The 55945-nt window shown below is 56.4% G+C and carries 53 protein-coding genes, 2 tRNA genes and 1 pseudogene; 30 read left to right on the top strand and 26 right to left on the bottom strand.

Annotated elements, in window-relative coordinates:
• Nucleotides 1-67: 67 nt before the first annotated feature.
• Both DW56_RS11745 and DW56_RS11740 read right to left on the bottom strand, forming a co-directional pair.
• A complete protein-coding gene (locus tag DW56_RS11745; protein ID WP_024554380.1) occupies nucleotides 68-1762 on the bottom strand; it encodes a recombinase family protein in 1695 nt (564 codons plus the stop codon).
• Nucleotides 1763-1942: 180 nt separating this feature from the next.
• Complete coding sequence (locus tag DW56_RS11740; RefSeq protein ID WP_024554381.1) at nucleotides 1943-2152, bottom strand: hypothetical protein; 210 nt, start codon at nucleotides 2150-2152, stop codon at nucleotides 1943-1945.
• Nucleotides 2153-2234: 82 nt separating this feature from the next.
• On the opposite strand from DW56_RS11740, the pseudogene DW56_RS11735 reads away from it, so the two are divergent.
• The 3 genes and pseudogenes from DW56_RS11735 to add all read left to right on the top strand — a co-directional run.
• Nucleotides 2235-2699: pseudogene (locus DW56_RS11735) on the top strand (glucose PTS transporter subunit EIIB); the annotation flags it as partial.
• A 45-nt stretch (nucleotides 2700-2744) separates the two neighbouring features.
• Nucleotides 2745-3917, top strand: coding sequence for a MalY/PatB family protein (locus DW56_RS11730; protein WP_024554383.1), 1173 nt, complete (start codon nucleotides 2745-2747; stop codon nucleotides 3915-3917).
• Nucleotides 3918-4021: 104 nt separating this feature from the next.
• Nucleotides 4022-5023, top strand: coding sequence for an adenosine deaminase (add, locus tag DW56_RS11725; protein ID WP_024554384.1), 1002 nt, complete (start codon nucleotides 4022-4024; stop codon nucleotides 5021-5023).
• Nucleotides 5024-5127: 104 nt separating this feature from the next.
• Here add and DW56_RS11720 read toward each other — a convergent pair whose 3' ends face one another.
• Entirely contained in the window at nucleotides 5128-6168 is a 1041-nt protein-coding gene (locus tag DW56_RS11720) for an oxidoreductase (RefSeq protein ID WP_024554385.1), read from the bottom strand.
• A 224-nt stretch (nucleotides 6169-6392) separates the two neighbouring features.
• On the opposite strand from DW56_RS11720, the gene DW56_RS11715 reads away from it, so the two are divergent.
• From DW56_RS11715 to gstA, 12 genes are all read left to right on the top strand, one after another.
• Entirely contained in the window at nucleotides 6393-7793 is a 1401-nt protein-coding gene (locus DW56_RS11715; RefSeq protein ID WP_024554386.1) for a GH1 family beta-glucosidase, read from the top strand.
• A 182-nt stretch (nucleotides 7794-7975) separates the two neighbouring features.
• Nucleotides 7976-8191: a transcription modulator YdgT gene (ydgT, locus tag DW56_RS11710; protein ID WP_024554387.1), complete on the top strand. Its 216-nt coding sequence runs from the start codon at nucleotides 7976-7978 to the stop codon at nucleotides 8189-8191.
• Nucleotides 8192-8289: 98 nt separating this feature from the next.
• A complete protein-coding gene (locus tag DW56_RS11705) occupies nucleotides 8290-8733 on the top strand; it encodes a DUF2569 domain-containing protein (protein ID WP_024554388.1) in 444 nt (147 codons plus the stop codon).
• A 74-nt stretch (nucleotides 8734-8807) separates the two neighbouring features.
• Nucleotides 8808-9389 (top strand): electron transport complex subunit RsxA, encoded by a 582-nt coding sequence (gene rsxA / locus DW56_RS11700; RefSeq protein WP_024554389.1) that lies wholly within the window; start codon nucleotides 8808-8810, stop codon nucleotides 9387-9389.
• A complete protein-coding gene (gene rsxB, locus DW56_RS11695) occupies nucleotides 9389-9973 on the top strand; it encodes an electron transport complex subunit RsxB (protein ID WP_024554390.1) in 585 nt (194 codons plus the stop codon). The genes rsxA and rsxB overlap by 1 nt, the downstream gene beginning before the upstream one ends.
• Complete coding sequence (gene rsxC / locus DW56_RS11690) at nucleotides 9966-12602, top strand: electron transport complex subunit RsxC (protein WP_024562003.1); 2637 nt, start codon at nucleotides 9966-9968, stop codon at nucleotides 12600-12602. Before rsxB ends, rsxC begins: the two co-directional genes overlap by 8 nt.
• Nucleotides 12603-13655 (top strand): electron transport complex subunit RsxD, encoded by a 1053-nt coding sequence (rsxD, locus tag DW56_RS11685; RefSeq protein ID WP_024552247.1) that lies wholly within the window; start codon nucleotides 12603-12605, stop codon nucleotides 13653-13655.
• Between the two features lie 9 nt (nucleotides 13656-13664).
• Nucleotides 13665-14294: an electron transport complex subunit RsxG gene (rsxG, locus tag DW56_RS11680; protein WP_024552246.1), complete on the top strand. Its 630-nt coding sequence runs from the start codon at nucleotides 13665-13667 to the stop codon at nucleotides 14292-14294.
• Nucleotides 14287-14979 carry an electron transport complex subunit E gene (locus DW56_RS11675; RefSeq protein ID WP_024552245.1) on the top strand — a complete coding sequence of 231 codons (693 nt, stop codon included), beginning with the start codon at nucleotides 14287-14289 and terminating at the stop codon, nucleotides 14977-14979. The genes rsxG and DW56_RS11675 overlap by 8 nt, the downstream gene beginning before the upstream one ends.
• Complete coding sequence (nth, locus tag DW56_RS11670; protein ID WP_024552244.1) at nucleotides 14979-15614, top strand: endonuclease III; 636 nt, start codon at nucleotides 14979-14981, stop codon at nucleotides 15612-15614. The genes DW56_RS11675 and nth overlap by 1 nt, the downstream gene beginning before the upstream one ends.
• Before the next feature lie 592 nt (nucleotides 15615-16206).
• Nucleotides 16207-17712: a dipeptide/tripeptide permease DtpA gene (gene dtpA / locus DW56_RS11665; RefSeq protein WP_024552243.1), complete on the top strand. Its 1506-nt coding sequence runs from the start codon at nucleotides 16207-16209 to the stop codon at nucleotides 17710-17712.
• A 111-nt stretch (nucleotides 17713-17823) separates the two neighbouring features.
• Entirely contained in the window at nucleotides 17824-18426 is a 603-nt protein-coding gene (gene gstA, locus DW56_RS11660) for a glutathione transferase GstA (protein WP_024552242.1), read from the top strand.
• Between the two features lie 38 nt (nucleotides 18427-18464).
• Here the strand turns inward: gstA and pdxY are convergent, their stop codons facing one another.
• The 5 genes from pdxY to anmK form a co-directional block, all read right to left on the bottom strand.
• Entirely contained in the window at nucleotides 18465-19325 is an 861-nt protein-coding gene (gene pdxY / locus DW56_RS11655) for a pyridoxal kinase PdxY (protein WP_024552241.1), read from the bottom strand.
• A 75-nt stretch (nucleotides 19326-19400) separates the two neighbouring features.
• Nucleotides 19401-20675 carry a tyrosine--tRNA ligase gene (gene tyrS / locus DW56_RS11650; RefSeq protein WP_024552240.1) on the bottom strand — a complete coding sequence of 425 codons (1275 nt, stop codon included), beginning with the start codon at nucleotides 20673-20675 and terminating at the stop codon, nucleotides 19401-19403.
• Nucleotides 20676-20816: 141 nt separating this feature from the next.
• Nucleotides 20817-21473: a pyridoxamine 5'-phosphate oxidase gene (pdxH, locus tag DW56_RS11645; protein WP_024552239.1), complete on the bottom strand. Its 657-nt coding sequence runs from the start codon at nucleotides 21471-21473 to the stop codon at nucleotides 20817-20819.
• Between the two features lie 57 nt (nucleotides 21474-21530).
• Complete coding sequence (gene mliC, locus DW56_RS11640; RefSeq protein WP_024552238.1) at nucleotides 21531-21854, bottom strand: C-type lysozyme inhibitor; 324 nt, start codon at nucleotides 21852-21854, stop codon at nucleotides 21531-21533.
• Nucleotides 21855-21948: 94 nt separating this feature from the next.
• The gene (anmK, locus tag DW56_RS11635; RefSeq protein ID WP_024552237.1) at nucleotides 21949-23073 is read right to left on the bottom strand and encodes an anhydro-N-acetylmuramic acid kinase; all 1125 of its coding nucleotides are present in this window, start codon (nucleotides 23071-23073) and stop codon (nucleotides 21949-21951) included.
• Nucleotides 23074-23323: 250 nt separating this feature from the next.
• Here anmK and slyB point away from each other — a divergent pair, with 250 nt between their 5' ends.
• A complete protein-coding gene (gene slyB, locus DW56_RS11630) occupies nucleotides 23324-23791 on the top strand; it encodes an outer membrane lipoprotein SlyB (protein WP_024552236.1) in 468 nt (155 codons plus the stop codon).
• Nucleotides 23792-23842: 51 nt separating this feature from the next.
• On the opposite strand, the gene slyA is transcribed toward slyB, so the two are convergent.
• Nucleotides 23843-24277: a transcriptional regulator SlyA gene (gene slyA / locus DW56_RS11625; protein ID WP_024552235.1), complete on the bottom strand. Its 435-nt coding sequence runs from the start codon at nucleotides 24275-24277 to the stop codon at nucleotides 23843-23845.
• 174 nt (nucleotides 24278-24451) lie between these two features.
• Between slyA and DW56_RS11620 the strand changes: the two genes are divergently transcribed.
• Genes DW56_RS11620 through DW56_RS11610 form a run of 3 tightly spaced genes read left to right on the top strand, consistent with a single transcriptional unit; the run spans nucleotide 24452 to nucleotide 27629 of the window.
• Entirely contained in the window at nucleotides 24452-24688 is a 237-nt protein-coding gene (locus DW56_RS11620) for a DUF1656 domain-containing protein (protein ID WP_024552234.1), read from the top strand.
• A 3-nt stretch (nucleotides 24689-24691) separates the two neighbouring features.
• On the top strand, nucleotides 24692-25591 hold the full coding sequence (locus DW56_RS11615) for an efflux RND transporter periplasmic adaptor subunit (protein ID WP_024552233.1): 900 nt from the start codon (nucleotides 24692-24694) through the stop codon (nucleotides 25589-25591).
• Between the two features lie 4 nt (nucleotides 25592-25595).
• Entirely contained in the window at nucleotides 25596-27629 is a 2034-nt protein-coding gene (locus DW56_RS11610; RefSeq protein WP_024552232.1) for an FUSC family protein, read from the top strand.
• Here DW56_RS11610 and sodC read toward each other — a convergent pair.
• The 3 genes from sodC to DW56_RS11595 all read right to left on the bottom strand — a co-directional run bounded on the left by sodC (nucleotide 27622) and on the right by DW56_RS11595 (nucleotide 29415).
• Entirely contained in the window at nucleotides 27622-28143 is a 522-nt protein-coding gene (gene sodC / locus DW56_RS11605; protein WP_024552231.1) for a superoxide dismutase [Cu-Zn] SodC, read from the bottom strand. The genes DW56_RS11610 and sodC overlap by 8 nt on opposite strands.
• A 79-nt stretch (nucleotides 28144-28222) precedes the next feature.
• The gene (locus DW56_RS11600; RefSeq protein ID WP_024552230.1) at nucleotides 28223-29119 is read right to left on the bottom strand and encodes an aldo/keto reductase; all 897 of its coding nucleotides are present in this window, start codon (nucleotides 29117-29119) and stop codon (nucleotides 28223-28225) included.
• 56 nt (nucleotides 29120-29175) lie between these two features.
• Nucleotides 29176-29415, bottom strand: a complete 240-nt coding sequence (locus tag DW56_RS11595) for a DUF1289 domain-containing protein (protein ID WP_024552229.1) — start codon at nucleotides 29413-29415, stop codon at nucleotides 29176-29178.
• A 192-nt stretch (nucleotides 29416-29607) separates the two neighbouring features.
• Between DW56_RS11595 and DW56_RS11590 the strand changes: the two genes are divergently transcribed.
• The 4 genes from DW56_RS11590 to rnt all read left to right on the top strand — a co-directional run bounded on the left by DW56_RS11590 (nucleotide 29608) and on the right by rnt (nucleotide 32601).
• Entirely contained in the window at nucleotides 29608-30189 is a 582-nt protein-coding gene (locus DW56_RS11590) for a TetR/AcrR family transcriptional regulator (protein WP_024552228.1), read from the top strand.
• Nucleotides 30190-30256: 67 nt separating this feature from the next.
• Complete coding sequence (gene nemA / locus DW56_RS11585) at nucleotides 30257-31354, top strand: alkene reductase (RefSeq protein ID WP_024552227.1); 1098 nt, start codon at nucleotides 30257-30259, stop codon at nucleotides 31352-31354.
• Nucleotides 31355-31447: 93 nt separating this feature from the next.
• Nucleotides 31448-31855 carry a lactoylglutathione lyase gene (gloA, locus tag DW56_RS11580; protein WP_024552226.1) on the top strand — a complete coding sequence of 136 codons (408 nt, stop codon included), beginning with the start codon at nucleotides 31448-31450 and terminating at the stop codon, nucleotides 31853-31855.
• 95 nt (nucleotides 31856-31950) lie between these two features.
• On the top strand, nucleotides 31951-32601 hold the full coding sequence (gene rnt / locus DW56_RS11575; RefSeq protein WP_024552225.1) for a ribonuclease T: 651 nt from the start codon (nucleotides 31951-31953) through the stop codon (nucleotides 32599-32601).
• Between the two features lie 40 nt (nucleotides 32602-32641).
• On the opposite strand, the gene grxD is transcribed toward rnt, so the two are convergent.
• On the bottom strand, nucleotides 32642-32989 hold the full coding sequence (grxD, locus tag DW56_RS11570) for a monothiol glutaredoxin 4 (protein ID WP_024552224.1): 348 nt from the start codon (nucleotides 32987-32989) through the stop codon (nucleotides 32642-32644).
• Between the two features lie 344 nt (nucleotides 32990-33333).
• Here grxD and DW56_RS11565 point away from each other — a divergent pair, with 344 nt between their 5' ends.
• Nucleotides 33334-34161, top strand: coding sequence for a C40 family peptidase (locus tag DW56_RS11565; RefSeq protein ID WP_024552223.1), 828 nt, complete (start codon nucleotides 33334-33336; stop codon nucleotides 34159-34161).
• A gap of 41 nt (nucleotides 34162-34202) precedes the next feature.
• Here the strand turns inward: DW56_RS11565 and DW56_RS11560 are convergent, their stop codons facing one another.
• Both DW56_RS11560 and cydH read right to left on the bottom strand, forming a co-directional pair.
• Complete coding sequence (locus DW56_RS11560) at nucleotides 34203-35369, bottom strand: MFS transporter (protein WP_024552222.1); 1167 nt, start codon at nucleotides 35367-35369, stop codon at nucleotides 34203-34205.
• A gap of 259 nt (nucleotides 35370-35628) precedes the next feature.
• A complete protein-coding gene (gene cydH / locus DW56_RS22435; protein ID WP_035889914.1) occupies nucleotides 35629-35718 on the bottom strand; it encodes a cytochrome bd-I oxidase subunit CydH in 90 nt (29 codons plus the stop codon).
• Nucleotides 35719-36011: 293 nt separating this feature from the next.
• On the opposite strand from cydH, the gene purR reads away from it, so the two are divergent.
• Nucleotides 36012-37037 (top strand): HTH-type transcriptional repressor PurR, encoded by a 1026-nt coding sequence (gene purR, locus DW56_RS11555; protein ID WP_024552221.1) that lies wholly within the window; start codon nucleotides 36012-36014, stop codon nucleotides 37035-37037.
• A 15-nt stretch (nucleotides 37038-37052) separates the two neighbouring features.
• Here purR and punR read toward each other — a convergent pair whose 3' ends face one another.
• On the bottom strand, nucleotides 37053-37964 hold the full coding sequence (gene punR, locus DW56_RS11550; RefSeq protein ID WP_024552220.1) for a DNA-binding transcriptional activator PunR: 912 nt from the start codon (nucleotides 37962-37964) through the stop codon (nucleotides 37053-37055).
• Nucleotides 37965-38071: 107 nt separating this feature from the next.
• Between punR and punC the strand changes: the two genes are divergently transcribed.
• Together punC and cfa are read left to right on the top strand one after the other, a co-directional pair.
• Complete coding sequence (gene punC / locus DW56_RS11545; protein WP_024552219.1) at nucleotides 38072-39262, top strand: purine nucleoside transporter PunC; 1191 nt, start codon at nucleotides 38072-38074, stop codon at nucleotides 39260-39262.
• A gap of 297 nt (nucleotides 39263-39559) precedes the next feature.
• A complete protein-coding gene (gene cfa / locus DW56_RS11540) occupies nucleotides 39560-40708 on the top strand; it encodes a cyclopropane fatty acyl phospholipid synthase (protein WP_024552218.1) in 1149 nt (382 codons plus the stop codon).
• 47 nt (nucleotides 40709-40755) lie between these two features.
• Here the strand turns inward: cfa and DW56_RS11535 are convergent, their stop codons facing one another.
• A complete protein-coding gene (locus tag DW56_RS11535; protein ID WP_024552217.1) occupies nucleotides 40756-41406 on the bottom strand; it encodes a riboflavin synthase in 651 nt (216 codons plus the stop codon).
• A gap of 236 nt (nucleotides 41407-41642) precedes the next feature.
• Between DW56_RS11535 and mdtK the strand changes: the two genes are divergently transcribed.
• The 3 genes from mdtK to DW56_RS11520 all read left to right on the top strand — a co-directional run bounded on the left by mdtK (nucleotide 41643) and on the right by DW56_RS11520 (nucleotide 43437).
• Nucleotides 41643-43016, top strand: coding sequence for an MdtK family multidrug efflux MATE transporter (gene mdtK / locus DW56_RS11530; protein ID WP_024552216.1), 1374 nt, complete (start codon nucleotides 41643-41645; stop codon nucleotides 43014-43016).
• 257 nt (nucleotides 43017-43273) lie between these two features.
• Nucleotides 43274-43350: transfer RNA gene (locus DW56_RS11525), tRNA-Val, on the top strand.
• Between the two features lie 10 nt (nucleotides 43351-43360).
• A tRNA-Val gene (locus tag DW56_RS11520) sits at nucleotides 43361-43437 on the top strand.
• Nucleotides 43438-43598: 161 nt separating this feature from the next.
• Here DW56_RS11520 and DW56_RS11515 read toward each other — a convergent pair.
• From DW56_RS11515 to glgS, 9 genes are all read right to left on the bottom strand, one after another.
• On the bottom strand, nucleotides 43599-44669 hold the full coding sequence (locus DW56_RS11515; RefSeq protein WP_024552215.1) for a DUF2955 domain-containing protein: 1071 nt from the start codon (nucleotides 44667-44669) through the stop codon (nucleotides 43599-43601).
• Nucleotides 44659-45726 carry an HlyD family secretion protein gene (locus DW56_RS11510; protein WP_024552214.1) on the bottom strand — a complete coding sequence of 356 codons (1068 nt, stop codon included), beginning with the start codon at nucleotides 45724-45726 and terminating at the stop codon, nucleotides 44659-44661. The genes DW56_RS11515 and DW56_RS11510 overlap by 11 nt, the downstream gene beginning before the upstream one ends.
• Before the next feature lie 6 nt (nucleotides 45727-45732).
• Nucleotides 45733-46200, bottom strand: coding sequence for a MarR family transcriptional regulator (locus DW56_RS11505; protein ID WP_024552213.1), 468 nt, complete (start codon nucleotides 46198-46200; stop codon nucleotides 45733-45735).
• 156 nt (nucleotides 46201-46356) lie between these two features.
• The gene (gene fdhF / locus DW56_RS11500; protein WP_081711361.1) at nucleotides 46357-48504 is read right to left on the bottom strand and encodes a formate dehydrogenase subunit alpha; all 2148 of its coding nucleotides are present in this window, start codon (nucleotides 48502-48504) and stop codon (nucleotides 46357-46359) included.
• Nucleotides 48505-48670: 166 nt separating this feature from the next.
• Nucleotides 48671-49693: a HoxN/HupN/NixA family nickel/cobalt transporter gene (locus DW56_RS11490; protein ID WP_024552210.1), complete on the bottom strand. Its 1023-nt coding sequence runs from the start codon at nucleotides 49691-49693 to the stop codon at nucleotides 48671-48673.
• 17 nt (nucleotides 49694-49710) lie between these two features.
• Entirely contained in the window at nucleotides 49711-51933 is a 2223-nt protein-coding gene (hypF, locus tag DW56_RS11485; protein WP_024562128.1) for a carbamoyltransferase HypF, read from the bottom strand.
• Nucleotides 51934-51986: 53 nt separating this feature from the next.
• Nucleotides 51987-54137, bottom strand: a complete 2151-nt coding sequence (gene fdhF / locus DW56_RS11480) for a formate dehydrogenase subunit alpha (RefSeq protein ID WP_024554946.1) — start codon at nucleotides 54135-54137, stop codon at nucleotides 51987-51989.
• A gap of 36 nt (nucleotides 54138-54173) precedes the next feature.
• Nucleotides 54174-54719 carry an electron transport protein HydN gene (gene hydN, locus DW56_RS11475; RefSeq protein ID WP_024554947.1) on the bottom strand — a complete coding sequence of 182 codons (546 nt, stop codon included), beginning with the start codon at nucleotides 54717-54719 and terminating at the stop codon, nucleotides 54174-54176.
• 197 nt (nucleotides 54720-54916) lie between these two features.
• Entirely contained in the window at nucleotides 54917-55138 is a 222-nt protein-coding gene (glgS, locus tag DW56_RS11470; RefSeq protein ID WP_024554948.1) for a cell surface composition regulator GlgS, read from the bottom strand.
• Nucleotides 55139-55945 lie beyond the last annotated feature (807 nt).

Raw genomic sequence — 55945 nt, 5'->3', positions numbered from 1 at the left:
GTGGAGCTGCATGACAAAGTCATCGGGCATTATCTGAACATAAAACACTATCAATAAGTTGGAGTCATTACCCAATTATCGTTGGAGGGTGATCAAATCGTTCCTGATGCTCTATGAGAAACTTATCACGGTCGATCATAATTTCAATATGTGAATGCATTACTAATCCTTCGGACTCTAACAATTGTGAGTTCGTTACGGTGGTTGAATCGACATAAATACGTCCTTTAGTCCAAGCCGTATCTTTTTTAATTACTAATTTCTGTGTTCGTTCATCACGATACGTAATAAAAAAGTAATTATGTGCAGTATCAATACGCTCACAATCAATACGTTTGATTACAGTCTTGATGCTTGCGCGTATTTCAAGTCGGTCGGTATTTTTTGTATCGTTAATATCAAGCAGTTTGAATTTATCCCATCCGGCTGTGTTCATTTTGACCATTTGATCATCATGAATTTGTTTCTGTTTGAGATATTCAGCCTTCTGGCTTTCCAACTGATCGATAATCTCAGTTAGCTTGTTGATCATCGCTGGTGATTTCGCGGAACCAATCGCAACCATATAGTTCGCGATCTGTTCATTGATATCCGCTATCAGGTTTTCAACCCCTGATTGAACTGGTGCTGACTCAACGAACACCCGATCCGCTAACAACTGCAACAAGGCAAGTTCTAACGTCCTTGCTCGAAATCCCCACTTGGAACACTTCCGGTGTGAATCTCTCGATGAACACACGTACCTGTAAGCAAAAGGCTGGTTCTTCACCGTGGATTTCATCTTGAACATATGACAACCACAATGTTTACAATAAAGAATACCGATACCAGACAACAAAGGGATCTCTGGGTTAGCCTCCTTCAACGGGGCGAACGACTTGTTGCCGATCTGGAACTTCAACCGCTCGTATTCGTCCTTTGTCACAATCGCCGGGTAATAATCATCAAGGGTGAACGATTCACCGTTAACGTTAATCACCTTCTGACCGTGGATCGCTGGCTCGATGATCCTTGATGCATGTTGCATGTTCCACTTACCCCGTGAACGTCCTTCGGTTGGGGCTGGGTGGTTCTCTTGCAGGTAAGCCAGAATCAACCGGTTCGAATAACCTTTCTGTTTAAGCTCGATCAGCTTTTGGGCTATAGGGTAATAAACCGGATGCGGTTTAACGAAACCAGACGAGGAATCGATCCACCACTTATCCTGACCCATTTCCTTAATCGCTACGACCGGATCCCCCGGTTGCCGCTGCTGATGGCGCTTAATCTTGCGTAACGCACTACCAATAGTAAGTTGTGATTTCCTTTCAGATTCTTCGTTAGCCCTGCTGAACAGCATCACCGAAAACATCAGTTGCTGTAGGGTGTCATTAGTTACATTGGTTTCCCGATAAACCTGTTCATCGGAACCCGTTACAACTACGATCCCTTTCAGCAATAAGCTGGTGAATATGTTAACTGCTCTCGTTGCGTTAGCACGAGAGAAACGGTCTAACGATTCGATCAACAGGTATGAACCACGGGGGATTTTGCCGGAATCAACATGCTTTATAAATTCTGATAAAGCCCCTTCTGTTGCGTTTTTACCCTTAAACGCAGAAACCCCGAAATCGTTATATTCTTCAAAGATCTCCAGATTGTGCTCAATAGCAACTTTTTTCACAAGTTTTTCAATACTTGCTTTCTGGCGCTCTATCGATGACCCTTTTGCTTGCCGCTCCGAACTGAATCGAACGTAACTGTACAATCTCGGTTTTATCATATTCAAAACCTGTTAAGAATTACCATAAAACTATCGAAATGGGGTTAAACCGTTCCCTAAAATGATGAAATTCCGATCAATTCTCCAGCTTCAATATCCACGATTTGCTCTGGATATTTTCGCTTTAACATATTAAACAATTCAATCGAAATGTATGGATTCATCCCAACCCAAACCAATTCATCTTTCCAGTAACACGCGTGTTGCGGCTTTATTTTCACGATGGAAACAAACCCGTTTCCACACGGTGATATCAACAGCAGACTGGATCACGATGCACAGGTCAGAAGTACGCGTGAAATATCCGTGTACTTCGGTAGTTGCGCGTTTAACGTTGAACCCGCTAGCAACCAGTTCGGAAAGCGTGGCAAAGAATTTGGCTTTGATCATTTCGTTTAAACCTTTGATTAATATACAATTCAGGGGTGAGGTTAGTTACTTCCCTGTTGATGAGGGTCAATATACCTAAGTGAATACCGATGGCAATATCATCGACTTCGTGGTCTTCGGCATGCTGCACGGCCTCGCGACGAAATGGTATATGGTGCCAGTGGTGGCAGCCATCTGGTTTGCCGGGTACTACGCTATTTTCCGCTTCGCCATTACCCGCTGGAATATCAAAACCCCGGGACGCGATGTGGATACCGCGCCGGCGGCGGAAAAAGTGGCAGGCGCAGTGGGGAAATCGGGTTACAACGTGCCGGCTATTCTCGCCGCGCTTGGCGGCGCGGATAACATCGTCACGCTGGATAACTGCATTACTCGCCTGCGTTTGTCGGTGAAGGATATGTCGCTGGTCGACAGCGCCGCGCTGAAAGCCAACCGCGCCATCGGCGTGGTGCAGCTTAATCAGCATAACTTGCAGGTGGTGATCGGCCCGCAAGTGCAGTCGGTCAAGGATGAGATGGCGAGCCTGATGAACACCGTTCAGGCCTGAAAACTGGCGGCGCGGCTTCAGGCTGCGCCGCTATCAAGAGGTTATATGTTTGATTTCTCGAAAACTGTAGACAGGCACGGCACCTGGTGCACGCAGTGGGATTATGTCGCCGACCGTTTCGGCGCGCCCGACCTGCTCCCCTTCACCATTTCCGATATGGATTTCCCCACAGCCCCCTGCGTGCTGGAGGCGCTGGCGCAGCGGCTAAACCATGGCGTGCTCGGTTACAGCCGCTGGAAAAATGACGATTTTTTGCATGCGGTTACACACTGGTATCAGACTCGCTTTCACTGCCGGATGGACGCGCAAACGCTGGTCTACGGCCCTTCCGTCATTTATATGGTTTCGCAACTTATTCGCCAGTGGTCGGCGCCAGGCGAAGGGGTGCTGATTCACACGCCAGCCTATGACGCTTTTTATAAAGCCATTGCCGGTAATGAACGGCAGGTGCTGGGCGTTCCGCTGCATTATCTTAATGGTGAATGGCAATACGATGAGCAGCAGTTCGAAGCGCAGCTCGCAAGACCCGACTGCAAAATTCTGCTGCTGTGCAGCCCACACAATCCGACAGGCAAAGTCTGGCGCCGCGAGGAGCTACAGCGGATGGCGGCGATGTGCGAACGGCACGGCGTGCGCGTGATAAGCGACGAAATCCATATGGATATGGTCTGGGGAACGGCTGTGCATACGCCCTGGAGCGAAACGGGCGGTAAAAACTGGGCGCTTTTAACCTCCGCGTCCAAGAGCTTTAACATTCCCGCCCTGACCGGCGCTTATGGTTTTATTGCGGATGCGCGCGAAAGAGAACTGTATCTCGCCGCGCTTAAAGGCCGCGACGGCCTTTCATCCCCTGCCGTGCTGGCGCTGGTGGCCCATATTGCCGCCTACCGCGACGGCGCGCCCTGGCTGGATGCGCTTCGCGATTACCTGGAGAGCAACTTACGTTTTGTGGCGCAAGAGCTTAACGGCGCGTTTGCGCAACTCAACTGGCAGCCGCCTGAGGCCACTTATCTCGCCTGGCTCGACCTTCGTTCGCTGGCGCTTGACGATGAGGCGTTACAAAAGTCGCTGATTGAACAAGAGAAAGTGGCCATCATGCCCGGCTATACCTATGGCGACGAAGGCAGGGGCTATGTGCGTCTGAACGTGGGCTGCCCGCGTGCGAAGGTTGAGGATGGCGTTAAGCGCCTGATCCGCGCGATTAATCGCCAGTTATAGACACTTACTGTGCTTTCTTGCCCTGATTTGTTGCGCAACGTAGCTTTCAGGGCGTGATTATTTTTATAATGCTCTGCACTTTATTCTAAAAAAAGAGTGCCATCATGATTGATACCCGCCTCCCGCTGACCGATCTCCACCGCCACCTCGATGGCAATATTCGCGCGCAGACCATCCTTGAGCTGGGCCGCCAGTTTAGCCTCAAACTGCCTGGCGATACGCTTGAAACGCTGCGCCCGCATGTGCAAATCACCAAAAATGAACCTGACCTGGTAAGCTTTCTCGCCAAACTGGACTGGGGCGTTAAAGTGCTTGGCTCGCTGGAAGCCTGCCGCCGCGTGGCGTATGAAAATGTGGAAGACGCAGCGCGCAACGGCCTGCATTACGTCGAGCTGCGTTTTTCGCCAGGCTATATGGCGATGAACCATAACCTGCCGATCGCCGGCGTAGTGGAAGCGGTCGTTGACGGCGTGCGCCAGGGCTGCCGGGATTTCGGCGTTGAGGCGCGGCTGATCGGCATTCTGAGCCGTACTTTTGGCGAAGAAGCCTGCGTGGCGGAACTCGAAGGGCTGCTTGCCCACCGCGACCATATCACTGCGCTCGATTTAGCTGGCGACGAAATCGGCTTTCCGGGCAGCCTTTTTTTAAGCCACTTCAACCGCGGCCGCGACGCGGGCTGGCGTATCACGGTGCATGCGGGCGAAGCAGCAGGCGCCGAGAGCATCTGGCAGGCCATTCGCGAACTGGGCGCAGAGCGTATCGGCCATGGCGTTAAGGCAGTGGAAGATCCGGCGCTGATGGATTTTCTGGCGGAACAAGGCATAGGTATTGAATCCTGCCTCACGTCGAACATTCAGACCAGCACGGTCGCCTCGCTGGCGAGCCACCCGCTCAGGCGTTTCCTGGAGCATGGTATTCTTGCCACGATTAATACCGACGATCCGGGCGTTCAGGGCGTGGATATCGGCCATGAATATACCGTCGCCGCTCCTGCCGCCGGGCTGAGCGCCGCGCAAATCCGCACGGCGCAGGAAAATGGCCTGAAGATCGCCTTCCTCTCGGCGCAGGAAAAGCAGGCGCTGATCGATAAAGTCCGCGCGGCGTAAACTCGCCCTAAAACCCACGGGGCGCGTAAGCCAGCGTCTCTGATATAAAAAAACGCGCCGTTGCTGGCGCGTTTTTATTTACAGCTATTACAGGCAACGGCGTGTCAGGCAAGCGAAAGCGTGGAGCGATGTTTTGCCGACTCGATGCCCAGCTCCAGCAACTCCATGATCTGGATAGCCTGCCGGGCTGGCACCGGGTTTTCGCCCTGCCCGTTTAAGGCGTCGCGCACCCCGGCATAGTAAGCCGGATAGTTTCCCGGTACGGTCAGCAGAGTTTGTTCGTCCAGCTCTTCACCGCGCGCCACCGTCAACACGCCATCGCGCATATCGTAGCCCCAGTCCGCCTGCGGAGGGCGCTCCCCCGCTTTGAGCCGGTCTTCTTGCGGATCGAGGCCAAATTTCACATAGCTGCCCCGCGCGCCGTGAACGATATAACGGGCCGACTCCGCCGCCGCCAGCATAGTGCCATGCAGCACGACCCGGCGCTGCGGATAAGAAAGAATGGCGTGGAAATAGTCGGTGGTCTGCGCGCCAGGGCGCAACTGCGCCAGGTCTACCGTCATGCTGACCGGCAGACCGAAAAGGTTTACCGCCTGATCAAGCAGGTGCGGCCCAAGATCATACCAGATGCCGCTGCCCGGCCCCGCCTGCTCGCGCCAGCGGTCGCGCACCTGAGGACGGTAACGGTCAAAGTGAGATTCAAAGTAAGCCACTTCGCCGAGCGTGCCGTCGGCAATCAGCTGTTTGAGCGTCAGGAAGTCGCTGTCCCAGCGGCGATTGTGGAAAACCGACAACAGCAGCCCCAGGCTTTTCGCCAGCGCATCCAGCTCGCGCGCTTGTGACAACGTCACGGTAAAGGGTTTATCGACCACGACGTGCTTTCCCGCCTCCAGCGCCGCTTTCGCCAGCGGAAAGTGGGTGTCATTGGGGGTAGGAATAACAATCAGGTCAATGTGAGGATCGTTGAAAAGCTGTTTGGGTTCTGCAACCACCGGCACTGAAGGCCAGTCTGCATGAACTTTTGCGGCATCGCTGCTGGAAATTCCCGCAAGCGTCATGCCGGGCGTACCGGCGATCAACGGCGCATGAAACGTTTTACTGGCGTAGCCGTAACCCAGTAATCCGACCCGAATAGTGTCGCTCATCTCTTTTCCTCTGCGTAATGGACAAGCTATTTCACCTCAAACGCCAGTCCGCGACAACACGATATTAAAGTGTTGACCTGCTCGCTTTTTTTCGCCACTAAACCGGCCCTTACAGGGAAAAGTGACCCTGCTCGCAATTCTGAAACCGGTTTCGGAAACCGGTTGCAGCGCTGTTCGCCTCCTGTCTACACTACCTTTACTCTCACCCCTCAAGGAGCGAAACAATGTCTCAATTTCCTGAACATTTTCTCTGGGGCGCCGCTACGGCGGCCTATCAGGTCGAAGGCGGATTCGATGCCGACGGCAAAGGTCCGTCCATCTGGGACGTTTTCGCCCATCAGCCCGGCACCACTTATCAGGGCACTAATGGCGACGTGGCGGTAGATCACTACCACCGTTTTCGCGAAGACGTAGCGCTGATGGCGGAGATGGGCATGCAAAGCTACCGCTTTTCTATCTCCTGGCCCCGCCTGCTGCCGAAGGGCCGCGGCGAAGTGAACGAAGCAGGCGTCGCCTTTTACAGCGACCTTATTGACGCTCTGCTCGAACACAATATCGAGCCGATGATCACGCTCTATCACTGGGATCTGCCGCAGGCGCTACAGGATGAAGGCGGCTGGGAAATGCGCTCTACCGCCGAGGCGTTTGTGGAATATGCCCGCCTTTGCTACGAGCGCTACGGCTCGCGCGTCAAGCTGTGGGCGACCTTTAACGAAACCATCGTGTTTATTGGTCATGGTTATATCACCGGCAGCCATCCGCCGTCGGTGAACGACCCCGCTCGCGCTATTCAGGCCTGCCACCATGTCTTTGTGGCGCATGCGCTGGCGGTGAAGGCATTTCGCGAAAGCGGCATCAACGGCCAGATTGGTTTCGTCAACGTGCTGCAACCCCATACGCCACTGACCGACTCAGCGGAAGATAAAGCCGCTGCCGCGCTGGCTGACGGCATTTATACTCACTGGCTTTATGATCCGGTGCTTAAAGGCGAGTACCCGGCGGAACTGGTCAGCAAAACACAGGCGCTGTGGGGCGTGCCGCGCTTCGCGCCGGGCGACGATAGCCTGCTTAAAGAGAATATCGGCGACTTTATCGGTCTTAACTACTACCGCCGCGAAACCGTCGCGGCGAATCATCAAGACACGCATCTGCAAGCCAACCACAGCGGCGAGCGCAACAGCGGTCACGAGTTCGGCTTTAAAGGGCTGTTTAAATTCGTACGCAATCCCACTGGCGTTTACACCGACTGGGACTGGGAAATCTGGCCGCAGGGCTTAACCGACGGCATTATGCAAATTAAAGCCCGCTACGGCGACGTGCCCATTTATATAACGGAAAACGGGCTTGGCGCCAAAGACCCCATTATTGATGGTGAAATCGTTGACGATGCGCGAATTGATTATTTGCGTATGCACGTCGATGCAATGGAAGAAGCGATGCGCCAGGGCGCGGATGTACGCGGCTATTACCCCTGGTCGTTTATTGATTTATTAAGCTGGCTGAACGGTTATCAAAAACAATATGGATTCGTCTATGTCGATCATCAGGCGAATCTTAACCGTAAACGTAAAAAGAGTTTCTACTGGTATCAGAAGCTTATTGCCAGCCGCGGCGAACAGCGTTAATCTTGCACCCCGTCAGGCGCCACCCGGCGCCTGCACTCTTTGAATGAAAGAATAATCTTAAATGTCGCTTCCGGCGTTTAAGAATTCTGCGCCTCAGTTTGTTTCCATTTATTATTTATCCGGTCTTAGCGGCCCGGTTTACTACGCTTTTTTTTATTTCTGTTACGCGGATACTTTTAAAGATGACAGTTCAGGACTACTTATTAAAATTTCGTAAAATCAGCTCGCTCGAAAGTCTGGAAAAACTGTTCGACCACCTCAATTATACCCTTACCGATAATCAGGAGATGATTAACATGTACCGGGCGGCAGATCACCGGCGCGCCGAACTGGTCTCCGGAGGTCGTCTGTTTGACCTGGGCCAGGTGCCGAAATCGGTCTGGCGCTATGTGCAATAATCACTGCGGGTAGCATTCGGAACAAAAATCCTTATAATTCTGGCACTGTAAATTGCTTGTTGTCATTCATTGGCTCAATACATAACCCGGGAGGTAACATGACCGCCACGCCTGCAATGCGCATCGGAGGCTGGTTACTGGCGCCTCTCGCCTGGCTATTGATGACGCTGCTTAGCACTACGCTCGCGGTAGCCTTTTACCTTCTGGCTGTCGCTTCGCCGCAAACGCACCAGGCGTTAGGCGCGCAAAGCGCTTCGACGGTCGCCCTGTGGTACGCCTCGCTTGTTTTCGCGCTGGCGATGTGGGGCTACACCCTGTGGCTGGCGGTAATGTTTTTTAAACGCCGCGTCGGGGTGCCGAAGCATTACATTATCTGGTTGTTGCTTACCGTTCTGCTGGCCATCAAAACGTTCGCTTTTGCGCCGGTGAGCGATGAGCTGGCATTGCGCCAATTGCTGTTACCGCTGCTGGCGGCAGCTTTGCTGGTGCCTTATTTCAAGCGTTCGAAGCGCGTGAAGCAGACCTTCGTTAACGCTAAATAACCTTACATATTCTCAGTTGTCGCTCCCGGCGCATTGCCTGATAATGAGCGGCTTTTTTCGTATCAGGTCGAATAATGTCTGACTACTTACTCTTATTTGTCGGAACCGTGCTGGTAAATAACTTCGTGCTGGTGAAGTTTCTCGGCTTATGCCCTTTTATGGGGGTATCTAAAAAGCTGGAATCGGCTATCGGCATGGGGATGGCGACCACTTTCGTTATGACGCTTGCCACCATCTTCTCGTGGCTTATCGACCACCTGATTCTGGTGCCGCTGGAGCTGGTCTATCTGCGCACGATGGCCTTTATTCTGGTTATCGCCGTGGTGGTGCAATTCACCGAAATGGTGGTGCGTAAAACCAGCCCGGCGCTCTATCGCCTGCTGGGCATCTATCTGCCGCTTATCACCACCAACTGCGCGGTGCTGGGCGTGGCGCTGCTGAGCATCAATCTTAATCATAACTTCCTGCAATCCGCGCTGTATGGCTTTTCGGCCGCGGTGGGTTTCTCGCTGGTTATGGTGCTGTTTGCCGCCATTCGCGAGCGCCTGGTGGTCGCCGATGTGCCGCTGCCGTTTCGCGGCAACGCCATCGCGCTGGTCACCGCCGGGCTGATGTCGCTGGCGTTTATGGGCTTTAGCGGGCTGGTGAAGTTCTGATGAATATGATTGTCATTGCCGTAATCGCCCTCACCCTGCTGGCGCTGGTTTTCGGCATGCTGCTGGGCTACGCGTCGCGTCGCTTCGCCGCCGAAGAAGACCCGGTGGTGGATCAGGTGGACGATCTCTTGCCTCAGAGCCAGTGCGGCCAGTGCGGCTACCCGGGGTGTCGCCCCTATGCCGAGGCGGTGGCGAACAATGGCGAAAACATCAACCGCTGCGCGCCAGGCGGCGAGGCGGTGATGCTGAAAATCGCCACGCTTCTGAACGTCGAGCCTCAGCCTTGCGACGGTGACGGTGATGCCGCCGCGCCGGAACCGGTGCGTATGCTGGCAGTCATTGACGAGCCGAATTGCATCGGCTGCACCAAGTGTATTCAGGCCTGCCCGGTGGACGCCATCGTCGGCGCAACCCGCGCCATGCACACCGTAGTAAGCGATCTCTGCACCGGCTGCAATCTGTGTGTTGATCCCTGCCCGACTCAATGTATCGAAATGCGCCCGGTCGCCCCAACGCCGGACAGCTGGAAATGGACTTTAGAGACGATTCCGGTGCGCATGATCCCAGTGGAAAACCATGCTTAAGTTATTTTCTGCTTTCCGAAAAGAGAAAATCTGGGACTTCGACGGCGGCATTCATCCGCCCGAGATGAAAACCCAGTCTAACGGCACGCCGCTGCGCCATGTGCCGCTGCCAGGCCGTTTTATCATTCCGCTCAAGCAGCATATCGGCGCGGAAGGCGAACTGTGCGTTAAAGCGGGCGATACCGTGCTTCGCGGTCAGCCCCTGACTCGCGGGCGCGGGCGCATGCTGCCCGTTCACGCGCCGACCTCCGGCACCGTGGTCGCCATTGCCCCGCACTCCACCGCGCACCCTTCCGCCCTGGCGGAGCTGAGCGTTATCATCGAGCCAGACGGCAAAGATGAATGGATTGCCCGGGAAGGCTGGGCCGATTACCAGAACCGCAGCCGCGAAGAGCTTATTACGCGCATTCATCAGTTCGGCGTCGCCGGTCTTGGCGGTGCTGGCTTCCCCACCGGCGCTAAGTTGCAGGGCGGCGGCGATAAAATCGACACGCTGATTATCAATGCGGCGGAGTGCGAACCTTATATTACGGCGGACGATCGCCTGATGCAGGAATGCGCCGCGCAGATTATCGATGGCGTGCGCATCCTGATGCATATTCTGCAACCGCGGGAAGTGCTGATCGGCATCGAAGATAATAAGCCGCAGGCCATCTCCATGATGCGTGCGGTGCTCTCAGGCGAGCACCAGATCCGCCTGCGCGTGATCCCAACGAAATACCCTTCCGGCGGCGCGAAACAGCTTACGCAAATCCTCACCGGCAAACAGGTGCCGCATGGCGGCCGCTCATCTGATATCGGCGTTCTGATGCAGAACGTCGGTACAGCCTATGCGGTTAAACGCGCCGTGATCGATGGCGAACCGCTGACGGAGCGTGTAGTCACGCTGACCGGCGAAGCGGTCTCCCGCCCTGGTAACGTCTGGGCGCGCCTTGGCACGCCGGTAAGCCATCTGCTGGAGTTCGGCGGTTTTATCCCCACGTCCGGGCAACTGGTGATTATGGGCGGCCCGCTGATGGGCTTTACGCTCCCCTTCCTCGACGTCCCGGTAGTGAAAATCACTAACTGCCTGCTGGCGCCGTCTGCAACGGAGATGGGCGAGCAGCAGGAAGAGCAGCACTGCATTCGTTGCAGTGCCTGCGCCGACGCCTGCCCGGCAGATTTGCTGCCGCAACAGCTTTACTGGTTCAGCAAAGGACAGCAGCACGATAAAGCCACGGCGCATAATCTTGCCGACTGCATCGAGTGCGGCGCCTGCGCTTACGTCTGCCCAAGCAATATTCCGCTGGTGCAATATTTCCGTCAGGAAAAAGCGGAAATTCGCGCTATTGCTGAAGAAGAGCGCCGCGCCGCGCAGGCGAAAGCCCGCTTTGAAGCGCGTCAGGCGCGCCTGGAGCGTGAAAAAGCCGCCCGGCTTGAGCGCCATAAGCAGTCTGCCGTACAGCCGACAGGCGAAAACAAAGAGGCCGTGGCCGCAGCGCTTGCGCGGGTTCGCGCCCGTAAAACCGGCGCGGACGAACCGGTTATTGTGCAGGCAGGCGCTAAACCGGATAACAGCGCGGTGATAGCGGAACGGGAAGCGCGCAAGGCGCAGGCTCGCGCCCGCCAGGCGGAGAAAGTTCAGGCGGAAATGGCGGCTAACAGCTCCGTTCCTGCCACCGAGGCCACAGAGCCGGAAGTAATAGCCGACCCGCGCAAAGCCGCGGTTGAGGCCGCCATTGCCCGGGCGAAAGCCCGCAAGGCGGCGACGGCTGAAACCGAAGCCGAAGCGCCGACAGCGGCAGACACCGCGCCGCCAGACCCGCGTAAAGCGGCGGTTGAAGCCGCTATTGCCCGGGCGAAAGCACGCAAGGCGGCGCAAGCGACGGCTGAAACCGAAGCGTTGACAGCGGCCGAAGCCGAAGCGCCGACAGCGGCAGACACCGCGCCCGTAGACCCGCGCAAAGCGGCGGTTGAGGCCGCTATTGCCCGTGCAAAAGCCCGCAAGGCGGCGCAAGCGACGGCTGAAACCGAAGCCGAAGCGCCGACAGCGGCAGAAGCCGCGCCCGTAGACCCGCGCAAAGCGGCGGTTGAAGACGCCATCGCCCGCGCGAAAGCGCGCAAGGCGGCGCAAGCGACGGCTGAAACCGAAGCCGAAGCGCCGACAGCGGCAGAAACCGCGCCCGTCGACCCACGTAAAGCGGCGGTTGAAGCCGCCATCGCCCGGGCGAAAGCGCGCAAGGCGGCGCAGCAGGCTGAGGTGCAGACGGTAGAAACTGACATTGCAGCGGCAGTGAAAGAAGCGGCGCCGCAGGCGCCCGTCGACCCACGTAAAGCGGCGGTTGAAGCCGCCATCGCCCGTGCGAAAGCGCGCAAGGCGGCGCAGCAGGCTGAGGTGCAGACGGTAGAAACTGACATTGCAGCGGCGGTGAAAGAAGCGGCGCCGCAGGCGCCCGTCGACCCGCGCAAAGCGGCGGTTGAAGCTGCCATCGCCCGGGCGAAAGCACGCAAGGCGGCGCAAGCAGAGGCGCAAAACGACGCTTGCAATGCCGCTAATGAAGAAGAAGCAGAAGATCCCCGTAAAGTTGCTGCTGCGATTGCCCGGGTACAGGCTCGCAAAGCTGCTCAGCAGGTTGTAAACGAGGAATAAATGGTTTTCAGAATCGCAAGTTCGCCCTATACGCACAATCAGCGCCAGACGTCGCGCATTATGCTGCTCGTGACGCTCGCTGCCGTGCCGGGCATCGCCGTCCAGACTTATTTTTTTGGCTACGGCACGCTTATTCAGGTATTGCTGGCGATAGCAAGCGCCCTGCTTGCCGAGGCGCTGGTGCTGCGTTTGCGCAAAATATCGGTGAAAGCCATTCTCAGCGATAACTCGGCGCTGCTCACCGGCCTGCTGCTCGGCATCAGCATTCCGCCGCTCGCGCCCTGGTGGCTGGTGGCGCTTGGGACGATTTTCGCCATTATTATCGCCAAGCAGCTTTATGGCGGCCTGGGGCATAACCCTTTTAACCCGGCGATGATTGGCTACGTAGTGCTGCTTATCTCCTTCCCGGTACAGATGACCAACTGGCTGCCGCCGCAGCAGATTGCCGCCACTATTCCGGGATTAACAGACGCGTTGCAGGTGATTTTTCATGGCGCGACGGCAAGCGGCGACACCATGGCGCAACTGCGCCTTGGCGTGGATGGCGTAAGCCAGGCAACACCGCTGGATACATTCAAAACCGGACTGCACGCCGGCCATCCGGCTGCGGAGTTGCTGCAACAGCCCATTTATGGCGCCACACTCGCCGGGCTTGGCTGGCAGTGGGTCAACCTGGCTTATCTGGCAGGCGGCCTTTTCCTGCTCTGGCGCGGCACGATCCGCTGGCATATTCCGGTGAGCTTTATCGCCACGCTGCTGGTGTGCTCAACGCTCGGCTGGTGGCTGGCGCCGGAAAAATTCCTTTCGCCAGTTCTGCACCTGCTTTCAGGCGCGACCATGCTGGGGGCGTTTTTCATTCTTACTGACCCGGTGACAGCCTCCACCACCAACAAAGGCCGTCTGGTCTTCGGCGCGCTCGCCGGTCTGCTGGTATGGCTTATCCGCAGCTTTGGCGGCTACCCGGATGGCGTAGCTTTCGCTGTGTTGCTGGCGAATATTACCGTGCCACTTATCGATTATTACACCCGCCCGCGGGTCTACGGTCATCGTTAAGGAGTTCCTGTGCTTAAGACAATACAAAAACATGGAACGACCCTGGCGGTGTTCGCCGCGTTAACCACAGGCTTAACGGCTATGGTTAATGCGCTGACGAAAACGACCATTGACGACCAGGCGGCGTTGCAGCAAAAACAGCTGTTCGACCAGGTGATACCTGCCGAACTTTACGACAACGATCTGCAAAAGAGCTGTTTTATCGTCACCTCTGCGGCTCTGGGCGCAGGCAACAGGCAGCTATGGGTTGCCCGTAAAGGCGACACGCCTGTCGCGGTGGTGATGCAGGCAACCGCGCCCGACGGTTACTCGGGGGCTATCCAGCTGCTGGTGGGCGCCGATTTCCACGGCAAAGTACTGGGCACGCGCGTGACTGAACACCACGAAACGCCAGGACTTGGCGATAAAATTGAAACCCGCATTAGCGACTGGATCACCTCTTTTGCCGGAAAAACTATCCAGGGCAGCGACGATGCGAACTGGGCGGTAAAAAAAGATGGCGGTCAGTTTGACCAGTTCACCGGCGCCACCATTACTCCCCGCGCCGTAGTAAATGCCGTTAAACGCGCAGGGCTTTATGCCGAAACGCTGCCGTCGCAGCTCAGCGCCCTTCCTTCCTGTGGAGAAAGCGATGAATGACGTAAAATCGATTCTGGTCAACGGCCTGTGGAAAAACAACTCGGCGCTGGTGCAGCTTTTAGGGATGTGCCCGCTGCTGGCGGTGACCTCCACGGCGACCAACGCGCTGGGCCTTGGTCTTGCGACAACGCTTGTGCTGACGCTGACTAACGCTTCGATTTCCGCGTTCCGTAAATGGATGCCTGCTGAAATTCGTATTCCTATTTACGTGATGATAATCGCCGCCGTGGTCAGCATCGTGCAGATGCTGATAAACGCTTACGCGTTCGGTCTGTATCAGTCTCTGGGCATCTTTATTCCACTCATCGTAACCAACTGTATCGTGGTGGGTCGCGCAGAGGCTTTCGCCGCCAAAAACGGCCCGCTGCTGTCGGCGCTGGACGGTTTCGCCATCGGCATGGGCGCCACCGGCGCGATGTTCGTGCTTGGTTCAATGCGTGAAATACTCGGCAACGGCACGCTCTTTGATGGCGCGGATGCGCTGCTGGGCGGCTGGGCGAAAGTATTGCGCGTAGAGGTGTTTCACACCGATACGCCGTTCCTGCTGGCCATGCTGCCGCCGGGGGCATTTATCGGTCTTGGCATGATGCTCGCCGTTAAATATCTGATCGACGAAAAAATGAAGAAGCGTCGTGCGGCGCAGGCGCAAACCGTCGTGATGGCGGGCAAAACGGAAAAAGCCTGATGAACAAAGCGAAACGCATAGAAATACTTTCACGCTTGCGCGCTAACGATCCGCATCCTACCACCGAGCTGAACTTTACTTCGCCTTTCGAACTGCTGATTGCCGTGTTGCTTTCCGCGCAGGCGACAGACGTCAGCGTCAACAAAGCCACCGCCAGGCTCTACCCTGTGGCTAACACGCCGCAGGCGATGCTGGCGCTCGGTGTGGATGGCGTTAAGGAATACATTAAGACCATTGGGCTGTTTAACAGCAAAGCGGAAAACGTCATTAAGACCTGCCGCATTTTGCTTGAGCAGCATGGCGGCGAAGTGCCGGAAGATCGCGCCGCGCTGGAAGCGTTGCCGGGCGTGGGGCGTAAAACGGCGAATGTGGTGCTTAATACCGCTTTCGGCTGGCCTACCATTGCCGTGGATACGCATATTTTCCGTGTCTGTAACCGTACTCAGTTTGCGCCAGGGAAAAATGTCGAGCAGGTAGAAGAGAAGCTGCTGAAGGTGGTTCCGGCTGAGTTCAAGGTGGATTGTCACCACTGGCTTATCTTGCATGGCCGTTACACCTGTATCGCCCGTAAACCCCGCTGCGGTTCTTGCCTGATAGAAGATCTTTGTGAATACAAAGAGAAAGTTTACGCCTGACCTCGCCCCTCTCTTTTACTGCGCCGTTTGCTGTTATTTAAACGCCCGCGTTACAGCGTATTAGCCTTCATTTTCGCATTGCGTCGCCGGTTAAATCCGGCGACAAACCACTTCGCCAGGTTAAATGTTTTTTTTCGACAGGAAATTTCTATAACTTTGTGACACAAATCACATCGATAACATGTCGTTAATTTCATGTTGTAAAAATGAATAAAAATCCGCGCAACCTCAGGAAAGACGCCTGTTTAAGCCGAACAAATATCGGAATTATCGCTCATGCCAGGTCACATCCGCTGGCTTGCGGGCAAATCAGCAGAATATATAACTTAATGACCACAAAAAATGGCTTTGATCAGATAAAATACCTGTTATTAAGGTTAACAAAAAATTTAACGCTAGTTCCTGTTTCGTTTTTACAGGGTTTATCCTGGCTGGGTTAAATGTAACGGATTATTACAAAGGTATTGCCTGACAGCCCAGGATAGTGAACATTACCCGCCGTTTCTCACCCTAATAAAAATAAAGCGCAGGCTGCTCCAGCCATGCGCCGGCCAGACTCCCGTTACTACGGGACGTAAAAAAAGAGGTATATGTGTCGACTGCAAACAATAAACCAGCAGAAAGCGTCAGCTTAAACGCTTTCAAACAACCGAAATCGTTCTATCTCATTTTCTCTATCGAATTATGGGAGCGTTTTGGTTACTACGGCCTGCAAGGGATCATGGCCGTGTACCTGGTCAAACAGCTGGGTATGTCCGAAGCGGATTCCATCACTCTGTTCTCCTCATTCAGCGCACTGGTTTACGGCCTGGTCGCCATCGGCGGCTGGCTTGGCGATAAAGTGCTGGGCACCAAGCGCGTTATTTTCCTGGGCGCCACGGTGCTGGCGATTGGCTATGCGCTGGTGGCCTGGTCCGGGCACGACGCCGCTATCGTTTATATGGGGATGGCAACCATCGCCGTAGGTAATGGCCTGTTTAAAGCTAACCCTTCTTCGCTGCTTTCGACTTGCTATTCAAAAGACGACCCGCGTCTCGACGGCGCTTTCACCATGTATTACATGGCGATCAACATCGGTTCGTTCTTCTCCATGCTGGCGACGCCGTGGCTTGCGGCGAAATTCGGCTGGAGCGTAGCGTTCGCGCTGAGCGTAGTGGGTATGGTTATTACTATCATCAACTTCGCTTTCTGCCGTCACTGGGTAAAAGATTACGGTTCCAAACCCGATTTCCAGCCGTTGCAGTTTGGTAAGCTTTTCGCCACCATCGCAGGCGTTGTGGTGCTGGTCGCCATCGCCACGTGGCTGCTGCATAACCAGGGGATCGCACGTATCGCGCTGGGCGTGATTGCGCTGGGCATCGTGATTATTTTCGGTAAAGAAGCCTTTGCCATGCACGGCGCGGCGCGTCGTAAAATGATCGTCGCGTTTATCCTGATGCTGGAAGCGGTTGTCTTCTTCGTGCTTTACAGCCAGATGCCAACTTCGCTTAACTTCTTCGCCATTCGCAACGTTGAACATTCCATTCTGGGCATCGCGTTCGAACCGGAGCAGTATCAGGCGCTGAACCCGTTCTGGATTATGATCGGCAGCCCGATTCTTGCGGCTATCTATAACAAGATGGGCGACCGCCTGCCGATGCCGCATAAATTCGCCATCGGCATGGTGCTCTGCTCTGGCGCGTTCCTCGTGCTGCCGCTGGGTGCGAAGTTTGCAAGCGATGCGGGCATCGTCTCTGTTAACTGGCTTATCCTGAGCTACGCCCTGCAAAGTATCGGCGAGCTGATGATCTCCGGTCTGGGCCTTGCCATGGTCGCGCAACTGGTACCGCAGCGCCTGATGGGCTTCATCATGGGCAGCTGGTTCCTGACGACCGCGGGCGCGGCCATCATCGCCGGTAAAGTAGCAAACCTGATGGCGGTGCCGGAGAACGTAACCGACCCGCTGATGTCACTGGAAGTTTATGGCCGCGTCTTTATGCAGATTGGTATCGCAACAGCCGTTATCGCTGTGCTGATGCTGCTGACCGCGCCGAAACTGAACCGTATGACGCAGGATGATGACAAAGCGGCGAAAGCGTCTAAAACCGCAACGGCGTAATGTCTTATAGCGAAACAATTTTCAGCCGCTAACCTTTGGGTTAGCGGCTTTTTTTTTGCCCGAACGGGCACTACCATACTGTGATAAATCATCGCTAACGAGGAGCGACTCATGAAGCTGTTTTACAAAGCAGGCGCCTGTTCCCTTTCGCCCCATATTGTTTTACGCGAATCGGGTCTTGATTTTACGCTGGTGAAAGTGGACCTGGCGGCGAAAAAAACCGAAAGCGGGGATGACTACCTCGCCATTAACCCAAAGGGGCAAGTACCGGCGTTACAGCTTGATGACGGTTCGCTGCTGACGGAAGGCGTGGCGATTGTGCAATACCTGGCGGATAAAGTGCCGGACCGCCAGTTGCTGGCCCCGGCTGGCAGCATGACACGCTATCACACGCTGGAATGGCTTAACTACATCGCTACCGAGCTGCATAAGGGCTTTTCTCCGCTCTTTCGCCCTGACACGCCGGAAGCGTACAAGCAAACGGCACGCGGCCTGTTAGAGAAGAAATTGCAGTACGTTAATGACGAGCTGACGGATAAACAGTGGCTGATGGGGCTGCGCTTCAGCGTGGCGGACGCTTATCTCTTTACCGTGCTGCGTTGGGGTAAAGCGATTAAGCTCAACTTCGACGGGCTGGATAACATTGAACACTATCTGGCGCGGATGCAGGCGCGACCGGCTGTAGCGGCAGCGCTGGCGGCGGAGGGGCTGTAAACTGTCCGCTCTCCTGACGCCAGGAGAGCGGTTCATTGTTAAAGCGCGACAGCGGTAAAGTAATGCTCCGGCTTAGCGATGCCTTCCTGGGCGGCAACAACCTGCAATTCGTACTCGCCCATCTTTTTCGTCATTATCATGATTTCATAAACCGCCGCCGTGACATGCTCCAGCGCGTCGCGGTGCGTCGCGCCCTGTAACAGTTTCACCAACAGCAGACCGCTGGTTACGTCACCCACGCCCACAGGCTGGCGCTCGCCAAAATCCACCAGCGGACGGCTGATATGCCAGGCTTCGTCCTGCGTGACCAGCAACATTTCAAAACGATCTTTATGGTAACCCGCGCGCGCCAGATGTTTGACCAGCACCACTTTTGGCCCCAGCGCAATCAGCTCGCGTGACGTTGTCACCGCTTCTTCCACTGTGTTTACCGCGTGTCCGCTCAGCAGCTCAAGCTCAATCAGGTTCGGCGCGATAATATCGCTGGCTGGCAGCGCATGGCGCGCATGAAATTCCGCAACGCCCGGCGCCACGATGCAGCCTTTCTCCGGATGCCCCATGACCGGGTCGCAGAAGTAGAGCGCCTGAGGGTTTGCCTTTTTCACTTCGCGCACGATGCCCAGGATATGCTCGCCCTGCTCCGCAGAACCCAGATAACCGCTCAGCACTGCGTCGCAGCGGTGTAGCTGCCCAATGGCGGCGATGCCCTGCACAATTTCAGTCAGGTGTGCGGGCGGCATCACCGCGCCGGTCCATTGTCCATATTGCGTGTGATTGGAAAACTGAACGGTATTGAGCGGCCAGACGTTGGCGCCGAGACGCCGCATGGGAAATTCAGCCGCGCTGTTGCCGGCGTGACCAAACACCACATGAGACTGGATAGCGAGGATGTTTTTCATGTTGCTTCCGGATGAATTGCAGGTGATGACATAAAAATAAAGGGCGTGGTTTCCCACGCCCTTACTTGCTGAGTGTTACTTCCAGCAAACGAGGCAGTAATTCTTTTTACCGCGACGCAGCAGCGTGTAGCGACCGAAGAGGCGGTCTGCATCGCTGAAGGTGTATTCCGGGTCTGACTGTTTTTCGCCGTTAATGGTGACCGCATTAGAGGCGATAGTCTTACGGGCCTGGCCGCGGGAGGGTTGCAGCTCGGAATCCACCAGCGCTTGCTGAAGATCGGCGCCTTTTTCCATTTCGACCATCGGCACGCCATCCTGCGCAAGCTGTTCGAAATCCGCTTCGCTCAGGTCGCTCAGGGTGCCGTTGAAAAGGCTGGCTGTGATGCGCTTCGCCGCCACCAGCCCCTCTTCCCCGTGAACCAGACGCGTGACTTCCTCCGCCAGCACATACTGCGCGCGCGGCGCTTTGCCGCTGTTCTTGTCTTCCTCTTCCAGCGCATTGATCTCTTCAATGCTCATAAAGGTGAAGAATTTCAGGAAGCGGTAAACATCGGCGTCTGCGGTGTTGATCCAGAACTGATAGAACTTGTACGGACTGGTTTTCTTAGGATCGAGCCATACCGCGCCGCCTTCGGTTTTACCGAATTTAGTGCCGTCTGATTTCGTGATGAGCGGAACGGTCAGGCCGAACACCTGGTTCTGATGCAGACGACGCGTCAGATCGATGCCGGAGGTGATATTGCCCCACTGATCCGACCCGCCGATTTGCAGCGCAACGCCATGCAGTTTGTTCAGGCAGGCAAAATCGTAACCCTGCAACAGGTTGTACGAAAACTCGGTAAAGGAGATGCCCACGTCGTCACGGTTCAGGCGCTGCTTCACCGCTTCTTTGTTGATCATCTGGTTAACAGAGAAGTGTTTACCGATATCACGCAGGAACGTCAGCACGTTCATGCTGCCGAACCAGTCGTAGTTGTTGGCGGCGATAGCGGCGTTTTCACCGCAATCGAAGTCGAGGAAAGGCGCAACCTGACGGCGAATTTTATCCACCCACTCCTGCACCGTATCTTCCGTATTAAGCTTACGTTCGGTCGCTTTGAAGCTTGGGTCGCCAATAAGCCCCGTAGCGCCGCCGACCAGAGCGACCGGCTTATGCCCTGCCATCTGAAAACGTTTCAGGCACAACAGGGGAACCAGATGGCCCAGATGCAAGCTGTCAGCGGTGGGATCGAAGCCGCAATAAAGGGCGATTGGCCCCTGCGCCAAACGCTGCGCTAACGCTTCTTCATCCGTCACCTGAGCCACAAGGCCCCGCTCCTGCAATTGCTTGATCAAATTGCTGCTTGCCATCAATTTCTCCATCTCTTTACGACTGCACCTTTGCCGGTACACGGCTTTCGCCTGCTGGCGAATACGTTAAAAATTCAGGGAGGCATAGAATAAAGCGCTGTGCCCGGTTGCGCCAGCGCTTCGCACAAGAAAATCCCTTACTCAGGGGGCAAGACGATCGATTTTCCAGCCCGCGCCTTCGCGCTGGTATAAAAAGCGGTCATGCAGGCGGTGTTCGCCGCCCTGCCAGAACTCCATCTGCTCGATGGAAACGCGAAATCCGCCCCAGAAACTCGGCAGCGGGATCTCCCCCTGCTGGAATTTCTGTTTAAGCTCCAGGAACTTGCTCTCCAGCACGCCGCGCGCGGAAATGCGGCTCGACTGTTTCGAGACCCAGGCGCCAATCTGGCTGTCGCGGGGGCGGCTGTGGAAATATTTCACCACCTCAAGCGTAGAGAGACGCTCCGCTTTTCCCGTCACCATGACCTGGCGCTCCAGCATGTGCCAGGGGAACAGCAGATTCACGCGGGGGTTGTTTTCAATATGATGGGCTTTACGGCTGCCGAGATTGGTGTAGAAAACCAGGCCTTTTTCGTCGTAATGCTTAAGCAGGACAATGCGCTGATAAGGCTGACCGTTTTCATCAACGGTTGCGACCACCATGGCGGTTGGGTCGGCGAGCTGCGCTTCGCATGCCTGCGAAAGCCAGCGTTCGAACAGGGGAAGCGGTTGTTCAGGAAGATCGCGACGGCGTAATCCGCCTTTGGTGTATTCACGGCGCAGATGCGCGATCTTTTGCAGAGAATCGTTATCAGACATGGCGTTAGCTAGCGTAATCGTTGGGTGGAGCTATTGTGCGCTCCACCCGGTGAAATCTCAACGCTGGCGATTTTGCAATTGACAGTTATTAAGCACAATGCGGTCTTTTTCGTAAACGTTCGCCGTGTCGCCTTTCGACCAGAAAACATAAATGCCGTCTGTGTAGCGCGCGCCGGACGCCGAAAGCCCCTGTTTCAGCCGCAGCGGTTTGTCGTTATAGATAAAGCTGACTTCCTGGCGCGTATTATTAAGCGAAACCGTCAGCGGTTTTTCATCGCACTGATACTCAAGCTTATCCGTATGCATGCGCTCCATCATCGTGCCGTAGTAGCTACAGCCTGCAAGAAGCGAGGGAAGTAAAACAATAAGCAGTTTTTTCATGGGGCTATCCTGATGACTTTCTTTTACTTTAAGGAGACGGCGTTCATCCTGTTTCAAAGAAAGTCTATCGGCTTCGCCCCCTGGCGAAAGTCGGCTAAATCCGATTCTGGATCGGATTTGCCGGGAAAATAGCGCCCAGCACGCTTGGCTGCGAAGCGCCCGTTACCGAGGGAAGATTGCCCGGCATGCCTGAAAGCGTGCGAAACGCAAGCCAGGCGAACGCCAGCGCTTCCATATCATCGCCGCTAATGCCCATCTCATCAGTGGTGGAGACTTCAATGCCCGGCAACAGTCCGGCCAGCCGGTTCATTAGCAGCGGATTGCGCCCGCCGCCGCCGCAGACCAGCAGCCTCTCGCCGCCGCCGCTTAACAGCACCTGTTCAGCGACAGTCGTCGCCGTCAGCTCAGCAAGCGTCGCCTGCACATCCTGCGCCGCAAGGCCCGGAAAGCGCGACAGCTGCCGCTCAAGCCAGCCGTAATTGAAATATTCCCGCCCGGTGCTTTTAGGCGCTGGCAAGGCGAAGTAAGGGTCGCAGAGCATATGCTGAAGCAGCGGGAGGATCACTTTGCCGCTGCTCGCCCACTGGGCGCCTTTATCATAGGCTTGCCCGCGCTGGCGCCAGATCCAGGCGTCCATCAACATGTTGCCCGGGCCGGTATCGTAGCCGCGAACGGGCTGATCGGGGAAAAGCAGCGAGAGGTTGGCGATGCCGCCGATATTAAGCACCATACGGCGCTCGGCCGGGTGCGCGAGCAATGCGTGATGGAAAGCAGGCACCAGCGGCGCGCCCTGCCCGCCCAGCGCCATGTCGCGGCGGCGGAAATCGCCGACGACGGTGACGCCGGTACGCGCCACAATCTGATTATTATCCCCTATTTGCAGAGTATGCGGCGCTTCGCCGCCAGGCTCATGCCACACGGTCTGCCCGTGACAGCCGATAGCCATCACCTCTTCGGGTTTGAGCTTTTCCTGCTTCATCAGCGCCAGTACCGCGTCGGCGAAAAGCTGGCCGAGTCGCGCGTCAAGCTGCCCCAGTTGCGAAAGCGTCAGGCTCTGGCCCTGACAGATGGCAAGCACCTCCTGCTTAAGCTTCAGCGGGATAGGCCAGCTGAGGCTAGCCTGCTGCGCGACCATTCGCTCATCAATCGCCGCCAACACTACATCCACTCCGTCCAGGCTGGTGCCAGACATTACGCCAATATAGCGCCCCGATTTCATAGGCTTTCCTTACTGGTTGACGGGTTAACCGACATTCACGGTCATTGTTCTGCGTTAATGATAATTATTAACAAATCTGGCGCAATAAAAACCGACACGGTTTTAAAGGCATTTACCCTGCGTTAAACCAGGTACTTTTACTATTTTTACATGGGAATGCATGAACAATGTGAAACGCTGTCGTTTAATGCCATATAATTTAACTATCATGGATGCTCACAGGAGCATTGATTGTAAACAGGAGATTTGCATGATTTCACGTGTGCTGGTTGTCTCGCTGGCCGGGTTAACGCTGGCGGGTTGTGTCAATAACGATAGTCTTTCCGGCGATGTTTATACCGCTTCTGAAGCCAAGCAGGTGCAGAACGTCACCTATGGCACGATCGTTAACGTCCGTCCGGTGAAGATTCAGGGCGGTGACGATAACAACGTGATCGGCGCACTGGGCGGTGCGGTATTGGGCGGCTTCCTTGGCAATACCGTCGGCGGCGGCACCGGTCGTTCGCTTGCCACCGCGGCAGGCGCTGTCGCAGGCGGCGTGGCAGGCCAGGGCGTACAGGGCGCAATGAACAAAACGCAGGGCGTTGAGCTGGAAATCCGTAAGGATGACGGCAACACCATTATGGTGGTTCAGAAACAGGGCAACACCCGCTTCTCTGCCGGCCAGCGCGTGGTACTGGCAAGCAACGGCAGCCAGGTTACCGTTTCACCCCGCTAAAATAAAAAAGCGACCTGCCTCCAGGTCGCTTTTTTCATACTAAACGCAACGTTAGCCTCGTTCCTGGAGATCGTTGATATTCTTCTCCAGACGATTAATCAGATTCAGCAGCGTAGTAAGTTCGGTTTCACTGATCCCCGAGAGGATCTCTCCACGCGTTTTACGAATCACATCTTCCATTTGCGTGATAATCGGTCGCGCTTTTTCCGTAAGCTTAATGCGTTTAGCGCGCCTGTCGCTTGCACAGGTATGGCGTGAAATCAGCCCTTTTTCTTCAAGCTGATCGAGTGTTCGCACCAGCGACGGCTGTTCAATGCCGATCGCTTTCGCGAGCTGTATTTGCGACTGGTCAGGCGGCAGTTCGTGAATATTATGCAGCGTAACCCAGTGCGTTTGCGTCAGTTCCAGAGGTTTCAGGCGATGGTCAATCAGAGCACGCCAGATGCGCACTAGCCGTGCCAGATCAGAACCTAATGGCGATTCCAATTTCATCTCCTTATAATTAGCTTGCTAAGTTATTGTAGTGATTTTAGACTAGTTTGCAGCATTTAAATAACTAAAACAAATGTCTTACTTTTGCGACTATCTCAGCGGTAATTATACTCATTCTATCTCAGGTAACCGAAGCCGCCATATTTTGCTGCTAAAGGATTAATCATCATGCCATGGTCTTTTTCCGCTTCAGGCATGCCGCTCCAGGACCTTGTAGCAGGCGCCTCAGTCTATTTTCCCCCTCTGTTTAAGGCGGTGATCCTCGGCTTTTTTATCTGGCTGGCTCTTCATCGCCTTCTACGCGACTGGATGTATTCCGGAGAAATTTGGCACCCCACGTTGCTGGATTTGTCGCTTTTTGCTCTGTGCGTCAGCCTTGGGCTGCTGATTTTAATAATGTGGTAAGCCATGCGACTGAAAACACTGAAATATTTTTCCACCCTGATTATTTTCGCCGTCGCACTGGTCGTGGGCTGGCTGATGTGGACTTATTACATGCAGTCGCCCTGGACGCGCGATGGCAAAGTACGCGCGGAGCAGGTCAATATCACGCCGCAAGTTTCCGGGACGCTGACTCGCCTTAACGTGCGTGATAACCAGCGGGTGAAAGCGGGCAGCGTGCTGTTTACGCTGGACGAGACGCCTTATCGCATTGCGGTTTTAAACGCCCAGGCGCAGCTTGCGCGCGCTTCATCGGATGTCGCGAAAGCCAATGCCGATGTCGCGAAAGCGAATAATGAGGCGAACCGCCGCCGTCATCTGCCGCGTAACTATATCTCCGCTGAAGACCTGGATACGGCGAATATCAGCGTGGAAGCGGCGCAGGCGAGCCTCGCGGCGGCAAAAGCGGACCTCAAAGCGGCGCAAGCCGCGCTTGAACAAGCCCAGTGGCAGCTTTCGCAAACCACAGTAAAAGCGCCGGTAGATGGCTGGATAACGAATCTTTCCAGCCGCGTCGGCAATTACGCCACCGCCGGGCAACCTGTTTTCGCGCTTATCGACAGCCACTCGTTTTATGTGGTGGGCTATTTTGAAGAGACCAAGCTTCGTCATATTCGCCCCGGCCTTGCCGCAAAAGTGACGCTTTACAGCGGTCATCAACAACTCACGGGGAAAGTGGACAGCATCGGACGCGCCATTTATGACCAGAGCGTGGAGAGCGACAGTGGGCTGGTGGCGGATATCAAACCTAACGTGCCCTGGGTGCGCCTGGCGCAGCGCGTGCCGGTGCGTATAGCGCTCGATCCGCTGGCGCAAGATATTACGCTCGTTTCGGGCACCACCTGCACCGTTTCGCTTGGCCCGTAGCATCATGAAAGCCGACTGGCTCGCATGGCGAAACACGCCCTGGGGAAAAGCCAACCCCGGACAATGGCGCTATGCGCTGCGTAACAGCATCGCCATGTGCCTGGCGCTAACCATCGCGTATTGTCTTGAGCTGGATGAACCCTACTGGGCGATGACGTCCGCCGCCGTCGTGAGCTTTCCTACCGTCGGCAGCGTTATCAGTAAAAGTCTGGGCCGCATTGCAGGCAGCCTGCTTGGCGCCTGCGCTTCGCTTATCATTGCCGGCCACACGCTGAATGACCCCTGGTTTTTTACCTTCGCCATGGCTGCCTGGCTTGCGCTTTGCACCTGGGCCGCCAGCCAGTTTATGAATAATGCGGCTTACGCTTTCCAGCTTGCCGGCTATACCGCCGCGATTATCGCTTTCCCACTAGTGAACACCGTTGAGACCACAGAACTGTGGGATATTGCCCAGGCGCGGGTTTGCGAAGTTATCGTCGGTATTTTATGCGGCGGTTTCATGATGATGGTATTGCCGGGCAACTCCGATGGCTCAACGCTGTTAAACGCGCTGAAAACGATGCAAACCCGGCTGCTGGAACACGCAAGCCTGTTGTGGCAACAGGAAACAACAGACACCATACGCACCGCGCATGAGGGTTTGATTGGACAAATCCTTACGCTGAATGTGCTGCGTATCCAGGCCTTCTGGAGTCATTACCGTTTCCGTCGGCATAACACGCTGCTTAATTACTTACTGCACCAGCAGTTACGGCTTACCAGCCTTATTTCCGGCTTGCGCAGGCTTTTGCTTAACTGGCCGGACGTTCCCCCTACGCTCTGGTCGCACTTACAGGCGCTGCTACAGGAACTGGCGCACCCACAGGCGACCCGGTACAGCGTTGCGAAAATCCTGGCGCAGCTTTACCCCACCCGCGCCGATGATTTTCGTCATCACGCCTTCTGGCAGCGTCTGCGTGATTTTTGCTGGGTTTATCTCGACAGCGCGCGCTGGCTGCACGAAGTGGAAGACGGCACGCCGCAACGCGCCATTTCGCCACCCGCAGCGCCCGCTTTTACACGCCACGCGGATAACCGGGAAGCGCTCTGGAGCGCGCTGCGAACGTTTTGCATCATTACGCTTATAGGCGCATGGTGTATCAGCACGCAATGGGAAGCCGGCAGCGGCGCGCTGACGCTTGCGGCTATCAGCAGCGTACTCTATTCCGCCTCGCCCTCGCCTTACAATTCGCTGACTCTGCTGCTGCGCACGCTGGTGCTGCTTTCGCTGTTCAGCTTCGCGGTGAAATTCGGCCTGATGGTGCAGATAACGGACTTGTGGCAGTTTTTGCTTTTTCTGCTGCCGCTGTTGACGACCATGCAATTAATGAAGTTACAACAGCCGAAGCTTGCCGGGCTGTGGGGACAGTTGATTGTCTTTATGGGCTCGTTTATCGCCGTCACCAATCCGCCGGTTTATGATTTTGCGGATTTCCTGAATGATAATCTGGCGAAAATTGCCGGCGTGGCACTCTGCTGGGCCGCTTTCGCTGTGCTGCGTCCGGGTTCCGACCAGCGTAAAGGCCGCCGCCATATTCGATCGCTACGGCGAGGATTTATCGATCAGCTTAGCCAGCATCCGTATCACAGCGAAAATGCGTTTGAATCGCTGGTTTATCACCACATCAGCCAGCTCAGCAACAGTAAAGAAGAGAGCGCGCGGCGTTGGCTGTTGCGTTGGGGCGTGGTCTTGCTGAACTGCTCTCATGTCGTCTGGCAGTTACGCGAGTGGGAAGCGCGATCGGATCCGTTAACGCTCGTGCGCGATAACTGCATCGCTACGCTAAGAGAGGTCATGAGCGAAAGAGGCGTTCAGCAACGGCCGCTGGCGGCCGCGCTGAACGAGCTGGAGCGGGTTTACACTACGCTTGCAAGGCATCATCAACCCGATGCGCGGCGTCTGGCGCAGCTTATCTGGCGGCTATGGTGCTCGCTTTCGCAACTTGAACAAGCGCCGCCACCGGGCAACCCCGGCGACAGCGCAACCCGTCTTACTTAATCACGCCGCAGGCGTAGCGCTCTCCGCCGCCGCCAAGGGGTTTTGGATGATCGGACATGTTATCGCCGCCCACATGAACCATCAGCGCTTTACCTTTCACCTCATCAAGGGATTTCAGACGCGGTGCGGTAACCGGCTCGGTGGCTTTGCCATCGTTATTAACCTGCAAAGTGGGTAAATCGCCGAGGTGGCCTGGCCCTTCCGGCCCAAGATGTTTGCCGGTATTTTGCGGATCGTAATGCCCGCCCGCCGCTTGCGCGGCTACGGGTTTACCGTCTTTCATCGCCGGTTCGCAGCTGCCTTTGGCATGAATATGAAAACCATGATCGCCGGGCGGCAGCGCCTTGAGATCGGGGGCAAACTCAAGCCCTTTGTCGGTTTCGCTGATTTTTACCGTACCAATGGATTGGCCAATTCCCTGATCGGTGACGAGGTGCATTTCCACTTCTTCACTGGCCGCCTGCGCCGCGCCGCAGGCGAGCAGTGCCAACATTGCCAGACTAAAACGCTTCATGTTGCCTCCTGATGGTTTTCCTCGGTGGTAAGTCTATACCAGCAGAGAAGATTTCACCGGGAAGCAACCACTTTCAGCTTTACGGCACGTCGTAACCGAGCGCCGCTTTACGAATGCGGAACCACTGCTGTCGCGACATTTCAAGAGAAAGTGAAGGAAGCGCAGCGCGTACGCGTTCGATTTTACCGGAACCGATAATAGGCAACGGCTGCGACGGCAGGCGCATCACCCATGCGTAGACGACCTGTTCAATCGTTTCTGCGCCCACTTCCTGCGCCACCTTTTGCAACTCATCACGCAGCGGCTGGAAAGCCTCATCGTTAAACAACCGCCCGCCGCCAAGGCAGGACCAGGCCATCGGACGAATACGCAGCTGCTGGAGTTGATCCAGCGTACCGTCCAGCAGCAGCGGCTGGTGAACCGGCGAAATTTCCACCTGATTCGTGGCAAGCGTGAACGGCAAGCGGGATTGCAACAGCATGAACTGCGCAGGCGTAAAATTGGATACGCCAAAATGGCGCACTTTTCCGCTCTGGTGCAGCGCAAGGAAGGCTTCCGCCACGTCATCGGCATCCATAAGAGGGTCAGGACGGTGTATCAGAAGAAGATCGATGGCATCGGTCGCCAGATTTTTCAGCGAGGTTTCCGCGCTACGCACGATATGTTCGCGGCTGGTAATGTAATGCCCGATAGCGTTTTCTTCTTTTGCCGTGGTCGCAATCCCGCATTTAGTGACGATTTCCATACGCTGGCGCAAATGCGGCGCAAGACGCAGCGCTTCGCCAAAGGCCGCTTCGCACTGGTAGCCGCCATAAATATCGGCATGGTCGACGGTGGTGATGCCCATATCCAGATGTTCTTCAATAAAGCTCACCAGTTCGCGGGCAGACATATTCCAGTCCATTAACCGCCAGTAACCCATAACCAGACGGGAAAACTCCGGCCCCTGCGGCGCGAGGGTAATACGTTGAACCATCTCTTGTTCCTCGGAATAAGATAAACACTGCGCCGGAGTATACGACAGCTACGTGATTAAAACAGTGAAGGTTGCTGGGGTTCATCGGGCGGTTCGGTTTTCGCGGCGCGCAGCTTGCGCAGCATCCGCTGGCGGCAGAGACGCAGCACCTCTTGCTTTTGCGGGTCGCTCATATTTTGCCAGTTAAAGCGCTCATCCCGGCTACGCATGCAGCCGCGGCAAAATCCGCGCTCGTCGCTCTGGCAAATACCGCGACAAGGACTGGGGACGGGAAAAAACTCAAGCTGCTCGGCCACAACAACTCCTGTTTAACAAAGTAATTACAATTGAAGCCTGTCTTTAGAACGCTTGCAAGCCTGAGGCAGACAAACTGCGTCTTTGCGCAAAGGCCGGTTTAACGACGCCATTAGATGTGACAACGTCACTTACAGCCTGCTTTTTTAAAAGTGAACTTGCATTAGACCAACTGGTCTAGTACCGTAATAGCCATGAAACAGCATGACACCGATACCCGCGAACATCTCCTTGCCACCGGCCAGCAGCTCTGCCTGCAACGCGGCTTTACCGGCATGGGGCTGAGCGAGCTGCTAAAAACCGCAGGCGTGCCGAAAGGGTCGTTTTATCACTACTTTCGCTCTAAAGAGGCGTTTGGGGTGGCGATGCTGGAACGGCACTATCTCCATTACCACGAGCGGCTGCGCCAGCACTTTGAGCGTGCCGATCGGACGTGCCGCGAAAAGATAATCGACTGGTATCAGGAAACGCTGCAACAGTACCGCAGCCAGGGCACCATCAGCGGTTGCCTGACAGTCAAACTGTCAGCCGAAGTGTGCGATCTTTCTGAAGATATGCGCGGCGCGCTTGATAAAGGCGCGGCAAGTATCATCGCCCTGCTCGCCCGGACGCTTGAGCGCGGCGTTGCGGAAAAAAGTCTGCAATGCGCAGGCGACGCAAACACCCAGGCGCAGGTGTTATATGTGCTGTGGCTTGGCGCCAGTTTGCAGGCCAAAATTTCCCGCAGCGGCGCGCCGCTGGAAAGCACGTTAAAACATGTAGAACAGATTCTCTGAGCGCCCGCTCCGGCAGGCGCTTTTTATTTCCCTTGTTACTAGACGACCGGTCTACTCAGGAGACATTATGCCGTCAGAAAAACTCTTCACCCCGCTGAAAGTGGGTCCTGTTACCGTACCAAACCGCGTATTTATGGCGCCGCTTACGCGCCTGCGCAGCATTGAGCCGGGCGACATTCCAACGGCCATGATGGTGGAATATTACCGTCAGCGCGCGAGCTCCGGCCTTATCATCAGCGAAGCCACGCAAATTTCCGCCCAGGCGAAAGGCTATGCGGGCGCGCCAGGCTTGCACAGCGATGAGCAAGTTGCCGCATGGAAAAAAATCACTGCCGCCGTGCATGAAAACGCGGGCCATATCGCCGTACAGCTCTGGCACACGGGCCGTATCTCTCACAGCAGCCTGCAACCTGGCGGCGAAGCGCCGGTCGCGCCTTCGGCTATTAACGCTGGCACCCGTACTTCCCTGCGTGATGAAAACGGGAAAGCGATTCGTGTGGACACCACTACGCCGCGCGCGCTGGAAACAGATGAGATCCCGGGTATTGTTGACGACTTTCGTAAAGCGGTAGGCAACGCGCGCGACGCTGGCTTCGACCTGGTCGAGCTGCATTCCGCGCACGGCTATCTGCTGCACCAGTTCCTTTCCCCGAGCGCCAACCAGCGTACCGATCAGTACGGCGGCAGCGTGGAAAACCGCGCGCGTCTGGTGCTGGAAGTGATTGATGCAGTCAGCAAAGAGTGGAGCGCCGATCGCATCGGCATTCGCGTCTCCCCGATTGGCACCTTCCAGAATGTCGATAACGGCCCGAATGAAGAAGAAGATGCGCTGTATCTGATTGATGAGCTCAACAAGCGCGGCATCGCCTATCTGCATATGTCCGAGCCTGACTGGGCGGGCGGAGTGCCTTACACCGACAAATTCCGCCAGAAAGTGCGTGCGCGTTTCGATGGCGTGATTATCGGCGCGGGCGCCTATACCCGTGAGAAAGCGGAGGCGCTGATTGAGAAAGGATTGATTGATGCTGTGGCTTTCGGTCGTGACTACATCGCCAACCCGGACCTGGTAGAACGCCTGCGTAAAAAAGCAGAACTGAACCCGCAGCGCCCGGAATCGTTCTATGGCGGCGGCGCGGAAGGCTACATCGACTATCCTACCCTGTAATCCCTTCATTGATAGCGGCGGCCTTTCGCCGCTATACTCACAACAGCGTTTTAACAAACCGCGACTTACATTTCATAGATTTAAGAGGACATTATGCGCTTACTTCACACTATGCTGCGCGTCGGCGACCTGCAACGTTCTATCGAATTTTATACCAACGTGCTGGGCATGAAACTGCTGCGCACCAGCGAAAACCCGGAATACAAATACTCTCTGGCCTTTGTCGGTTACGGACCTGAAAGCGAAGAAGCGGTTATTGAACTGACCTATAACTGGGGCGTGGAAAGCTATGAGCTCGGCACCGCTTACGGCCATATCGCCATTAGCGTAGACAACGCCGCGCAAGCGTGTGAGCGTATTCGCAATAACGGCGGCAACGTCACCCGCGAAGCGGGCCCGGTTAAAGGCGGCACCACGGTTATCGCTTTTGTTGAAGATCCGGACGGCTACAAAATTGAGCTGATTGAAGAAAAAGATGCCGGTCGCGGTCTCGGCAACTGATTTTCGCGGCGGGCCATCGCGCCCGCCCTGCTGCATCCTGTCCTGAAATTTGCCATAATACGCGCTGCTTTAACTCCTCCAGATATGAGACCCTGATGTCCGATACCCCGCAACTTGCTGGTCTGTGCGACCGCTTTCGTGGCTTTTATCCCGTCGTCATTGATGTGGAGACCGCCGGATTTAACGCCAAAACCGATGCGCTGCTGGAGATTGCCGCCGTCACGCTGAAAATGGACGAAGAAGGCTGGCTGTCGCCGGATGAGACGCTTCATTTTCATGTTGAACCCTTCGAAGGGGCGATTTTGCAGCCGGAAGCGCTGGCCTTTAACGGTATCGACCCGCATAACCCGTTGCGCGGCGCGGTAAGCGAATATGAAGCGCTGCACGCTATCTTTAAAATGGTCCGCAAGGGCATGAAAGAGAGCGACTGCAACCGGGCAATCATGGTGGCCCATAACGCCACATTCGATCACAGCTTTATGATGGCGGCGGCGCAGCGCGCCTCTCTCAAGCGCAACCCTTTCCATCCTTTTGTCACTTTTGATACCGCGGCATTAAGCGGCCTGGCGCTGGGGCAAACCGTGCTGGCTAAAGCCTGCGCCGCAGCAGGCCTCGCTTTCGATACCGCCCAGGCGCACTCCGCACTTTACGATACCGAGCAAACGGCGCTGCTGTTTTGCGAAATCGTCAATCGCTGGAAGCGATTAGGCGGATGGCCCGTGCCTGCGCCTGAACCCGCGGCATAAAAAAAGCGACCCAATGGGTCGCTTTTTTATTACGCCAGGCTTATTCCGCGTCTGGCGTTTCGGATTTGTACTTCTCTGCGGTTTCTTTGATCAGCTGTTGCAGCTCGCCGCGCTGGTACATTTCGATAACGATATCGCAGCCGCCGACCAGTTCGCCATCAACCCACAGCTGCGGGAACGTCGGCCAGTTAGCGTATTTCGGCAATTCAGCGCGAATATCCGGGTTTTGCAGGATATCGACATACGCGAAACGCTCGCCGCACGCGGAAAGCGCCTGTACTGCCTGAGCGGAAAAACCGCAGCTCGGCAGCTTCGGCGAACCTTTCATATAAAGAAGAATCGGGTTTTCGGCGATCTGGCGCTGAATTTTTTCAAGGGTTGTGCTCATTGTCTTGCTTCCTCAAGCTTCTTAACGGCAGGAGCTTTTCTTTATAACGGCTGCACGCGACAGGTTGCGCTGGCCGCTATGCCCATGGCCGGGGTTAAACATTCATTAAGAATAACACTTTTATAGGGGCGATCGGCAGACATTCTTTTGCATCAGCGTGCTTAACGTACCGTCAGCGAGACGGGGGAAGCCAGAAAATGTGCATTTTTTTTGCGCTTGATAACGAAACGTATCGATGACGGTGAAATGACTATTAACTTTTGTCATTTTTTTAGATTAGAATCGGCTGGTTTTTGGAAAATCATACGCGGGCACGATTGCCGCCATCATCAGGGGAATGCTCAGTGGCGCGGATTAATAAAATCACTCTCACGCTCTGTGCTTTATTTTTTACCAGTCTGACATTAAGCCCATTGACGCACGCTTCAGAAAACGCGCGTCCGTCGGCTATTCAAAAGGCGCACAGCGAAAAAACCAAGAAAAAAAGCAGCCAGACGAAAACCACCAGTAAAAAAAGCAAATCCTCCGGCAAAAGTTCAACAAAGCGCGTCGCCTCTTCCAGTAAAAAAGCCAAAGCCACTGCCTCTGGTAAAACACTCGCCCGTCGCGGCAAACTCTCCTCTTCCGATGCACTGCTCAAAGGCAAAAAGCTTCAGACGCTGGCCTACACCGAGCAGTGCACCAAACGCAAAGGGCATAAAAAACGCTGCGTGAAGGTGAAAGCGGAGCAGCCCACCACCATCGCTGCCGCGCATAAGTTACGCGTGCAGAAAGCGCAAAAAACCGCGCTCAACAAACTGATGGATCAGATTGGCAAGCCGTATCGCTGGGGCGGCAGTTCGCCGCGTACCGGCTTCGACTGTAGCGGGCTGGTCTATTACGCCTATAAAGATTTAGTGAAGTTCCGTATTCCGCGTACGGCTAACGAGATGTATCACCTGCGCGACGCGGCGCCGGTTGACCGTGGCGAACTGGAGAGCGGCGATCTGGTCTTTTTCCGCACCCAGGGACGCGGCACCGCCGATCACGTCGGCGTTTATGTGGGCAACGGCAAGTTTATCCAGTCGCCTCGCAGCGGTCAGGATATTCAGATTACCTCGCTGAGCGAAGATTACTGGCAGCGTCATTATGTTGGTGCTCGCCGGGTGATGACGCCGCGCACCATCCGCTGAATCCGCGAAAAAAAAGGGAAGCCTCCGCTTCCCTTTTTTATTTATTCCGCCACGCAGGCTTTTTGCCCGCCACGCCGGGAAGAGAAGAGCACTAGTAGCAAACCGAGCGCGGCAATCATCGCACCCATCACCGGCACAAAACTGTAGCCCAGCCCCGCCTGGATCACCGCGCCGCCTGCCGCTGCGCCCAGGGCATTACCGAGGTTGAACGCGCCGATATTCACAGAAGAGGAAAGCCCCGGCGCTTCGCTCGCCACACGCATTACCCGCATTTGTAACGGCGGCACCACCGCAAATGTGGCCGCGCCCCAAATCACCATACTCACCGCTGCGCCGATTTCACTGCGCGCCAGTAAGGGAATCGAGGCCATAATAACGATCAGCAGCAACAGGAAGCCTTTAAGCGTACCGTTAACCGAACGGTCCGCCAGACGGCCGCCGAGATAGTTGCCAATAGAAAAGCCGACGCCAATCAGCACCAGCATGCCGGTGGTAAATGCCGGGGTGGCGTCTGTGATTTTATGCAGCACAGGAGCGATATAGGTATAAAGCGTAAACATCGCGCCGGCGCCAAGCACTGTAGTCAACAATGCGCTCACCACCTGCGGTCGCATCAGCACCGCCAGTTCGCTTTTCACGTCTGGCCGCTCGCCCGCGCTGCCTTTCGGCAAGGAGAAAAAGAGACTTATCATCGAGACGACGCCAAGCCCGGCGGTCGCCAGGAATGACATGCGCCAGCCGATGACTTCCCCAAGCCATGTCGCTGCCGGGACGCCGCCAATGTTGGCGATGGTCAGCCCCATAAACATGGTTGCCACGGCGCTCGCCTGCTTGTGTTTCGGCACCACGCTTGCCGCAACCACCGAGCCGAGACCGAAAAAGGCGCCGTGGTTAAGGCTGGTAAGAATACGCGAAGCCAGTAACGTGCCGTAGTCCGGCGAAATGGCGGAAAGCACATTACCGACGGTAAAAATCGCCATCAGAAAAATCAGCGCGTTGCGGCGCGAGCGGTGCGACAGCAGCAGCGTCATCAGCGGCGCGCCAACCATCACCCCAATCGCATAAGCGCTGATCAACATCCCGGCGGCAGGGATAGAAACATCGACGCCCTTCGCAATGACCGGCAGCAAGCCCATGGGCGAAAACTCAGTCGTGCCGATGCCAAAAGCGCCAATAGCCAGCGCCAGTAAAGGAAAATTAACTCTCATGCAAAACTCCAGACAAAACGAGAGAGCGTCAGCGGCTGTTGCGCAACTGACAAGACGGGAATGCCAGACAGCATGGCAGATATAACGTTGGGACAGAAGTCACAATACTCGCAAAAGATAATTGCGGTTTTGTTAAGAGTGTAGCTTTTTTGTTATTTGCTAATCATTACCCGAACGGGCAATAAAAGAAAGGGCAATGCGGGGATTTATAAGGAAAAATGGCGGGAGAGGGAAAATTTACCCTCTCCGGAAAGGCGAATTAGTGCATAACAGCGGTCAGTGCGGAAGCCACAATTAATCCCAGCACAATGACGGTGGTGACGAGCGAAAATTTCAGTTCGGTACTCATTTGTTCTCCTTTTAACCCTACAAAAAGCGGGTGCGCTTCATTTTTGCATAGTCACGCTTAAAAATCCTCTTTGTTTTAGACCGATATGCGTTTTCCCTCTTCCCCTTTTGCGCAAGATCGGCCAAAATTCCCGGCTAATTTACTTTGTACCGGCCATTAACCCCCTCTCTTTCCAGCCGAACTGGCTTTTCCCGGCCTGACGCAACGTTTTTGTTGCCACCAGGGGTTAGCAAAGGCAAACGTTTAACCATCGTTTATTCAGGAAGTTAGGGCATGGTCTGGAGTGACAACTAATGGCAACAATTAAAGACGTCGCGAAGCGAGCAAACGTTTCCACTACAACCGTATCACATGTAATTAACAAAACCCGTTTTGTTGCGGAAGAGACGCGCAACGCGGTATGGGCTGCAATCAAAGAGTTGCATTATTCGCCAAGCGCAGTGGCGCGCAGCCTGAAGGTTAACCACACCAAATCTATCGGCCTGCTGGCTACCAGCAGCGAAGCGCCCTATTTCGCTGAAATTATCGAAGCGGTGGAGAACAGCTGTTTTGCCAAAGGCTATACGCTTATTCTGGGCAATGCGCATAACAACCTCGAAAAGCAGCGCGCTTACCTGTCGATGATGGCGCAAAAACGCGTCGATGGTTTGCTGGTAATGTGTTCAGAATACCCGCAGTCGCTGCTCAGCATGCTGGAAGAGTACCGCCATATTCCGATGGTGGTGATGGACTGGGGCGAGGCGAAAGCGGACTTTACCGACTCGGTGGTCGATAACGCCTTCCAGGGCGGTTACATCGCCGGGCGTTATTTGATTGAACGCGGTCATCGTGAAATCGGCGTTATCCCGGGGCCGCTGGAGCGCAACACCGGCGCGGGCCGTCTGGCCGGTTTTATGAAAGCGCTGAAAGAAGCGATGATCTCCATGCCGGAAAACTGGGTTGTACAGGGCGATTTCGAGCCGGAATCGGGCTATCGCGCAATGCAGCAAATGCTTTCGCAGCCTCACCGCCCTACCGCGGTTTTCTGCGGCGGCGATATTATGGCGATGGGCGCTATCTGCGCTGCGGATGAAATGGGCCTGCGCGTGCCGCACGACATTTCCATTATCGGTTACGACAACGTGCGCAACGCCCGCTATTTCAGCCCGGCGCTGACCACCATTCACCAGCCTAAAGAGACGCTCGGACAGACGGCGTTTAATATGCTGCTCGACCGTATCGTCAACAAACGCGAAGAGTCGCAAACCATCGAGGTGCATCCGCGCCTTATTGAGCGACGCTCCGTGGCGGACGGCCCGTTCCGCGACTACCGCCGCTAATCCTCCGGGGGCCGGTCAGTCCGGCTCCCGCAACCATTCCCGGTTAAGCGTTTCACTGTCTCCCAGATAATCCAGCAGCCATTGCAGCGCCGGCGAAGCGTCGTTTTGCCGCCACGTCAGGCAACAAGCGGCATCGGGAAAAGGATTATCAAGCTCAAGCGCCACCCATTCGCCGCGCTTGAGCCAGGGACGGGCAAAATGCGCGGGCACCATACCGACGCAAAGCCCCGCGCTCAGGCAATCCGCTGCTGAAGGCCAGTCCGGAACGATAACCCGCCTCTGGTTGTCCAGAAGCCAGGTAATGCGCTTGGGCAACGAGCGAGACGTGTCTTCAAGCACCAGCGAAGGCCATTCGCGCAAGGTGTCGTCGCTGAGCGGTCTCTTCTGTTGCGCAAGCGGATGTTTGCTCGCTACCACGCAGCGCCAGCTCAGCATACCCATATCGCGAAAAGCGTAGCGTCCGCCTACCGGTATCGCCTGCGTTGCGCCAATCGCCGCTTCTACCCGTTCATCCGCCAGCGCATCCCACACGCCGTTAAACACTTCCTGTGAAATTTTTAGTTCGACATCATTAAAGTGCCGGTAGAAGTCCAGCACCAGCTGTCGGGCGCGTTCGGGTCGAACGATATTATCCACGGCGATGGAGAGCTGCCCGCGCCAGCCGTTCGCTATCTGCTGACATTGTTGTCGGGTGATCATCATTTGTTTGATAACAGATCGGCCCTCTTTCAAAAACCAGGCGCCGGCTGGGGTAAGCACCACATCGCGGTGACGGCGCTCGAAAAGCGGGACCGCCAGCCACTCTTCCAGTTGCCGCACCGTATAGCTGACGGCCGAGGGCACACGGTGCAACTCCTGCGCCGCTGCGCTGAAACTTCCGCTGCGCGCCACCGCATCGACCACTTCCAGAGAGTATTCAGACCACATTTTCTGCCTGCAAAATATTTGAATGCAATCACCAAATATTAGCGTTTCACATTGCCCGTTGCACTCTTTACACTCGCGACCTCAGTTTATTGTCATAAGAGGAACTTATGCAGCCCTCAAAACTTTTTCTTGCCTGGCTCGCTGGTCTTAGCGTGCTCGGCTTCCTGGCAACGGATATGTATCTGCCTGCTTTTGCCGCCATCCAGCAGGATCTGCAAACGCAAGCGGCCTCGGTGAGCGCTTCGCTGAGCCTGTTTTTAGCAGGTTTTGCCGTCGCGCAGTTGCTCTGGGGACCGCTTTCGGATCGCTTCGGTCGTCGCCCGGTGCTGCTGGCAGGTCTGGCGCTTTTCGCTGTCGGCTCTCTTGGCATGCTGTGGGTGGAAAATGCGGCGGCGCTGCTGGCGCTGCGCTTTGTGCAGGCGGTCGGGGTTTGCGCCGCAACGGTTATCTGGCAGGCGCTGGTGACTGATTACTATCCCGCGCATCGCGTTAACCGCGTTTTCGCCACCATTATGCCGCTGGTCGGGCTCTCTCCTGCGCTGGCGCCGCTGCTGGGCAGCTGGTTGTTGAACCACTTCGAATGGCGTTCAATTTTTGTGGTGCTGTTCGCTGTGACCGTATTGCTGATGCTGCCGGCGTTGCGCCTGCGCCCCCCCGTAAAATCAGCTGCCGGGCAAAAAGCGGACAAAATCAGCTTCGGCGTACTGCTGCGCTCATCCGCCTGGCGCGGTAATGTGATGATTTATGCCGCCTGCTCCGCCAGCTTTTTCGCCTGGCTGACCGGCTCACCCTTTATTCTTAGTGAAATGGGCTATGGCCCTGCTGTAATTGGGTTAAGTTATGTGCCGCAGACTATCGCTTTTCTGGCTGGCGGCTATGGCTGCCGCGCCGCGCTACAGCGCGTTGAGGGCGCGCGGCTGCTGCCATGGCTGTTGATAACGTTCGCGCTGAGCGTGGCGGCGACCTGGGCGGTGGGACTTTACAGCCACGTTACGCTGACGATGCTGCTCATCCCCTTCTGCCTGATGGCGATGGCGAACGGGGCTATCTATCCCATTGTTGTCGCGGCGGCGTTGCAGCCGTTCCCTCAGGCCACAGGGCGTGCGGCGGCGTTACAAAATACGCTACAGCTGGGCCTGTGTTTTATCGCCAGTTTGCTGGTTTCGTGGCTTGTCGCCGCGCCGCTGCTTTCCACCACCAGCGTCATGCTGGGCACCGTTTTACTGGTGGGCTGGGGCTACAAAATGCGCGGTCAGGCGGCTGGTGAAGCGGAACGGCAACAGGCGCATGCATCATAACGCGCTCGATAGTGTCATTGTTATGTAATTAGGTCGCTAACAATATTCGGTTGAATCATCAAATATTGCCGCCTATACTGATTCGCGGCTTTGCAATAAATCTCATAAATATTATGCAGTAACGGGAGCCGGAGCGCTCCCGTTTCGCTATGGAAGGCTTTTCTGGCAAGGGTATCCTCCCTTCCTCTGTTCTACGTCGGATATCAGGCGCGCGGATCCCTCCGCGAGATTTCTCACAAGCCCCAAATTGCGTCTACGCTGTTTGGAGGTTCTGATCACACAGGTGATGGAGAAGCTATGAGTTCATCGTGTATAGAAGAAGTCAGCATCCGGGACAACGAGTGGTTTCGCATTGCAAGCGAAATGCTTAGCCGGGCTGGTATAACCATTAACGGCACGGCACCCTCTGATATACAGGTTAACAACCCCAATTTCTTTAAACGCGTTTTGCAGGAGGGCTCGCTGGGCCTTGGCGAAAGCTATATGGACGGCTGGTGGGAGTGCGAAAGGCTCGACCAGTTTTTCACTAAAGTGCTGCGCGCCGGGCTGGAAAATCAGCTGCCGCGCCACTTTAAGGACACACTGCGCATTCTCGGCGCCCGGCTTGTTAATCTGCAATCAAAAAAACGTGCGTGGATCGTTGGTAAAGAGCACTACGATCTCGGCAACGATCTTTTCACCCGCATGCTCGACCCGCATATGCAATATTCCTGCGGCTACTGGAAAGAGGCGGATAACCTGGATGACGCCCAGACGCATAAGCTGAAGCTGATTTGCGATAAGTTGCAGTTAGCGCCGGGCATGCGTTTGCTGGATATTGGCTGCGGCTGGGGCGGGCTGGCGGAATTTGCCGCGCGAAATTACGGCGTTTCTGTGGTGGGCGTGACCATCTCAGCAGAACAGCAGAAAATGGCGCAGGCGCGCTGCCAGGGGCTCGATGTCACCATCCTGTTGCAGGATTATCGCGACCTGAACGACGCCTTCGATCGCATTGTTTCCGTGGGTATGTTCGAGCATGTCGGGCCGAAGAACTACGCAACCTATTTTGACGTAGCCGATCGCAACCTCAAGCCGGACGGCATTTTCCTGTTGCACACCATCGGTTCGCGTAAAACGGATAATAACGTCGACCCGTGGATCGATAAATATATCTTCCCGAACGGCTGTTTACCTTCGGTGCGGCAAATTGCTGACGCCAGCGAGCCTCACTTTGTGATGGAAGACTGGCACAATTTCGGCGCCGATTACGATAAAACGTTGATGGCCTGGCATGAGCGCTTCCTTAACACCTGGCCGGAAATTGCCGATAACTATTCTGAACGTTTTAAGCGCATGTTTGTTTACTATCTGAATGCCTGCGCTGGCGCTTTTCGCGCACGCGATATTCAACTCTGGCAGGTTGTTTTCAGCCGGGGCGTTGAAAACGGACTTCGCGTTCCCCGCTAAAAAATAAACCCCGGCGGAACCGGGGTTTATTTTTATTCAGTTTTTACTTATTTGTTTTCTTCACTCGGTAACTGCGCCGCGATTGCCGCTTCGCGGGTCGCCAGCACACGCTCGACCGTATCAACAACAGCCTGAGTCTGCGGATCGATTTCAATATTTACCCGCTGCCCCAGCTTTTTAGCGCCAAGCGTGGTGCGTTGCAGCGTTTCCGGAATTAAATAAACGCAGAACCGGGTGGCTGTTACTTCCCCTACCGTCAGGCTAATGCCGTCTACGCCGATAAAGCCTTTGTGCAGAATATACTTCATCAGCGTCGGGTCCTGTAATTTGAACCAGATCTGGCGGTTATTTTCTGAGGTCAGGATCTTAGCGACTTCCGCCGTGGTCATAATATGCCCGGACATAAGATGGCCGCCGATTTCATCGCTGAATTTCGCGGCTCGCTCAAGGTTCACCACATCGCCTTCCTGTAAATCACCCAGGTTGGTAATACGCAGCGTTTCTTTCATTAAGTCGAAGCTGACGCGGTTGCCGTTTATTTCCGTGACGGTCAGGCAGCAGCCGTTGTGCGCCACCGACGCGCCAGTTTCAAGGCCAGGAACGAGCGCCTCCGGCATTTCCACAATATGCGTGCGAAAGTTCGGTTTTTCATCAATGGCAACCACTTTACCGGTGCCCTGCACAATGCCTGTAAACATATTAACCACTCCTGAATTCGATAAAAACGGCGGCCTTTCGCCACCCGCTGCATAATGTGCACAATAACAGTTGGAAATTGCCGTTGCCAGCCTCGGCCGGGAATAGCGCATTATTTCACTGGCTTAATAGTGAACTCCCGCTACAATAGTCTGACTCATTCCCCTGCAATTTCTTCCTGCTGCCAGTTAAGGCGGCTTTTTTGTCTTTCAAATAACAACAATATACAGGTGTTCACGTGCAGAAGTATTTCATCGAAGCGCGTCAGTTATTAGCACTGGCAATCCCGGTGATCCTTGCGCAAATCGCCCAGACGGCGATGGGATTTGTCGATACGGTGATGGCGGGCGGCTACAGCGCCACCGACATGGCCGCCGTCGCTATTGGTACCTCTATCTGGTTGCCAGCCATTCTTTTTGGTCACGGCCTGCTGCTGGCGCTGACGCCGACGGTTGCGCAACTTAACGGTTCGGGCCGCCGCGAGCGCATCGCCCACCAGGTGCGTCAGGGCTTCTGGCTTGCCGGCATGGTCTCTGTGCTGGTGATGGTCGTGCTGTGGAACGCGGGCTATATCATTCATTCAATGCATAATATTGACCCGCAGCTGGCGGATAAAGCGGTGGGATATCTGCGGGCGTTACTGTGGGGAGCGCCAGGCTACCTTTTCTTTCAGGTGGCGCGCAACCAGTGCGAGGGGCTGGCGAGAACCAAACCCGGCATGGTGATGGGGTTTATCGGCCTGCTGGTTAACATTCCGGTGAACTATATCTTTATCTATGGCCATTTTGGCATGCCGGAACTGGGCGGTATCGGCTGCGGCGTGGCGACGGCCTCAGTGTACTGGGTGATGTTTTTCAGCATGCTTTTTTATGTCAAACGCGCTCACGCGATGCGCGATATTCAACATGCGCAGCATTTTGGTAAGCCAGACTGGGCGGTGATAAAACGTCTGACCCAGCTCGGACTGCCCATCGCGCTGGCGCTCTTTTTCGAAGTCACCCTCTTTGCTGTTGTGGCGCTGCTGGTCTCCCCGCTCGGCATTGTCGATGTGGCGGGACACCAGATTGCCCTTAATTTCAGCTCGCTGATGTTCGTTTTACCGATGTCGCTGGCGGCGGCTGTTACTATTCGCGTGGGCTATCGCTTAGGCCAGGGCTCGACGCTGGACGCGCAAACCTCTGCGTGGACCGGTATTGCCGTGGGCGTCTGTATGGCGGTGATCACGGCTATCTTTACCGTGGTGATGCGCAAACATATTGCCCTGCTCTATAACGACAACCCTGAAGTAGTGGCGCTGGCCTCATTCCTGATGTTGCTGGCGGCGGTGTACCAGATTTCCGACTCTATTCAGGTGATCGGCAGCGGCGTGCTGAGGGGTTATAAAGATACGCGTTCCATTTTCTTTATCACCTTTATCGCCTACTGGGTGCTGGGGTTGCCGAGCGGCTACATTCTGGCGTTAACGGACTGGGTTGTAGAACCGATGGGGCCTGCGGGCTTCTGGACCGGTTTTATCATCGGCCTGACGAGCGCGGCCATTATGATGTTGTGGCGAATGCGTTATCTACAGCATCAGCCTTCCTCGGTGATCCTGCACCGCGCGGCGAGATAACGGTACTGATGACGGGCAGCCGGGTTGCCCGTCAGTCAGCAACAGGTAGCCCATTTTTCGCAGGCGTGACTATAAAAAGGGGCGAAGCGCTATGCTCGCCTCTTTAACCAATCCTTTAGCCGCCATAATCCGATCGCTTTCTCGCCATTCTGCGCACTTACGCGGCAATCGCGCTAAATCTCCTGAAAAATTACCCTTTTGCTCTTGCCAGCCGCCGGGCCTGCCGTTAATATTCGTCCCCGCTGTCACACAGTAATGCGTTCATAGCTCAGTTGGTTAGAGCACCACCTTGACATGGTGGGGGTCGTTGGTTCGAGTCCAATTGAACGCACCATCTCTTTAGTGCGTCCGTAGCTCAGTTGGTTAGAGCACCACCTTGACATGGTGGGGGTCGGTGGTTCGAGTCCACTCGGACGCACCAAATCACAGGTAGTACTCTCTGCTTTCTCTCGCCATATTTCTGTTTTTCACTCAAACCTGTGCATTCAGTTCCTCCGTTCCCTGTCGGTCACAAGATGCCTGTAAGCTTGCGGTTTTGCGGCAATAAAAAACCCGGCGCAGTGGCCGGGCTAAACGAGAACCTTACTTGCTTTGTTCCACTACATAGCGCGTTGCGGCAAAGCGGTTAAGGATAAGGTGCACCAGAAAAACCATCGTCAGGGTTATCAGCAGCGAGACCGTCACAGAGCTGATGCGATACAGATCGCTGAACACCAGGTCTTTATCCGGATGCATATTCTGGCCGAACATAATGCCCAGCGTGGTAATGCAGGAAAACCCAACGCCCGCGCCCACTTTTTCCATCACGTGCAGACGGGCGCTGAACGCAAAACCCAGCGCGATAAGCGGCATCATCAACAGCATATGGCTGCTGTGGTCGTACAGCACCAGTTGCACCACCAGAATATAAAGGCACCCCAGCACCACCCCCACTACGCGCCAGATTGAGCTTAGCACCGCGCCGCGGTAGCTCATTGGAAAGAGAATGAGGATGCCCGCCATGAGCGCCGAAAGCGAATCGCTCAGGTCGCACATCTGAAATACGACAAAATTGAGCGTCGCCACCGTACCGGAAAGCAGCGACTCATGGCGCACCCGGGCCGCATCTTTTTCTATTAGCGGCGGGCGGCCTCGCGGCTCAACATCCGACAGCAAATAATGCATCAGTGCGCTCAGGCAAACCGCCAGCACGCTGGCTTCCATGTTCGAAAACAGCAAGGTATGCCAGTCGTTGGTCGGGTAGCTCATAAAGTTAAGCATTGTGCTCTGGCACACGACGCCCATCGAGCCGAAAAGAAACAACGGCCCTTTGCTCATGAAACGAAAGCGCATAACGTAAAGCGCAAAGACAACGCCCGTCATGATTAGCGGCCACTGCGAAAGCCAACCGATAATCAGCACCATCTCCACGCAATTAATGGCCGCGCTGAAGATAAACTGCTTCGCTACGTGGCGGTTAAATACCGGCACCAGCGAGAGCAGCATGATCGGATAGACCACAAAAAAGACGCCATACTGCACGTTATAAAAGCTCGACAGACTCAGCGCCATTACGCCCGCCACAACAATGCGCAGCGTCTGGCGAAAATCATTGGCCGTAAAAACAATATTGTCGTGAGGGGTAAAAACCCGCGCCAGCGTATTAATAGACATAATGCAGCAGGCTCACCAGACGGATTTGCAGCCCGGAGAAGAAACGGGCAAACGGCCCTTCGCTGTTATAGAGCTGAACCGTGGCGCGCGCGCCAGTGGGCAGAGATTTCGGCAGCGGTTCATCAAGCGCCACATGAATGCGCATGCGCTGCGCGTCGCGCACCCAGCGGTTAGAGACTTCCGGCTGCGAAAGCTGGCCGTTGACCGCCTCCTGCCCGGCTAAAATCCCGGCGTCGTGGCTGACAACATGTGCGTGAAACACATGGCCCGGCAGCGCATCGAATACCACGGCGGCATCGGTGCCATTGGTCGTATGGCGCAGGCTTTTTTCACGGAAGTCGGCCACGATATCCGTTTGGTTGCTGACCAGCGCCAGCGCGGGCGAGCCGGCGGAGGCGTACCAGCCCGGGCTTAGCTGCACGTTACTGACCGTGCCGTCGGCTTCGGCGCGGATCTTCGTCCAGCCGAGGTTAAGCTGCGCTTCCTCCAGCTGATTACGGTATTTTTGCAGAGTCACGTTGCGGCTGTCGTCACGCTCGCCGCGCTCAATCGTCAGCTCACGGATCTTCGCCGCCAGCTCCTGTACCGCCTGCTCGCTGGTCTGCCAGGTAGTACGGGTTTTGTCGAGATCCTGTTGCGAGACGTTTTGCTGGCCGCTTAAGCGCAGGTAGCGGTCAAAGGTCACTTTGTCGTTATGCGCGGTAAGCTGCGCGGTTTTGAGGCTCGCCTGCGCGGCTAAAATTTGCGCGTCCAGCTGCTGGTTGGTCAGTTGCGCCTGCTGCAAAGCGATTTGCGCGCCCTGCACCTGGTTAAGAAAAGGCGCCGGATCCAGTTCGAACAGCAAATCGCCTTTCTTCACCGCGCTGTTGTTATGCACATGCACAGCGGCAACATAGCCCGATACACGTGAAGAGACAGGCGTCACTACCCGCATCACTGTTGAATCCGGCGTGAGCGGGATCCAGATATCCGCCAGGATAAAATAGACAAACATCAGTAAAAAAGTGGCAATACTCACCCTTACCCAGCGGGCAAATTTTTGTTCCGGAGTCATCATGGTTGTTTAATTGTTATGGTTGTCTTCTTCGCGAATCGTCCGCAGATTGCGCGCGATGTGATTTAAGGTTTCGCTGAACGTTTCCATATCCAGCGCGGGGATGTTTTGCGACACGCGAGCCTGATAGGTTTCAATAACCTGGTTAAGCCTGGCCAGCACGACTTCCCCTTCCGGAGTCAGCGTCAGCAGGCGGCAGCGCTTGTCGTAAGGCGATGTGTTGCGCAGCAGGTACCCCTGATTTTCCAGCTGAGTCAGGGTGCGCATCAGCGGCGGCAATTCAATGCCCTGCACGGCCGCCAGTTCGCTTACCGAGACGTTATTACCCAACTGATAAAGCTGCATCAGCACCGTCCAGCTCGACTGCGTCAGGCCGGTGTCGGTAATGGCATGATCGATGGTGGCGCGCCACTGGCGCACAATCATCGCCATACGCATGCCCATCGGCCTGCTGGCGAAGCGTTCGTCTTCAGTCATGGTTTTCCCTCCGGTAAGCGGGCAGGAAACATAAAGCTTATCAGGGTAAGTATCAAGAAACGCCAGCGATAAAAGCATGGATTGTAAAAAGGCAGGCGGAATTTTCAGGCAGGCGGAAGAGAAAATCCCCCTCGCGGGGGATTTTATGGTGAAGCGTTACCCGAGCGCGGTTTCCCGCAGGCGGGTTTTCAGCTTGTTGTACTCGTCAATCACATACTGTTCGGCGCTTCGCTGGTCGGCTATCGCCTCCACCCGCACGGCGCAGTACTTGTACTCCGGGGTTTTAGTGATCGGGCTTAAATTCTCCGCCACCAGCTCGTTGCAGGCGCCAATCCACCACTGGTAGGTCATGTAAACCGCGCCTTTATTAGGCCGGTCGCTGACCTGCGCGCGGGTAATGACTTTGCCCTTGCGCGACACCACCCACACCAGCGCCTCATCCTCAATGCCCAGACGCTTCGCGTCGGCGGTGTTGATCTGCGCATAGCCCGGTTCATCGGCGAGCGCAGCCAGCGCCGCACAGTTGCCCGTCATCGAGCGGCAGGAATAGTGCCCGACTTCGCGCACCGTGGAGAGCACCAGCGGGTACTCTTCCGTCACCCGGTCAATGGGCGGCGCCCAGTCGCAGGTGAAGAATTGCCCAAGGCCGTTCGGGGTCGAGAATTCCTTTTCAAACAGGAAATCCGTTCCCTGGTCCGCCTGCGACTCATCGCGACAAGGCCACTGAATATAGCCAAGCTCCCCCATTTTTTCGTAAGTGGCGCCGTAGAAATCGGGACAAAGATGACGCAGCTCGTCCCAGATCGCCTGCGTATTGTCGTAATGCATCGGGTAGCCCATGCGGGTGGCGATTTCGCTTATGATCTGCCAGTCAGTCTTGAGATCCCACTTCGGCTCCACCGCTTTAAAGAAACGCTGGAAGCCGCGATCCGCCGCCGTATAAACCCCTTCATGCTCGCCCCAGGAGGTGGAAGGCAGAATAACGTCCGCCGCCGACGCGGTTTTGGTCATAAAGATATCCTGCACGATAACCAGCTCCAGCGCGTCAAAGGCGTTGCGCACCGCCGAAAGCTCGGCATCGGTTTGCAGCGGATCTTCGCCCATGATGTAAGCGGCGCGCACTTCGCCGTGCGCCACCCGGTGCGGCAGTTCGCTGATGCGATAGCCGGTATGGGCAGGCAACGACGCCACGCCCCAGGCCTTCGCGAATTTCTCGCGATGCTCAGGCACGTTGACATACTGGTAGCCCGGGTAGGTGTCCGGCAATGCGCCCATGTCGCACGCGCCCTGGACGTTGTTCTGGCCGCGCACCGGGTTTACCCCCGCGCTCGATTTGCCAAGATTGCCGGTGAGCAGCGCAAGGCTTGTCAACGAGCGCACCGTCTCCACCCCCTGGTAGAACTGGGTTACGCCCATGCCCCAGAGGATTGCCGCGCTCTTCGCCTGCGCGTACAGCCGCGCCGCCTGGCGAATTTGCGCCGCGCTAACGCCGGTGATGCTCTCAACGGATTCCGGCGTATAGCCTTCAACGATTTTGCAATACTCCTCAAACCCTTCCGTACGCGAAGCGACAAAGGCGTGGTCGTAGAGATCTTCTTCCACAATCACATGGCCCATGGCATTTAACAGCGCGATGTTCGACCCGTTGTTAAGCGCCAGATGCATATCCGCAATGCGCGCGGTCTCAATTTTGCGCGGGTCGCAAACAATAATCTTCGCGCCGTTTTTCTTCGCTTTAATTACGCGATTGGCGACGATAGGGTGCGAATCCGCCGGGTTGTAACCAAAAACAAAAACTAAATCGGTATTTTCAATGCCAACGATGGAGTTGCTCATGGCGCCGTTACCGACCGACTGGTGCAGACCTGCAACCGAGGGGCCGTGTCAGACGCGCGCGCAACAATCGACGTTATTGGTGCCGATCACCGCGCGGGCAAATTTTTGCATGACATAGTTGGTTTCATTGCCGGTGCCGCGCGACGACCCGGTGGTCATGATCGCGTCCGGGCCATATTTCGCTTTGATAGCGCCGAGCTTTTCCGCCACGTAATTAAGCGCTTCATCCCAGCTCACCGCTTCCAGCTTGCCGCCGCGCTGGCGACGGATCATCGGCGTTTTCAGGCGCGGGGTGAGGATCTGGGTATCGTTAATAAAATCCCAGCCGTAATACCCTTTCAGGCATAAATCCCCCTGATTGGTTTTGCCCATTGCCGCTTGCGCCTTAACGACTTTGCCGTTTTCGACGATCAGGTTGATTTTGCAACCCGACGCGCAATAGGGGCAAACCGTGACGACTTTCTTCATCCGTAGTGCTCCTGTTAACTAACTACTCTGCGGGCCTGTCGACCCGCTTATCAGAATGCGTTAATGCAGAAACCATGCCAGCTCCCGGTAAGCCTGAATCATGCGGCTGGCAGGCTTAAACGGCTGTCGGCTGCGCGCGTTTCGTCAAAAGTGACGTGTCGAAGCCTTAACTGACCACCAGGGCGTCGTAGCCTTTCAGGCGATAATTAACAAACGACAGCAGCCAGCAGAGAAGAAACAGTCCGACGACGACAAACCCCGCGTCGCCGAGGTTGTCGTTCACCCCTTCCACCCAGCGCCACAGACCGCCGGAAAGCGAAAACTTGTCCATCAGCAGCCCCAGCGCTTCCAGTCCGCCGATAAACAGCGCCACCACCACCGACGTGCCGGTAATCGTCATGTTGTAATAGAGCTTGCGCTGCGGCTTATTGAAGGCCCAGCCGTAAGCGCCGACCATAATAAAATTGTCGAGGGTGTCGATAAGCGCCATGCCGCTGGTAAAGAGCGCAGGGAACACCAGGATCGACCATATCGACATCCCGTGAGTGGCGCTGGCGGCGGAGATGCCCAGCACGCCGATTTCCGTTGCGGTGTCGAACCCAAGCCCGAACAAAAAGCCCACCAGATACATATGCCAGCTTTTGCCAACCAGACGAAAAACCGAACGGAACAGCCAGCTCATGGCGCCGCCGCCTGTCGCCGCGTCATCGTTTTTATCCAGCGCCTCGCCGCGTTTGAGCCTGCGGAAATTGCGCCAGACGCCGCGCAAAATAATGAAATTCGCCAGCGCCATCGCCAGCAGAAACAGAGCGGAAACCGCCGTGCCGATGGTGCCGCCTGCATCGTGAAACCAGGCCAGATCCTCTTTTATGGCGGCGGCCGTCGCAGCGATGGCGATGGAAGCCAGCACCACGATGCTGGAATGGCCGAGCGAGAACCAGGCGCCCACTCCAAATGGCCGCTGGCCCCGCTGCATCATTTTGCGGGTCACGTTATCGATCGCGGCGATATGATCGGCATCTACCGCGTGGCGCAGGCCGTAGCACCAGGCGAGCAGACTGGCCGCCATCAGCGCCGGGCTCTGGTGAAACGCCAAAAACGCCCAGCCCCAGGCGGCGAGGTTGGCGAAAATCAGCGCGCTGAATAGCGCAAGCGCGCGGGGGTTACTGCTTAACAGTGTTCTGAACATCGAAGCTATCCTGTGAGTTAAGAAAAGGCGGCGGCGGCAATCACCGCCTGGCCGAAAGCTATCGCGCCGTCGCCGGCAGGCAGCGTATGCGGCAACAGCAGCGTAAAATCGTGCAGGTAATGGCGCAGGCGCGCGCGCAGCAGCTGGTTGTGCAGCACGCCGCCGCCGCAGGCGATAACGGAAATGTTTTGCGCCTGCGCATGGTGGCGGGCAAGCGCGGCCAGCCCCTGCGCCAGCGCGTCATGAAACGCCCAGGCGCGCGCCGAAGCGGGCGCCCTGAAGCGCAACCACTGCGCCCAGAAAGCGGCCATGTCCGGCTTCCCGTCGCGCAGCGGCAGCGTCACCGGGTGCGCGACCGCGCCGCCCTGCTCCGCCAGCGCTTCAAGCCGACAGGCGGCTTCGCCTTCATAGCTTTGCGCCTCCTCCACACAACCCAGCGCAGCGGCGACAGCGTCGAATAACCGTCCGGCGGAAGAGGCAAGCGGCGCGTTCACCCCGCGCGCGACCGCGCGCGCCAGCGGCTGCCAGGGCTTATTCAGCACTGCCGCGGCTTCCGGCAAACTCTGCCAGCCGGGCGCGAAAGCAAGAAACTGCGCCAGCAGGTTGCGCCAGGGCTGGCGAGCCGCAAGGTCGCCCCCCGGCAGCGCGACGGCGGGCAGGCCGCCCAGCCGCTGGCACTGGCGGTAATCCGCCTGCAAGCACTCCCCGCCCCACAACTCGCCATTCGTCCCCATGCCGATGCCGTCCAGCGCAAGCCCGATAACCGGCCCGCCGTTCAGCGGCCAGCGGTGTTCCGCAAGGCAGGCGGCAATATGGGCGTGGTGATGCAGAACTCGCGTCACGGGTAGCGCCATGGTTTCGGCAAGCTGCGTGGTGCGATACCCCGGGTGCGCGTCGGCGATAATGCGCTGCGGGTGAAAATCATAGATGTCGCTCAACGTGCGCAGCGCCTGACGCCACTGCGCTTCAACGCCCTCTTCGCGCAGATCCCCCAGATGCTGGCTGAGCACCGCTTCGCCGCCGCGCACCAGGCAAAAGGTGTTTTTCAGATCCGCTCCCAGGCAGAGCAGCGGCGGCGCAGCGCCAAATCCCGGCGGCAGCGCCATGGCGTCGGGCACAAAGCCCCTGGCGCGGCGCAGCATTTCGCCGTCAGCGCGCATCACCGAGTCATCCATCCGCTGGAGAATGTCGCGGTTATGCAGTAAAAAGCCGTCCGCTATTGTCGCCAGTTCGGCAAGCGCCTGTTCATTGCTCAGCGCGGGCGGCAAGCCGTTGAGGTTGCCGGATGTCATCACCAGCGGGCGCGCCGTCGCCTGCATCAACAGGTGTTGCAGCGGGTTAGCGGGCAGCATCACCCCCACCTCGCTCAGCCCCGGCGCAATGGCGTCGCACAGGGCAGGCAAACCGCGTTTGCGCGCCAGCACGATGGGGGCGCTGGTCGCGCCAAGCCGCGCGCTAAGCGCAGGTGCCAGGCCGGCGGCGTCCGGCAGCATCACCGCCAGCGGCTTTGTCGGGCGGCGCTTGCGCTCGCGCAGTCGCGCCACCGCCTGCGGGTTTTGCGCGTCGCAGGCAAGATGAAAACCGCCAATGCCCTTTATGGCGACAATCTTTCCGGCTTTTAGCATCGCGACGGCGGCCTGCAACGCAGCCTCTTTTACCGCGCGCTCTTCACCTGCCTGCCAGGCAAGCTGCGGCCCGCACTGCGGGCAGGCCACCGGCTGGGCGTGAAAACGCCGGTCAGCCGGGTCGATGTACTCGCTGCGGCAATCAGGGCAAAGGGAAAAGCCCGCCATGGCGGTAAGCGGGCGGTCATAGGGCATGGCGCGAATAATGGTAAAGCGCGGTCCGCAGTGGGTGCAGTTAAGAAACGGGTAACGGTAGCGCCGGTCAGAAGGATCATTCAGCTCGCGCAGGCAGTCAGGACAGGTCGCCGCGTCAGGCACGATATGCGTTTGCATCGCGCCCCCCGCGCTCGGGCGGATCGTGAAGCCCTGCGGCGGTTGCGGCCAGTGGAAAGCGCGCGCCTGCACGCTGTCGATGCGCGCCAGCGGCGGACAGTGGGCGAAAAGCGCGGCGATAAACGCCCCCTCTTTCCCTGCAAGGCGCACCTCAACGCCCGCGGCATCGTTGCAGACATCGCCCGTCAGGTTAAGCTTGCGGGCAAGTTGCCAGACAAAGGGCCGGAACCCGACCCCCTGCACCCTGCCCTGAATATGTAAACTTGTGCCGTTGCTGTTCATTTTGTCGTCAAAAAAAGGCGCGGACCAACGCGGCCCGCGCTATCAGGAAACACTTACGCGCCGATGGTCTCCCGCAGGCGGGTTTTCATGCCGCTGTAAGTGGTTTGCACAAAACTTTCCGCGTCGCGCTGGTCGGCGATGGCCTCTACCTTCACCGCGCAGTATTTGGTTTCCGGCGTGCCGGAGATGGGGTCAAGATTGTCCTGCGTCAGCTCGTTGCAGGCGCCAATCCACCACTGGTAGGTCATGTAAACCGCGCCGGGGTTAATGCGTTCGTTCAGTTCCGCACGGCTTATCACTTTCCCGCGCCGCGAACTGACCCACACCAGTTGGCGATCCTGCACGCCGAGCTTTTCCGCGTCCTGCGGGTGCATCTGCACGAAGCCGGGTTCGTCGGCCAGCGTTTGCAGCGCCGCGCAGTTGCCGGTCATCGAGCGGCAGGAGTAGTGGCCTACTTCGCGCACCGTGCAAAGCACCAGCGGGTAAGCGCTGTCAGGCCGCTCGGCGGGCGCGCGCCATGGAGCGGCAAAGAGCTGGCCTTTGCCGTCTGGCGTGGCGAAGCGGTTGTCCTGGTAAAGATAAGGGGTGCCGGGGTGGTCAAGGGTCGGGCACGGCCACTGCACATGGCCCATCTCGCCCATTTTTTCCCAGGTTGCGCCGTAAAAAAGCGGGCACAGTTCGCGCATCTCATCCCAGATCTGCTGGTTTGAGTCGTACTGCATCGGGTAGCCCATCGCGCTGGCGATAAGGCTGATTATCTCCCAGTCGCGCTTCACATCGCCCTTTGCCTCCACCGCCTTTTCAAAACGCTGAAAGCCGCGGTCGGCGCAGGTAAAGACGCCGCCATGCTCGCCCCAGGCGGTAGCGGGCAGCAAGACGTCCGCCGCTTCCGCGGTTTTGGTCATAAAGATGTCCTGCACCACCACGAAGTCGAGCGCTGCGAAGCCCTCGCGCACCAGGCTGAGATCCGCTTCGGTCTGTAGCGGATCTTCTCCCATGATGTAATACGCTTTCACTTTGCCCTGTAGCGCCAGATGCGGCACTTCGGTAATACGCACGCCGATTTGGTCATCCATGGCGGCAGGATCAATGCCCCAGGCGCGGGCGAATTTTTCCCGCGTTTGCGGGTCGGTCACTTTCTGGTAGCCCGGGAAGAAATCGGGCAGCACGCCCATGTCGCAGGCGCCCTGCACGTTGTTCTGGCCGCGCACCGGGCCGACGCCGACATGCTCGCGCCCGAGGTTGCCGGTCAGCAGAGCAAGGCTTGCCAGCCCTTTTACCACATCAACCGCCTGGCCGAACTGGGTTACCCCCATGCCCCACATGATGGTGGCGGAAGGCGCGGCGGCATACGTTCGCATCGCCTGGCGGATCTGCCGGGCATCCAGCCCGGTAAGGTGCGCTACCGCTTCCGGCGCGTAGTCTTTCACCGCCTCGCGGTACGCTTCCAGCCCTTCGGCGTAGCGCGCCACATATTCTTTGTCGTACAGCTCTTCTTCCAGCAGCACATAGCCAAAGGCGTTGACCAGCGCCATATTGCTGCCGTTTTTTAGCTGCAAATGCTGGTCGGCAATGCGTGCGGTCTCGATTTTGCGCGGGTCGCAAACAATGATTTTTGCCCCGTTCTGTTTCGCTTTCAGCACCCGGCGCGCCACAATCGGGTGGGAATCGGCGCAGTTGTAGCCAAACACCAGCAAGCATTTTGAGTTTTCGATATCGCTGATGGAGTTGCTCATGGCGCCGTTGCCCAGCGTCGCCTGTAGCCCGGCCACCGAAGGGCCGTGGCAGACGCGGGCGCAGCAGTCGACGTTATTGGTGTTAATCACCGCGCGGGCAAACTTTTGCATTACGTAGTTAGTTTCGTTGCCGGTGCCGCGTGACGAGCCAGTGGTCATAATGGCGCCCGGGCCATATTCCGCTTTGATCTCCGCAAGGCGCTTCGCGGTGTAGTGAATCGCCTCATCCCAGGAGACAGGTTGCAGCTTGCCGCCTTTTTCATAGCGGATCATTGGCCGGGTCAGCCGCGGCGTCAGCAGCCGGGTATCGTTGAGGAAATCCCATCCGTAATACCCTTTAAGGCAGAGCTGGTTTTCATTGGTGACGCCTGGCGCGGCTTCAGCGCGCACGATTTTGTTGCCGTCAACGACAAGTTTCAGTTTGCAGCCCGCACCGCAGTACGGACAAACGCTGGTGATTTTTTTCATCAGTAACAGACCTGTTAAAAGGTGAAAGTCAGCGGCTTAGAAAGCCAGGTGATTGAAGCCATCCAGCGCGGCGCGGCGGCGGCGCTCGGCGCTGAGTTGCGCGAGCTTATTGCGATCGACGCAGAGAATGGCGTTGGTTGGGCAGGCCTGAATGCAGGCGGGGCCCTCTTCCCGGTGATGGCACAGGTCGCATTTATTGGCTTCCGCTTTTTCCGCCAGCACCTTCACGCCCGCGCCGCTGTTGCGCACCACGGGGCGAACCACCACCTCCATCGCGCCATACGGGCAGGCGACGACGCAGGTTTTGCAGCCGATACAGCGCTGCTGGTGAACGTGAACGAAATCGTCGTCGCGGCTGATGGCGCCGTTGGGGCAGACGTTGGCGCAAGGGGCGTCCTCGCACTGTCGGCACATCGTGGCGGTAGAGACATTCACGCCTTTAATAACGTGAATGCGCGGCAGGAAGGTTTGCGGCGTGAGCGCGGCGCAGCTCTGTTCCGGCTGATGAGAGACGACGCACGCCACCTCGCAGGTGCGGCATCCAATACACTTACTTGAATCAGCAATGATGAAGCGGTTCATCATAGTCTCCGGCTGTGGATTAACGCTTGCAGGTATACATAATCCATGCCAGTTTTTAATTAACTGATATATATAGATATTCAGGAGGCGGGGTAATTATTGATGCGTGTCATCGACACTTATGACGAGGAAAATGACGGCGGGCAGGCAACAAAAAAGCGGGCTCTGAGACCCGCTTCGACGTTTTTTACTCTACGTTACGCCCACATTTCTGCTTCTGCCTGGGCGGCTTTCATTGCCTTCATCTGCCCCTGCGTGCGGTAGAAATTGTAGCGTTCTATAAACCAGGCGGATTGCTCCTTGCTCATATTTCCGGTGACGGCGCGAATATCAATGTGTCGTCCTTGTCCGTTCATACGGGCAAAACTGCTAGCCAGAAAATCAAAGTTGGTTAACGAATAGATATCTTGTCTGTTCATCAGTTTCTCCCTCCACTCCTTCAACTGTATACGAAGCGCGCGGCGTCTTTTTTTATTCGGACAATTCCTGGTCAGGTGTGGCAGTTTCGGACACTTCTGCGAGGCGCGCCATCGCACAAAAGTGTGGCCGTGATGAAAGGGGTGAGTCAGCGGAGCCGCGGTTTTGGGCTGGCAGGCGCTGCCCGGGTACGTTCGCCGGAGCGGCTGTTGGTTGGAGTTATGTGAGGAGGTGAAAGGTTCCGTTCGCCGTGGGGGCTGCTGTTCGGCTCTATATGAGGGTGGTGAAAGGTTCCGTTCGCCATGGCGTTGTCTTTATATGTCAGCTTTTCTCACGCGAACGTGCCAGGGGGCTTCGCCGCCAGCCCCCTGGCAACCCCGGCTCCCGGCTCGCAAAATCGCCCGCTGAAGCGGGAAACCTCATCTTTTCCCCGCTGGCTTCGGGTCGGGCATGACGGCACGTCCCTGTGCCGACATGCCCTCGCACCGGGTCCAGCCGGTGCGCCCCGGCCACCGTGAAAAAGCTGAGGCGATTTTGAGGCCGGACCCAAATTTCGCTGCGATGTGCGTGTTTTACTTAACCTGAAGTTCTGGCTGGAAAGGTGAAGGGTTGGTGGATTGTTCCGTTCGCCGTGGGGCTGCTGTTCGGCTCTATATGAGGGTGGAGAAAGGTTCCGTTCGCTAAGGCGTTGTTTTTATATGTACCCTTCCTTCAGGCGAACGTGTTAAGGGGGCTCGCCGCCGCCCCCTTAACAATCCCGGCTCCCGGCTCGCAAAATCGACCCCTCCGGGGCAGACCTTCCGGCTTGG

Source organism: Franconibacter helveticus LMG 23732 (genome assembly GCF_000463115.2).
GTDB lineage: Bacteria > Pseudomonadota > Gammaproteobacteria > Enterobacterales > Enterobacteriaceae > Franconibacter > Franconibacter helveticus.
The sequence above is the reverse complement of the archived record's forward strand: the minus strand, read 5'-3'. Positions and strand labels throughout refer to the sequence as shown.

Excerpts from the sequence above, each read along its gene's own strand:
- DW56_RS11745 (WP_024554380.1), bottom strand. The coding sequence starts at position 1,762 with ATGATAAAACCGAGATTGTACAGTTACGTTCGATTCAGTTCGGAGCGG.
- DW56_RS11740 (WP_024554381.1), bottom strand. The coding sequence starts at position 2,152 with ATGATCAAAGCCAAATTCTTTGCCACGCTTTCCGAACTGGTTGCTAGC.
- DW56_RS11730 (WP_024554383.1), top strand. The coding sequence starts at position 2,745 with ATGTTTGATTTCTCGAAAACTGTAGACAGGCACGGCACCTGGTGCACG.
- add (WP_024554384.1), top strand. The coding sequence starts at position 4,022 with ATGATTGATACCCGCCTCCCGCTGACCGATCTCCACCGCCACCTCGAT.
- DW56_RS11720 (WP_024554385.1), bottom strand. The coding sequence starts at position 6,168 with ATGAGCGACACTATTCGGGTCGGATTACTGGGTTACGGCTACGCCAGT.
- DW56_RS11715 (WP_024554386.1), top strand. The coding sequence starts at position 6,393 with ATGTCTCAATTTCCTGAACATTTTCTCTGGGGCGCCGCTACGGCGGCC.
- ydgT (WP_024554387.1), top strand. The coding sequence starts at position 7,976 with ATGACAGTTCAGGACTACTTATTAAAATTTCGTAAAATCAGCTCGCTC.
- DW56_RS11705 (WP_024554388.1), top strand. The coding sequence starts at position 8,290 with ATGACCGCCACGCCTGCAATGCGCATCGGAGGCTGGTTACTGGCGCCT.
- rsxA (WP_024554389.1), top strand. The coding sequence starts at position 8,808 with ATGTCTGACTACTTACTCTTATTTGTCGGAACCGTGCTGGTAAATAAC.
- rsxB (WP_024554390.1), top strand. The coding sequence starts at position 9,389 with ATGAATATGATTGTCATTGCCGTAATCGCCCTCACCCTGCTGGCGCTG.
- rsxC (WP_024562003.1), top strand. The coding sequence starts at position 9,966 with ATGCTTAAGTTATTTTCTGCTTTCCGAAAAGAGAAAATCTGGGACTTC.
- rsxD (WP_024552247.1), top strand. The coding sequence starts at position 12,603 with ATGGTTTTCAGAATCGCAAGTTCGCCCTATACGCACAATCAGCGCCAG.
- DW56_RS11675 (WP_024552245.1), top strand. The coding sequence starts at position 14,287 with ATGAATGACGTAAAATCGATTCTGGTCAACGGCCTGTGGAAAAACAAC.
- nth (WP_024552244.1), top strand. The coding sequence starts at position 14,979 with ATGAACAAAGCGAAACGCATAGAAATACTTTCACGCTTGCGCGCTAAC.
- gstA (WP_024552242.1), top strand. The coding sequence starts at position 17,824 with ATGAAGCTGTTTTACAAAGCAGGCGCCTGTTCCCTTTCGCCCCATATT.
- pdxY (WP_024552241.1), bottom strand. The coding sequence starts at position 19,325 with ATGAAAAACATCCTCGCTATCCAGTCTCATGTGGTGTTTGGTCACGCC.
- tyrS (WP_024552240.1), bottom strand. The coding sequence starts at position 20,675 with ATGGCAAGCAGCAATTTGATCAAGCAATTGCAGGAGCGGGGCCTTGTG.
- pdxH (WP_024552239.1), bottom strand. The coding sequence starts at position 21,473 with ATGTCTGATAACGATTCTCTGCAAAAGATCGCGCATCTGCGCCGTGAA.
- mliC (WP_024552238.1), bottom strand. The coding sequence starts at position 21,854 with ATGAAAAAACTGCTTATTGTTTTACTTCCCTCGCTTCTTGCAGGCTGT.
- anmK (WP_024552237.1), bottom strand. The coding sequence starts at position 23,073 with ATGAAATCGGGGCGCTATATTGGCGTAATGTCTGGCACCAGCCTGGAC.
- slyB (WP_024552236.1), top strand. The coding sequence starts at position 23,324 with ATGATTTCACGTGTGCTGGTTGTCTCGCTGGCCGGGTTAACGCTGGCG.
- DW56_RS11620 (WP_024552234.1), top strand. The coding sequence starts at position 24,452 with ATGCCATGGTCTTTTTCCGCTTCAGGCATGCCGCTCCAGGACCTTGTA.
- DW56_RS11615 (WP_024552233.1), top strand. The coding sequence starts at position 24,692 with ATGCGACTGAAAACACTGAAATATTTTTCCACCCTGATTATTTTCGCC.
- DW56_RS11610 (WP_024552232.1), top strand. The coding sequence starts at position 25,596 with ATGAAAGCCGACTGGCTCGCATGGCGAAACACGCCCTGGGGAAAAGCC.
- sodC (WP_024552231.1), bottom strand. The coding sequence starts at position 28,143 with ATGAAGCGTTTTAGTCTGGCAATGTTGGCACTGCTCGCCTGCGGCGCG.
- DW56_RS11600 (WP_024552230.1), bottom strand. The coding sequence starts at position 29,119 with ATGGTTCAACGTATTACCCTCGCGCCGCAGGGGCCGGAGTTTTCCCGT.
- DW56_RS11590 (WP_024552228.1), top strand. The coding sequence starts at position 29,608 with ATGAAACAGCATGACACCGATACCCGCGAACATCTCCTTGCCACCGGC.
- nemA (WP_024552227.1), top strand. The coding sequence starts at position 30,257 with ATGCCGTCAGAAAAACTCTTCACCCCGCTGAAAGTGGGTCCTGTTACC.
- gloA (WP_024552226.1), top strand. The coding sequence starts at position 31,448 with ATGCGCTTACTTCACACTATGCTGCGCGTCGGCGACCTGCAACGTTCT.
- rnt (WP_024552225.1), top strand. The coding sequence starts at position 31,951 with ATGTCCGATACCCCGCAACTTGCTGGTCTGTGCGACCGCTTTCGTGGC.
- grxD (WP_024552224.1), bottom strand. The coding sequence starts at position 32,989 with ATGAGCACAACCCTTGAAAAAATTCAGCGCCAGATCGCCGAAAACCCG.
- DW56_RS11560 (WP_024552222.1), bottom strand. The coding sequence starts at position 35,369 with ATGAGAGTTAATTTTCCTTTACTGGCGCTGGCTATTGGCGCTTTTGGC.
- cydH (WP_035889914.1), bottom strand. The coding sequence starts at position 35,718 with ATGAGTACCGAACTGAAATTTTCGCTCGTCACCACCGTCATTGTGCTG.
- purR (WP_024552221.1), top strand. The coding sequence starts at position 36,012 with ATGGCAACAATTAAAGACGTCGCGAAGCGAGCAAACGTTTCCACTACA.
- punR (WP_024552220.1), bottom strand. The coding sequence starts at position 37,964 with ATGTGGTCTGAATACTCTCTGGAAGTGGTCGATGCGGTGGCGCGCAGC.
- punC (WP_024552219.1), top strand. The coding sequence starts at position 38,072 with ATGCAGCCCTCAAAACTTTTTCTTGCCTGGCTCGCTGGTCTTAGCGTG.
- cfa (WP_024552218.1), top strand. The coding sequence starts at position 39,560 with ATGAGTTCATCGTGTATAGAAGAAGTCAGCATCCGGGACAACGAGTGG.
- DW56_RS11535 (WP_024552217.1), bottom strand. The coding sequence starts at position 41,406 with ATGTTTACAGGCATTGTGCAGGGCACCGGTAAAGTGGTTGCCATTGAT.
- DW56_RS11515 (WP_024552215.1), bottom strand. The coding sequence starts at position 44,669 with ATGTCTATTAATACGCTGGCGCGGGTTTTTACCCCTCACGACAATATT.
- DW56_RS11510 (WP_024552214.1), bottom strand. The coding sequence starts at position 45,726 with ATGATGACTCCGGAACAAAAATTTGCCCGCTGGGTAAGGGTGAGTATT.
- DW56_RS11505 (WP_024552213.1), bottom strand. The coding sequence starts at position 46,200 with ATGACTGAAGACGAACGCTTCGCCAGCAGGCCGATGGGCATGCGTATG.
- DW56_RS11490 (WP_024552210.1), bottom strand. The coding sequence starts at position 49,693 with ATGTTCAGAACACTGTTAAGCAGTAACCCCCGCGCGCTTGCGCTATTC.
- hypF (WP_024562128.1), bottom strand. The coding sequence starts at position 51,933 with ATGAACAGCAACGGCACAAGTTTACATATTCAGGGCAGGGTGCAGGGG.
- fdhF (WP_024554946.1), bottom strand. The coding sequence starts at position 54,137 with ATGAAAAAAATCACCAGCGTTTGTCCGTACTGCGGTGCGGGCTGCAAA.
- hydN (WP_024554947.1), bottom strand. The coding sequence starts at position 54,719 with ATGAACCGCTTCATCATTGCTGATTCAAGTAAGTGTATTGGATGCCGC.
- glgS (WP_024554948.1), bottom strand. The coding sequence starts at position 55,138 with ATGAACAGACAAGATATCTATTCGTTAACCAACTTTGATTTTCTGGCT.